Annotated in this window: 52 protein-coding genes, 1 tRNA gene and 2 riboswitches (2 of these 55 cut by a window edge); of the genes, 35 read left to right on the top strand and 18 right to left on the bottom strand. The window is 66.0% G+C overall.

Annotated features, from left to right (window positions below):
- Positions 1–572, top strand: the 3' end of a protein-coding gene (groL, locus tag EYS21_RS15755; RefSeq protein ID WP_131134151.1) for a chaperonin GroEL. It extends 1,057 nt beyond the left edge of the window; 572 of the gene's 1,629 nt are visible here — the last part of the coding sequence; its start codon lies off the left edge, out of view; its stop codon occupies positions 570–572.
- Between the two features lie 125 nt (positions 573–697).
- On the opposite strand, the gene EYS21_RS15750 is transcribed toward groL, so the two are convergent.
- Positions 698–2,008, bottom strand: a complete 1,311-nt coding sequence (locus EYS21_RS15750; protein ID WP_131134150.1) for an extracellular solute-binding protein — start codon at positions 2,006–2,008, stop codon at positions 698–700.
- Positions 2,009–2,220: 212 nt separating this feature from the next.
- Here EYS21_RS15750 and EYS21_RS15745 point away from each other — a divergent pair, with 212 nt between their 5' ends.
- On the top strand, positions 2,221–3,222 hold the full coding sequence (locus EYS21_RS15745; protein WP_131134149.1) for a ribonuclease HI family protein: 1,002 nt from the start codon (positions 2,221–2,223) through the stop codon (positions 3,220–3,222).
- A gap of 84 nt (positions 3,223–3,306) precedes the next feature.
- Here the strand turns inward: EYS21_RS15745 and EYS21_RS15740 are convergent, their stop codons facing one another.
- The 7 genes from EYS21_RS15740 to EYS21_RS15710 form a co-directional block, all read right to left on the bottom strand.
- Positions 3,307–3,594, bottom strand: a complete 288-nt coding sequence (locus EYS21_RS15740) for a WXG100 family type VII secretion target (RefSeq protein ID WP_131134148.1) — start codon at positions 3,592–3,594, stop codon at positions 3,307–3,309.
- 107 nt (positions 3,595–3,701) lie between these two features.
- Positions 3,702–5,279 (bottom strand): HAMP domain-containing sensor histidine kinase, encoded by a 1,578-nt coding sequence (locus tag EYS21_RS15735; protein WP_131134147.1) that lies wholly within the window; start codon positions 5,277–5,279, stop codon positions 3,702–3,704.
- Positions 5,280–5,281: 2 nt separating this feature from the next.
- Complete coding sequence (locus EYS21_RS15730; protein ID WP_131134146.1) at positions 5,282–5,995, bottom strand: response regulator transcription factor; 714 nt, start codon at positions 5,993–5,995, stop codon at positions 5,282–5,284.
- 157 nt (positions 5,996–6,152) lie between these two features.
- Positions 6,153–7,559, bottom strand: a complete 1,407-nt coding sequence (locus EYS21_RS15725) for a prealbumin-like fold domain-containing protein (protein ID WP_131134145.1) — start codon at positions 7,557–7,559, stop codon at positions 6,153–6,155.
- A 432-nt stretch (positions 7,560–7,991) separates the two neighbouring features.
- Positions 7,992–9,638 carry a DNA repair helicase XPB gene (locus EYS21_RS15720; RefSeq protein WP_131134144.1) on the bottom strand — a complete coding sequence of 549 codons (1,647 nt, stop codon included), beginning with the start codon at positions 9,636–9,638 and terminating at the stop codon, positions 7,992–7,994.
- Positions 9,639–9,651: 13 nt separating this feature from the next.
- Positions 9,652–12,189, bottom strand: coding sequence for a helicase-associated domain-containing protein (locus tag EYS21_RS15715; protein ID WP_131134143.1), 2,538 nt, complete (start codon positions 12,187–12,189; stop codon positions 9,652–9,654).
- A gap of 10 nt (positions 12,190–12,199) precedes the next feature.
- Positions 12,200–12,433 carry a hypothetical protein gene (locus EYS21_RS15710; protein WP_131134142.1) on the bottom strand — a complete coding sequence of 78 codons (234 nt, stop codon included), beginning with the start codon at positions 12,431–12,433 and terminating at the stop codon, positions 12,200–12,202.
- 195 nt (positions 12,434–12,628) lie between these two features.
- On the opposite strand from EYS21_RS15710, the gene EYS21_RS15705 reads away from it, so the two are divergent.
- Together EYS21_RS15705 and EYS21_RS15700 are read left to right on the top strand one after the other, a co-directional pair.
- Positions 12,629–13,012, top strand: coding sequence for a cold shock domain-containing protein (locus EYS21_RS15705; protein WP_108597270.1), 384 nt, complete (start codon positions 12,629–12,631; stop codon positions 13,010–13,012).
- Positions 13,013–13,020: 8 nt separating this feature from the next.
- On the top strand, positions 13,021–13,662 hold the full coding sequence (locus tag EYS21_RS15700) for a DUF3027 domain-containing protein (protein WP_131134141.1): 642 nt from the start codon (positions 13,021–13,023) through the stop codon (positions 13,660–13,662).
- Between the two features lie 168 nt (positions 13,663–13,830).
- Here EYS21_RS15700 and serC read toward each other — a convergent pair whose 3' ends face one another.
- Positions 13,831–14,961 carry a phosphoserine transaminase gene (gene serC, locus EYS21_RS15695; protein ID WP_131134140.1) on the bottom strand — a complete coding sequence of 377 codons (1,131 nt, stop codon included), beginning with the start codon at positions 14,959–14,961 and terminating at the stop codon, positions 13,831–13,833.
- A 278-nt stretch (positions 14,962–15,239) separates the two neighbouring features.
- Between serC and EYS21_RS15690 the strand changes: the two genes are divergently transcribed.
- From EYS21_RS15690 to EYS21_RS15645, 11 genes are all read left to right on the top strand, one after another.
- Positions 15,240–15,935 (top strand): metal-dependent transcriptional regulator, encoded by a 696-nt coding sequence (locus tag EYS21_RS15690; protein ID WP_131134139.1) that lies wholly within the window; start codon positions 15,240–15,242, stop codon positions 15,933–15,935.
- Between the two features lie 129 nt (positions 15,936–16,064).
- Positions 16,065–16,308, top strand: a riboswitch (cyclic di-AMP (ydaO/yuaA leader).
- A gap of 10 nt (positions 16,309–16,318) precedes the next feature.
- A complete protein-coding gene (locus tag EYS21_RS15685; protein WP_131134220.1) occupies positions 16,319–17,137 on the top strand; it encodes a M23 family metallopeptidase in 819 nt (272 codons plus the stop codon).
- A 147-nt stretch (positions 17,138–17,284) separates the two neighbouring features.
- A riboswitch (cyclic di-AMP (ydaO/yuaA leader) is annotated at positions 17,285–17,447 on the top strand.
- Between the two features lie 70 nt (positions 17,448–17,517).
- Entirely contained in the window at positions 17,518–18,177 is a 660-nt protein-coding gene (locus tag EYS21_RS15680; RefSeq protein WP_131134138.1) for a C40 family peptidase, read from the top strand.
- 133 nt (positions 18,178–18,310) lie between these two features.
- Positions 18,311–19,054 carry an NlpC/P60 family protein gene (locus EYS21_RS15675; RefSeq protein WP_131134137.1) on the top strand — a complete coding sequence of 248 codons (744 nt, stop codon included), beginning with the start codon at positions 18,311–18,313 and terminating at the stop codon, positions 19,052–19,054.
- 237 nt (positions 19,055–19,291) lie between these two features.
- A complete protein-coding gene (locus EYS21_RS15670; RefSeq protein WP_131134136.1) occupies positions 19,292–19,792 on the top strand; it encodes an HNH endonuclease in 501 nt (166 codons plus the stop codon).
- 30 nt (positions 19,793–19,822) lie between these two features.
- The gene (locus EYS21_RS23445) at positions 19,823–20,434 is read left to right on the top strand and encodes an NTP transferase domain-containing protein (protein ID WP_165478332.1); all 612 of its coding nucleotides are present in this window, start codon (positions 19,823–19,825) and stop codon (positions 20,432–20,434) included.
- A gap of 46 nt (positions 20,435–20,480) precedes the next feature.
- The gene (locus EYS21_RS23440; protein WP_165478331.1) at positions 20,481–20,774 is read left to right on the top strand and encodes a DUF6457 domain-containing protein; all 294 of its coding nucleotides are present in this window, start codon (positions 20,481–20,483) and stop codon (positions 20,772–20,774) included.
- Positions 20,771–22,162, top strand: a complete 1,392-nt coding sequence (locus EYS21_RS15660) for a molybdopterin molybdotransferase MoeA (protein WP_131134135.1) — start codon at positions 20,771–20,773, stop codon at positions 22,160–22,162. Before EYS21_RS23440 ends, EYS21_RS15660 begins: the two co-directional genes overlap by 4 nt.
- A gap of 124 nt (positions 22,163–22,286) precedes the next feature.
- Complete coding sequence (gene fdhD / locus EYS21_RS15655; protein WP_131134134.1) at positions 22,287–23,177, top strand: formate dehydrogenase accessory sulfurtransferase FdhD; 891 nt, start codon at positions 22,287–22,289, stop codon at positions 23,175–23,177.
- Positions 23,178–23,291: 114 nt separating this feature from the next.
- Complete coding sequence (locus EYS21_RS15650) at positions 23,292–26,324, top strand: glycoside hydrolase family 38 C-terminal domain-containing protein (protein ID WP_131134133.1); 3,033 nt, start codon at positions 23,292–23,294, stop codon at positions 26,322–26,324.
- A gap of 83 nt (positions 26,325–26,407) precedes the next feature.
- Positions 26,408–27,511, top strand: coding sequence for an LLM class flavin-dependent oxidoreductase (locus tag EYS21_RS15645; RefSeq protein ID WP_131134132.1), 1,104 nt, complete (start codon positions 26,408–26,410; stop codon positions 27,509–27,511).
- 174 nt (positions 27,512–27,685) lie between these two features.
- Here EYS21_RS15645 and EYS21_RS15640 read toward each other — a convergent pair whose 3' ends face one another.
- Positions 27,686–28,423: a hypothetical protein gene (locus EYS21_RS15640; RefSeq protein ID WP_131134131.1), complete on the bottom strand. Its 738-nt coding sequence runs from the start codon at positions 28,421–28,423 to the stop codon at positions 27,686–27,688.
- On the bottom strand, positions 28,420–29,151 hold the full coding sequence (locus EYS21_RS15635; protein ID WP_131134130.1) for a hypothetical protein: 732 nt from the start codon (positions 29,149–29,151) through the stop codon (positions 28,420–28,422). Before EYS21_RS15635 ends, EYS21_RS15640 begins: the two co-directional genes overlap by 4 nt.
- Positions 29,152–29,438: 287 nt before the next feature.
- Here EYS21_RS15635 and EYS21_RS15630 point away from each other — a divergent pair, with 287 nt between their 5' ends.
- On the top strand, positions 29,439–31,103 hold the full coding sequence (locus EYS21_RS15630; RefSeq protein WP_131134129.1) for an ABC-F family ATP-binding cassette domain-containing protein: 1,665 nt from the start codon (positions 29,439–29,441) through the stop codon (positions 31,101–31,103).
- Positions 31,100–33,013 carry an ABC transporter ATP-binding protein gene (locus tag EYS21_RS15625; protein ID WP_131134128.1) on the top strand — a complete coding sequence of 638 codons (1,914 nt, stop codon included), beginning with the start codon at positions 31,100–31,102 and terminating at the stop codon, positions 33,011–33,013. The genes EYS21_RS15630 and EYS21_RS15625 overlap by 4 nt, the downstream gene beginning before the upstream one ends.
- A 9-nt stretch (positions 33,014–33,022) precedes the next feature.
- Here the strand turns inward: EYS21_RS15625 and EYS21_RS15620 are convergent, their stop codons facing one another.
- The 3 genes from EYS21_RS15620 to EYS21_RS15610 form a co-directional block, all read right to left on the bottom strand.
- Positions 33,023–33,442 (bottom strand): NUDIX domain-containing protein, encoded by a 420-nt coding sequence (locus tag EYS21_RS15620; RefSeq protein ID WP_207307789.1) that lies wholly within the window; start codon positions 33,440–33,442, stop codon positions 33,023–33,025.
- A 19-nt stretch (positions 33,443–33,461) separates the two neighbouring features.
- Positions 33,462–33,944 (bottom strand): DUF6314 family protein, encoded by a 483-nt coding sequence (locus tag EYS21_RS15615; RefSeq protein WP_131134127.1) that lies wholly within the window; start codon positions 33,942–33,944, stop codon positions 33,462–33,464.
- 1 nt (position 33,945) lies between these two features.
- Positions 33,946–34,018, bottom strand: a tRNA-Arg gene (locus tag EYS21_RS15610).
- A gap of 83 nt (positions 34,019–34,101) precedes the next feature.
- Between EYS21_RS15610 and EYS21_RS15605 the strand changes: the two genes are divergently transcribed.
- Positions 34,102–34,869 (top strand): DUF998 domain-containing protein, encoded by a 768-nt coding sequence (locus EYS21_RS15605; protein WP_131134126.1) that lies wholly within the window; start codon positions 34,102–34,104, stop codon positions 34,867–34,869.
- On the opposite strand, the gene EYS21_RS15600 is transcribed toward EYS21_RS15605, so the two are convergent.
- Positions 34,847–35,494: a hypothetical protein gene (locus tag EYS21_RS15600; protein WP_131134125.1), complete on the bottom strand. Its 648-nt coding sequence runs from the start codon at positions 35,492–35,494 to the stop codon at positions 34,847–34,849. The genes EYS21_RS15605 and EYS21_RS15600 overlap by 23 nt on opposite strands.
- A 32-nt stretch (positions 35,495–35,526) precedes the next feature.
- Between EYS21_RS15600 and EYS21_RS15595 the strand changes: the two genes are divergently transcribed.
- The 6 genes from EYS21_RS15595 (at position 35,527) to sucD (ending at position 43,361) form a co-directional block, all read left to right on the top strand.
- The gene (locus EYS21_RS15595; RefSeq protein ID WP_131134124.1) at positions 35,527–36,357 is read left to right on the top strand and encodes an inositol monophosphatase family protein; all 831 of its coding nucleotides are present in this window, start codon (positions 35,527–35,529) and stop codon (positions 36,355–36,357) included.
- 96 nt (positions 36,358–36,453) lie between these two features.
- A complete protein-coding gene (pcrA, locus tag EYS21_RS15590; protein ID WP_131134123.1) occupies positions 36,454–38,949 on the top strand; it encodes a DNA helicase PcrA in 2,496 nt (831 codons plus the stop codon).
- Between the two features lie 78 nt (positions 38,950–39,027).
- Positions 39,028–40,329, top strand: coding sequence for a nucleotide disphospho-sugar-binding domain-containing protein (locus tag EYS21_RS15585; RefSeq protein WP_131134122.1), 1,302 nt, complete (start codon positions 39,028–39,030; stop codon positions 40,327–40,329).
- 18 nt (positions 40,330–40,347) lie between these two features.
- Entirely contained in the window at positions 40,348–41,055 is a 708-nt protein-coding gene (locus EYS21_RS15580; protein WP_131134121.1) for a hypothetical protein, read from the top strand.
- Between the two features lie 222 nt (positions 41,056–41,277).
- Complete coding sequence (gene sucC, locus EYS21_RS15575) at positions 41,278–42,447, top strand: ADP-forming succinate--CoA ligase subunit beta (protein WP_131134120.1); 1,170 nt, start codon at positions 41,278–41,280, stop codon at positions 42,445–42,447.
- An 11-nt stretch (positions 42,448–42,458) separates the two neighbouring features.
- Positions 42,459–43,361, top strand: a complete 903-nt coding sequence (gene sucD / locus EYS21_RS15570; protein ID WP_131134119.1) for a succinate--CoA ligase subunit alpha — start codon at positions 42,459–42,461, stop codon at positions 43,359–43,361.
- A gap of 147 nt (positions 43,362–43,508) precedes the next feature.
- On the opposite strand, the gene EYS21_RS15565 is transcribed toward sucD, so the two are convergent.
- Positions 43,509–43,991 carry an SRPBCC family protein gene (locus EYS21_RS15565; protein ID WP_131134118.1) on the bottom strand — a complete coding sequence of 161 codons (483 nt, stop codon included), beginning with the start codon at positions 43,989–43,991 and terminating at the stop codon, positions 43,509–43,511.
- Entirely contained in the window at positions 43,988–44,347 is a 360-nt protein-coding gene (locus EYS21_RS15560) for a metalloregulator ArsR/SmtB family transcription factor (protein ID WP_131134117.1), read from the bottom strand. The genes EYS21_RS15565 and EYS21_RS15560 overlap by 4 nt, the downstream gene beginning before the upstream one ends.
- 191 nt (positions 44,348–44,538) lie before the next feature.
- Here EYS21_RS15560 and EYS21_RS15555 point away from each other — a divergent pair, with 191 nt between their 5' ends.
- The 9 genes from EYS21_RS15555 (at position 44,539) to EYS21_RS15515 (ending at position 55,030) form a co-directional block, all read left to right on the top strand.
- A complete protein-coding gene (locus EYS21_RS15555; RefSeq protein WP_131134116.1) occupies positions 44,539–44,943 on the top strand; it encodes a tautomerase family protein in 405 nt (134 codons plus the stop codon).
- A gap of 206 nt (positions 44,944–45,149) precedes the next feature.
- Entirely contained in the window at positions 45,150–46,151 is a 1,002-nt protein-coding gene (iolC, locus tag EYS21_RS15550; protein WP_131134115.1) for a 5-dehydro-2-deoxygluconokinase, read from the top strand.
- Positions 46,148–47,098 carry a deoxyribose-phosphate aldolase gene (locus EYS21_RS15545; protein WP_131134114.1) on the top strand — a complete coding sequence of 317 codons (951 nt, stop codon included), beginning with the start codon at positions 46,148–46,150 and terminating at the stop codon, positions 47,096–47,098. The genes iolC and EYS21_RS15545 overlap by 4 nt, the downstream gene beginning before the upstream one ends.
- 39 nt (positions 47,099–47,137) lie before the next feature.
- Entirely contained in the window at positions 47,138–49,066 is a 1,929-nt protein-coding gene (gene iolD, locus EYS21_RS15540) for a 3D-(3,5/4)-trihydroxycyclohexane-1,2-dione acylhydrolase (decyclizing) (RefSeq protein ID WP_131134113.1), read from the top strand.
- Between the two features lie 43 nt (positions 49,067–49,109).
- Complete coding sequence (locus tag EYS21_RS15535; protein ID WP_131134112.1) at positions 49,110–50,624, top strand: CoA-acylating methylmalonate-semialdehyde dehydrogenase; 1,515 nt, start codon at positions 49,110–49,112, stop codon at positions 50,622–50,624.
- Between the two features lie 80 nt (positions 50,625–50,704).
- Positions 50,705–51,616 (top strand): sugar phosphate isomerase/epimerase, encoded by a 912-nt coding sequence (locus EYS21_RS15530; RefSeq protein WP_131134111.1) that lies wholly within the window; start codon positions 50,705–50,707, stop codon positions 51,614–51,616.
- Between the two features lie 36 nt (positions 51,617–51,652).
- Complete coding sequence (locus EYS21_RS15525) at positions 51,653–52,666, top strand: Gfo/Idh/MocA family oxidoreductase (protein ID WP_131134110.1); 1,014 nt, start codon at positions 51,653–51,655, stop codon at positions 52,664–52,666.
- Between the two features lie 43 nt (positions 52,667–52,709).
- Positions 52,710–53,582 (top strand): sugar phosphate isomerase/epimerase family protein, encoded by an 873-nt coding sequence (locus tag EYS21_RS15520; RefSeq protein WP_131134109.1) that lies wholly within the window; start codon positions 52,710–52,712, stop codon positions 53,580–53,582.
- An 11-nt stretch (positions 53,583–53,593) separates the two neighbouring features.
- The gene (locus EYS21_RS15515; protein WP_131134108.1) at positions 53,594–55,030 is read left to right on the top strand and encodes a sugar porter family MFS transporter; all 1,437 of its coding nucleotides are present in this window, start codon (positions 53,594–53,596) and stop codon (positions 55,028–55,030) included.
- A gap of 69 nt (positions 55,031–55,099) precedes the next feature.
- Here the strand turns inward: EYS21_RS15515 and EYS21_RS15510 are convergent, their stop codons facing one another.
- Positions 55,100–55,549, bottom strand: a complete 450-nt coding sequence (locus tag EYS21_RS15510; RefSeq protein ID WP_131134107.1) for a MarR family transcriptional regulator — start codon at positions 55,547–55,549, stop codon at positions 55,100–55,102.
- A gap of 162 nt (positions 55,550–55,711) precedes the next feature.
- On the opposite strand from EYS21_RS15510, the gene EYS21_RS15505 reads away from it, so the two are divergent.
- Positions 55,712–56,956, top strand: a complete 1,245-nt coding sequence (locus EYS21_RS15505; protein ID WP_131134106.1) for an MFS transporter — start codon at positions 55,712–55,714, stop codon at positions 56,954–56,956.
- Positions 56,957–57,173: 217 nt separating this feature from the next.
- A protein-coding gene (locus EYS21_RS15500; protein ID WP_131134105.1) for a substrate-binding domain-containing protein crosses the window boundary here: on the top strand, positions 57,174–57,335 show its 5' portion. It continues 834 nt past the right edge of the window; 162 of the gene's 996 nt are visible here — the first part of the coding sequence; its start codon is at positions 57,174–57,176; the stop codon falls past the right edge of the window.

The raw sequence follows: 57,335 nt of genomic DNA, 5'->3' as shown, positions 1-57,335 counted from the left end.
ACTCCGATTCCGACTACGACCGCGAGAAGCTGCAGGAACGCCTGGCCAAGCTGGCCGGCGGCGTTGCAGTCATCAAGGCCGGAGCCGCAACCGAGGTTGAGCTCAAGGAACGCAAGCACCGCATTGAGGACGCCGTCCGCAACGCGAAGGCTGCCGTTGAAGAAGGCATCGTCGCCGGTGGTGGCGTTGCACTGATCCAGGCCGGCGCCAAGGCGTTCGCGAACCTGAACCTGACCGGTGACGAAGCAACGGGTGCGAACATCGTCCGCGTTGCCATCGACGCCCCGCTGAAGCAGATCGCCTTCAACGCCGGCCTCGAGCCGGGCGTTGTAGTCGACAAGGTCCGCGGCCTGCCCGCAGGCCACGGCCTGAACGCAGCAACCGGCGAATACGTCGACCTGCTGGCTGCCGGCATCAACGACCCCGTCAAGGTGACCCGCTCTGCACTGCAGAACGCGGCCTCCATTGCCGGTCTGTTCCTCACCACTGAGGCCGTAGTGGCCGACAAACCGGAGAAGAACGCACCGGCCATGGGTGGCGGCGACGACATGGGCGGCATGGGCGGCTTCTAGTCCCCAGCGCCCGGACTACGTTCCGCGCAAACCATAATGCGGCCCCCTCCACTGGAGGGGGCCGCATTATTTTTTTGCTGGTGACCCGTGCTTTGTTGCCAGGATGTGCGGGCTTCCGGGCTCCGCTACTTGCGGGCCGTTGCCAGCATTCCTTCGACTTCCTTCTTGAAGGCCTCGGCGGCTGCCTGGGGAGACATCCGGTCGTACAGGACTTCGTCGGTGAAGCGCTTGATGACGTTCTGGACGCTGCCTGCACCTACGGGCGGGACGGGAGGCGCGTCGGCGACATCCGGCGCGATGTCCTTCAGGAAGGCCACCACGGTGGTGTCCGCGGGCTTGAGGGCGGGCGTGATCTTCTCCACGATTTCAGAGTTGCCGGGCACTCCGCGGTCGGTCATGAGGATGGCCCCTGCCGCCGGGCTGTTGGCCAGGTAGTTGATGAACGTCGCGGCGGCTTCGGGGTGCTTGGACCGTGAGGACGCGGACCAGAACATCGTGGGCTTGTAGTACATGCCGTTGTCAGCAGACTTCCCGTCGACACTGGGGGCGCGGAGCATTTTGATGCCGCTCCCGGTGGTGGTTTCCAGCGAACCCAGCTGGTTGGTCCACCACCAGGCCATGCCTACCCGGTTGGTGCCGAACAGGCTCTCCTCCAGGCCGGCGCCGGAGTCCTCTGTGGCGACCGTGGCCGGCGGGCTGGCCTTGGAGTCACGCTGTTCCTTGAGGCGCTCCCAGAACGACGCTGCGGTAGAGGCGTTGAAATCCAGTTTCCCGTCCTGGGAGTACAGGTTCTCGCCGTGCTGCCGCAGCCAGATGATGAGGTCTGCCTCGTTGCTGCCATAGGCGGCACCGTAGTTCTTCCCGTCGCCGGCCGCGCTGAGCTTCGCTGCCGTGTCCACAAAGTCGTCCCAGGTCCACTTGGTGTCGTCGGGGACAGGCACGTTGGCTGCTTCGAAGACCTTCGTGTTGGCCATGATGACGTACGCGTTCTTGCCGGTGCTCAGGCCGTACTGTGCGTTGTCGTATTGTCCGGACGCCAGGGATTCCTTGTCCAGCTTGGAGGTGTCGATCCCGCTCTGTTTGGACAGGTCCAGCAGCGCCCCGCGGCCGCCGTATTCGGCGATGTACTTCTGGTCCATCTGGATCACGTCAGGCGCGTCATTGGCCGCCGTCTTGGTGGCGAGCTTGTCCCAGTAGCTGGCCCATTCGCCCGGCTCGGATTCGATCTTGATGTTGGGATGTTCGGCCTCGAACGCGTCGATGACTTTTTCCGTCTGCGCATTGAGGTACTCGTTGCCCCACCAGGCGAACCGCAGGGTGACCTGGTCGTTCTCGCTGGAACCCCCGGATGCACCGCAGCCGGTGGCAAGCAGTGAAACAGCGACGGCGACTGCGCCGAACTGGAACTTCCTGCGGCTGATGGCCCGAATCTTCATTGATGTGCCTTCCTCAAAAGGGTGGAGGTCCACCCCGTCTGTGTTCCCGTCACGGCCTCGGTGCCGGTGGGACAGCTCAATCGAGAAAGCGCTTTCTCGGTTAGGATTCCGATTCTGCCGCGCTTCGGCTTCGGCGTCAAGAGATTTTCGGTAAGCGGTTTCCCGTGCGGGCGGCGAAATGCGCTGTCGGCGCTGTCTGGCAGGATGGTTCCGTGACGATTACTGCAGCTGCCGACGGTTCGGCTTTAGGAAATCCTGGCCCGGCCGGCTGGGCCTGGTACGTGAATGACGACTGCTGGCGGGCTGGCGGGTGGCCGCACGGCACGAACAACCAGGGCGAGCTGATGGCTGTCCTGGACCTGTTCCGCGCGACAGCCCACGTTCCCGACGAAGACCTGAGGGTCTTGTGCGACAGCCAGTACGTGATCAACTCCATCACCAAATGGATGCCCGGGTGGAAGCGCAAGGGATGGCGGAAGGCGGACGGCAAGCCCGTCCTGAACGTCGAGCTGCTCAAGGAACTGGACCGTGAAATCGCGGGCCGGAAGTACACGTTCGAATGGGTCAAAGGGCATGCGGGCCACGACCTGAACGAGGCCGCCGATGACCGGGCCCGTGCTGCCGCCACGGCATACCAGCAGGGCGTGGCGGCCCGTTCGGGGCCGGGTTTCGCCGGAGCCCCGAGTCACCCGGAAGCAGCCGCTTCTCCCACTGCGCCTGTGCGCGCCGCGGACTCCGGCGGACCCGACCTCTTCAGCGAACCTTCCCTGTTTAATGACCAGGACCTGCTGAGTGAGCCGGATCGGTTCAGCGAGCCGGATCTGTTCAGTGAGCTGGAGGAGGACCCGCTGGGCACGTCCGACGCGGCCGGAAAGTCGCCGGAGGAACTCGTGGAGGGCCTCGAGCGGGAGCTGCTGGGCCCCGAGGTACGTGGCGACATCGGCCGAACCGGCGTCCTGCTGCATACCGACTTTATGGAGATCGGAAGCTCGGGACGGGTGTGGACCCGCGATGCCATGATGATGGCTCTGGAGGAAGACCCCGGTGAGCGGACGGACCTGGAAATACTGGGCGCGGACCGCGTCGGCACCGGCGCGGTCCTGCTGACGTACCGGAGCTACGCACGCTCGGGCACGATCCTCCGCAGCTCGCTGTGGGTCCTCGATAACGGCAGGTGGCGGCTCCGCTTCCACCAGGGCACCCCCGAAGCCTGACAGCTGCCAACCAGCCAGCCGCAATCGGCACCAGGGGAGCGCCACTGATGAACGCCGGGTGTGCGCCACTTCCTGGCGTCACCATCAGCTGAAGCGCTGGGTGTTGCCTTGCTCGGCCTGCGCGTAGGTCGCCGCCGCCGACGACAGGGCGAGGTTGATCGAGGCCAGCGAGGCTTCGACCTTGCCTTGGGTCAGGGTCCATTCGGTCACCAGCGCCTGGAAGTTGGTGGCCGCCGAACCCCGCCACGTGGACTGGAGTTCGTCCAGGCCGCGTTTCATGGCCTGGACGTCGGCGCTGATCCGGTCCACCGTTGCCTTGACGTTGGCGGACTTGAGCTGGAGGAGTTCGGTGTCAACGGAAATGATGCTCATGGCTGCTGCCTCTCGCGCTGGTGGACAGCTGGGCTGTCCGGTCCGGCGGCTCCGGACCTCTGCAACGAGCCTAGGGAGCGGGGTGCCGGGAGGGCCACGGCGAGTTCCTATATGTGGATAACGCGGCCGTCGTTGGCGCTTCCGCCGTCTCCGTGGTCCCCAGACCCATGGTCCCGAGGCCCCTCTTCCCAAACTTCGTGGTCCTGGACTTCGCGGATCCCTGCATCATCGGCACCGGCATCAGGGTTCTGCGCATCGGCTTCCTCATTCCGGACCGGAAGGCTGACTACCAGGGTCGCCCCGCCGCCGTCGGTTGCCTGGACCCTGACACTGCCGCCGTGTGAGCCCACGATGGCCGCCACGATGGCCAGTCCGAGGCCGCTGCCGCCCGTTTCACGGGTCCGTGACGTATCCGCCCGGTAGAAGCGCTCGAAGACCTTCGCGGCGTCGTCCTCGGAAATCCCGGGGCCATGGTCCCGGACTTCGATGACAGAGGCGGGCAGGCCGCCGTCGGACCTCCGGACGCCCACTGCCAGTTCGATCGGGCTGCCCTCCGGTGTGTAGCGCAGGGCGTTGCCCACCAGATTGCCCACCACCTGCCGGAGCTTCGCCTCGTCGCCGAGGACGGGCGCCGGAGCCGCGTTGCCGCCGTCGAGACCGGTCAGGGAGATGCTGCGGGTACGGTCGCTGGCCTGAGTATCCACCACGGCATCGTGGGCGATCAGCTGAAGGTCGACGGGCTTCTGCTGGAGGGGCCGCTGTTCGTCGAGGCGGGCCAGGAGCAGGAGGTCCTCCACCATCGAGCCCATCCGCTTGGCTTCGCTTTCGATCCGCCCCATCGCGGTGGCCACATCCTCGTCGGTGGCCAGCGCGCCGTGGCGGTAGAGCTCGGAGAAGCCCCTGATGGTCACGAGCGGGGTGCGGAGTTCGTGCGAGGCGTCGGCAGCAAACCTGCGCATCCTTCCTTCGGATGCCGTCCTGGCAGCAAAGGCCGTTTCGATGTGCGCCAGCATGGCATTGAGGGAACTGGCAAGCCGGCCCACTTCCGTGCCGGAATTCTCCACTTCCACGCGCCGGGACAGGTCGCCGGCCGCGATCGCGGCGGCGGTCTTCTCCACGCGGGCGAGCGGACGGAAGGAGCGGGACACCGTCCAGCTGGCAATCAGGGAGGCGAGCAGGAGAGTCAGCAGTCCCACGCCTGTGACCACCAGTGTGGCGTGCTTGAGGACGTCGTCCACGCTTTGCAGGGGCAGGCCGATGACAACCACCGCGCTGCGTCCGTTGTCCAGGACGGGCACGGCTACCACCCGCCAGTTCTGGCCGTCGGTGCCGCGGACCTGGTAGGGGCGGGTTCCCAGGTCCTGCGCTTCATCCGAGGTGATGTTGCTGATGTCCGGGCGGTTTATGGCGTCACCGCCGAACGGGTAGGGGTCCTCGCCGGGCGTGTAAAGAATCAGCGAGTAGTCGGTGGGCACCGGATTGGGGGCCTGCAGCTGCGTGAAGGACCGCTGTTTGTGGGCCAGTTCGACGGCGGCATTGAGTTTGTCGTCCACCTGGCCCTGGAGGTAACTATGGAGCAGCGTCAGCGTGCCCGCGCCGGTCACCGTCAGCGCAACGATCAGCAGCGCCATGATGATGGCGACGAGCTGGGACCTCAGTGAGGCCGATTTCCACCGCTCCAGCAAGGTCAGCGCTTCTCTGCTGTCCGGAGCACGTAGCCCACGCCGCGCTTGGTCTGGATCAGGGCCGGGGCGTCCGGATCAATGTCCACCTTGCGGCGGAGGTAGGAGATGTAGGACTCCACAATGGAGGCGTCGCCGTTGAAGTCGTACTCCCAGACATGGTCCAGGATCTGTGACTTGGAGAGCACCCGGTTGGGGTTGAGCATAAGGTACCGGAGGAGCTTGAACTCGGTGGGGGAGAGTTCGATCACGGTGCCGCCGCGGCGGACTTCGTGGGCGTCGTCGTCGAGCTCCAGGTCATCCACCCGGATGACAGCGTCGTCGTCATCGAGGAGTGGCTGGGTGCGGCGAAGGACGGCACGGATGCGGGCCACGACCTCGTCCAGGCTGAAAGGCTTGGTGACGTAGTCGTCCCCGCCCACGGTGAGGCCGGTGACCTTGTCTTCGGTGTCGTCCTTTGCCGTCAGGAAGAGCACCGGGAAGTGTTTACCGGACGCGCGGAGCCGGCGGGTGACCGTGAAGCCGTCCATGTCCGGCAGCATCACGTCCAGGACGGCGAGGTCCGGCGAGTGGAGCTCGGCAGCGGCCAGGGCATCACGCCCGTTGCCTGCCGAGACGACCTCGAAGCCTGCGAACCGCAGGGAGGTGGACAGCAGTTCGCGGATGTTGGGTTCGTCATCAACAACAAGGAGCTTCGCCTCTGGGCCGTTCTTTTTCATACTCCCATGATGCTCCCAGAGTCTGGGAGTTTTCTGGATGGATGGTGGGTGTTCTTCGGGAAGGCCAAAGCCAGGGTCCCCTGCATAATGCGCGGGGGACCCTGGATTTAGAGAAGGATGGACTGCTAGTCCGACGGCTGGATTCGGAAAATCCCGGCTATTGCGGAATGTTCACATTCGCAGGATGGTCGCCGTAGCTCTTGTCGTCGTACGCGGCTCCTCCGAGGCCACACAGCTGCGCGGCTGTGAGCCCTGAAGGTGCAGTGGCCAGCGAGTCCTTGTTCACACCGTCCACTGTTACTTGGCTGGAGTACAGCGAATTGTCCGCTTCCTTGCAGACGAGCACGATGATCTTGAAGTCGCGCGGGTCTACAAAGGTCAGGCTGACAGTGGCGCCGCCCACCAGGGTTACGGCCTGCGGTGCTGCCGTGTCATGGCCTGCGGGAGTGGTGGTTTCAACCACCCAGTAGTTTCCGGCCAGCACCTGCGTGAACGAGCACTTGCCGTCAGCGCCGGTGGTGCAGGTTGTGGCGGGAGTTACGGCCAGGTCTGTCGCCGGATCAAATGTTCCGCCGACAGGTGCCGCATCGTTGTACAGAGTGAAGACGGCACCGGCCAACGGGGACGCAGGGGAATCGTCGTCAGTCTTGAGGACGTCGATGTTGCCACACTTCGATGCCGCAACGGAAATGGGTGCGATGAAGTCCTTCAGGGCTGCCGTGAAGGAGTCCGAGGAGCGGCTCTTCAAATAGGCACTGCTGAAAGGCAGGCAGGCGTCTGTACCAGCAATATTCGAAGCTGTCAGATCAATCGCTGCCTCACCGAAAGTGCGGACACTGAGGGTGCGGTCCAGGGTCTGACCGGCTTCGCGAATAGGATCAACGACGGGCACCGTATTGATTGATGCCTCGAATACCAGGTTGAACGCGCCACCTTCTGAGACATTCAGTTTCCCCCAGCACGGGGTCGAGTTGGCGGCTTCACAGAGGCTCTTGGGACCGGTAGTGACCCAACGGTGGTAGCCCAGGACAGGGTTAACGCCGCCTTGGGCGAGATCGTATTTAATCAGGACGTCTCCAGCGGTCCGAGTGGGCGTGATGCCGTTTCCACCCTGTGCAACAGTCTTAACTTCCTTCGACTGATTAAATTCAAAGTCCATGTTTGTGGTGCCATTGGGTTCCTGGACCCTCTCCCACGCAAGATATGCGTACGTATGGCCGTTCGATTCCTCAACAAACCTGGCGTAGAAGCGTGTCAGGTCGCTCTTGTTGTTCGGGATGGATCCGTCGACGACAGACGGTACTGCGGTGTCTTCCTTGGTGCCGGTACCGAATGAATCGTCTGTTTGGCCGGTCGGCTTATCGAGGCCGCAGCCCACAAGAGGGGCTTCACAGCTGATCCCGATATTTGCCCAGTCTTTGACCTCGTCGTTGACAACCAAGTTGCCGTCACCGGCGTCGAACGGGCTTCCGGCCAGGTTTGCCTGGGCAGCGGTGGTCCCGCCAAGGATCAAAGCCAGACAGGCGATTCCTGCGCCCCAACGGGCGCGCGTGATGTTTCTCATGGGAAATGCTCACTTCTCAGAGTGGCGAATAATGTGTCAGCGCGGACCGATGGTCCGGCGCCAGTGAATCCCCCAGCATCTCTCCCCAATATTGATCGGCCGCCGCCCGCGCACGGGGTGGCGTCCGGACTACTCCGGTCGTCGCTTCCTCGCGGGCCGGAGTGGGCAGGGCAGCACGAAGCCAGCGGTCATTGCTGGGAGTGCTCCGGAGGTATTGCTGCGTAATCCGCGCATCTACGCGTCCTAGTACACGGGCAAAGCCAAGGCGGCTCTGCCCATCCTGATCTGAGTTCAGGACTTGTTACCACTAAGTAACCCAGCGCTCTGAGTGTATGCCCGGCAACAGAGGACAACAATGCCTTCCGCGGAACAATGTGGATTCCCCCATTGACCTGTTCGAAGAGCAGAAAAGGACCTGACCTGCTGTAATGCCTAGCCGGGCTGCTCTACATCCTTCGCGTCCATGATCCGGTACGCGTAGCCCTGCTCGGCCAGGAAGCGCTGGCGTTTGGCCGCGAAATCCTGATCCAGGGTGTCCCGTGCCACCAGAGAGTAGAAGCGGGCAGCCCGCCCGTCCTTCTTGGGACGGAGCAGCCGGCCCAGCCGCTGGGCTTCCTCCTGGCGGGATCCGAACGACCCCGAGACCTGGATGGCCACGGACGCTTCGGGCAGGTCGATGGAGAAGTTGGCCACCTTGGACACCACCAGCGTGTGCACGTCGCCGGCCCGGAAGGCATCGAACAGCTTCTGCCGTTCCTTGACGGACGTCTCACCCTTGATCACCGGAGCGTTGAGGCGCTCGCCGATTTCGTCCAGCTGGTCGATGTACTGCCCGATCACCAGCAATTGCTCGCCCTGGTGCCGGGCCACGAGCTGCTCCACGATCCGGGTCTTGGTCTCCGACGTGGAACACAGCCGGTACTTGTCGGCGTCCTCGGCCATGGCATAGACCACACGCTCGTCCCGGGGGAGGTCCACACGCACCTCCACGCAGTCCGCCGGGGCAATGTACCCCTGCGCTTCGATGTCCTTCCAGGGCGCGTCATACCGTTTGGGCCCGATCAGGCTGAACACTTCCCCTTCGCGGCCGTCCTCGCGGACAAGGGTGGCGGTCAGGCCCAGCCGGCGGCGCGCCTGCAGGTCAGCGGTCATGCGGAAGATCGGGGCGGGCAGCAGGTGCACTTCGTCGTAGATGATCAGGCCCCAGTCGTTACCGTCCACCAGCTCCAGGTGCGGGTAGAGGCCGCCGCGTTTGGTGGTGAGGACCTGGTACGTGGCGATGGTGACGGGCCGGACTTCCTTGACCGCACCGGAGTACTCGCCGATTTCGTCCTCCGTCAGGGAGGTGCGCTTGAGGAGCTCGTCCTTCCACTGCCGGGCAGCCACGGTGTTGGTCACCAGGATCAGCGTTGTTGTTGAGCTGACGGCCATGGCCGCTGCGCCCACGAGCGTTTTACCCGCGCCGCACGGCAGCACCACAACACCGCTGCCGCCGGCCCAGAAGTTCTCGGTGGCCAGCTGCTGGTAGGGCCGGAGCTTCCAGCCGTCCTCGTTCAGCGCGATCAGGTGCGGGGTTCCGTCCACGTAGCCTGCGAGGTCCTCCGCCGGCCAGCCGATCTTCAGCAGCAGCTGCTTGAGCTGGCCCCGCTGGGAGGAATGAACCACAATGGTTTCGCCGTCGATCCGGGGCCCCAGCAGGGGCTGGATTTTCTTGGCCCGGATGACCTCTTCAAGCACCGGATAGTCGTCGGTGCGCATGACCAGGCCATGCTGCGGATCCTTCTCCAGGCGCAGCCGCCCGTACCGCGACATGGTCTCTTCGACGTCGATCAGGAGGGAATGCGGCACCGGGAAGCGCGAGTACTTCAGCAGGGTGTCCAGGACCTTTTCCGCGTCCAGGCCCGCGGCGCGCGCGTTCCACAGGCCCAGCGGCGTCAGCCGGTAGCTGTGCATGTGCTCCGGGGCGCGTTCCAGCTCGGCGAACGGGGCGATGGCATGGCGGGCCTCGGTGGCCAGTTCATGGTCCACCTCCAGCAGTATGGTCTTGTCGCTCTGGACAATCAGCGGTCCGTCGTTCACGCGGTGGCGTCCTTCACTGGCGCAGTTCTTCTGCGGCCTCAATATCAATGATCCGGTGGATGGAGACCACCCGTTCGGTTTCACGCGCGGGATCGAAGACCCTGACCCGTCCGCCGCTCACCGACAAGGGAACAACGGTCTCCAGGTTGGCGTTCCCGCCCCCGTCCACCACGTTCATGCACACTGTCTGCTTGAGCCGGATGGCCCGCTGCAGGGTCTCCAGGCCGAGCTGGGTCGCGGTTTCGCCGGACCCGGGCAAAGACACGGACGACGGCGGCGTCCCCACTCCCGGTGCCCTGACTGCCCCGTGGCCGTCCGGGCCGCCGGAGTGGGACGTTTTGAGGTGGCGCAGCACGGCCAGCTGGGAATCCATTTCGGCGTCGGCGGGCGCGGTCCGCGGCGCCGTGTAGACCGGCCGCGCGCTGGCCGGGGCCGGCACGGTACGGCGCAGCCGGATCAGGGACGGCTCGGATTCCTCCACCGACGGGGAAAGTCCGAGGCCGCGCAGGACCTGGGCCGTTTCGCGCGGCGGCGCCGTGGAAATCAGGACCGTCGGCGCGATCCTCACCAGGCCAAGCCCTGATGCCTTCGATTCCGCAGCAAGCTCCAGCACAGCCGTTTCGTCGTCGCTCTGGACGAAGCTCGCCGCTATGCCCACCCGCAGCCGGCCGTGGCGGGAGGCCGTGTCCTCCACCAGGTATTCGAGGGGTTGCGGCACGGCGGTGGCGGAGTGCTCCCGCAGGAAAGCCAGCAGGCTTGACGCGTCCTGTCCGGCCTCCAGCGCCCGCCTCACCGACGCGGTGGAAAACCGGTAGATCGTGGCCGGGCCCTGCCCCTCGGCGTCGGCCATCAGCAGCAGTTTTTCACTGAGTTCGGGACTCAGGTATCCCGGCGCGATGGCTGTGAGATCGGCCTGGAGCAGCACGTGGTTCAGCGCCGCGGGAAGGTGCTCACCGAGGATCCCCAGCGCTTCATCGGGGTTGTCCTCGGCGATCGCGCTGCCCAGCTGGCTGAGTGCCCCTGAACCGGTCAGGCCCAGCATGTCGGCCTCTGCCAGGACGCCACGGATCAGCGAACTGAACCGGCGCGCCATCCGGGGCTGTTCCCACTCGGCCCGCTGCAGCACCGCGGCAGCGTCCAGGACGGGGGCATGGGCCTCCGGCGCCGCGGCCTCGTTCGTCAGGTGGTTCAGGATTTCCAGGATCCGCTTCCTGACAACCGGCGCGTCCGGCCGCTGGGCCTCCGCAGAGAGCGCATTGATGGTGGTTCCGGCCGCCCCGCGATGAACGGCCGGCGTGCTTTGCTGGCCATTGACCGGCTGGCCCACCATCGATGGGACACGTTCACTGGCCAGCCAGGCATTAACGAGCCACAGCCACTGCTCCTGCCGCGGCAGGACCAGCCATTCCAGGTCCGGTGGCTGGACCCAGGCCGAGGAATCGACGTCAAGCCGGATCAGGCCGGACAGGGCGCACAACTCCAACATGAGGCCCGTGCGGTGCTGCTCGAGCCGGAGCCCTTCTGCCAGCCGCCGCATCTCCCGGACACCCACACCGCCGGTACGCAGTGTTGCCAGCGGCTGCTCCCGGATCGCGTAAAGGAGCTCGCCCACCAGTCGAAGTGTTTCCGCGATGGCGCCCAGGGCGGCATTGCGGCGGAGCGAGGCAGTAGTGTGGCCAAGTTCGGGAACCGGCGGCGACAGCGTGAAGTCCTCAATAATCGCGCCGCCCCGAAGGGACACTCCCACGCTGTGGGGCAGCTCCACGTGGGCTGCGTCCAGGGGGACCAGCAGGCCGCGGGCCAGCAGCCAGTCAACGGGCCCGACGTCGGCGGCTTCGGTGGCCACGGAGGCTTTCCGTTGCGCCTGGGGGACGGCACCCATGGCCCAGTTGCCGAAGCGGGCGAGCAACGCCGTCGTCCGTTCCGGGGCGCCGGCCAGGATGTCCTTCAGCGCCTCCGGCGAGGACGTCCAGTGCTGCAGCGCAAGCGCTGCCTCCATGGGTGTGGTGGCCTCATGGACGGCCACTCCGCTGCGGTGCAGCTCAGCGACCAGCTGGACCACGCGCTGGGCGAACGCGGGCTGCAGGCGGACCAGCTCCGTGTAGCTCCGTCCCAGCCCTGCCGGGTAGATGCCCACAACATCCCGAAGTGTTCCCACCGGGAGGTAGAAGTGCTGACGGTGGCCCGTGGGGGCTGTGCCATGCGGGGGTTCCGCCCGGTGCACGAGCGCGAGGTCCTGCAGGGAGGTGAGGATCCGCTCAATGGCCGCCACCGACGCGCCGGGAATGAACTTGCGCAGGCCGGCCGCGCAGGCACTGTGTGCGGTGTCGGTATTGGTGCAGAGGTGCAGCGTTTCCAGGACCTGCATCTGCGGTTTGTTCAGGCGCTCCAGCGCGCGCTGCACGCTGACCCTGGCGCTGGCACGTGCGGCCAGGGCGGAAAAGTCCGGAACTGCGGGCGAAATGAGGTCCGGCCGCGCGGCGAACAGCGCCCGCAACGACTCGTCGCTGCGTGCCTCCAGTTCTTTGCTCAGCGCGCGGATAAGGGACATCAGTCCAACGTTACCGCCCGCCGGACTTTCCTGCCCGGCGCCGCCCTGCCACGCTGTCCAGGATCAGGAAGAGCATCAGCAGGAAGGCGACCGGCAGGCCGTACAGGGCAGTGGAGGTGACCCACACGGGGGCGGCGGAGCCGGCAAACGCCAGTGCCATCACCGCGCCCACTGCCGCGAGCGAGAGCAGGGCGACCGCAGCCGCGCAGATCATCAGGAGGCGCCGGTAACGCGAGGGTGTCATGGACGTAACGCTAACAGTCCTTCGGCAGACGTTCGTATAACGGCCCGTAAAGCAGGATTCGGGCGCGCGGCAGGATAACCTTGAAAGCAACAGACCAACTCGGCCCGGGCAGTCATACCCTGAACCCGCATATCAATGCGGATGCGGTGACTGCCGGCCGTGTCTCAAGACGTCAGAACGAAGAAGGTTGATTACGTGCCTACCGGCAAGGTCAAGTGGTATGACAAGGAAAAAGGTTTCGGATTCCTCGCGGGCGAGGACGGCCAGGAGGTTTTCCTGCCCAAATCATCGCTCCCCGAGGGCGTCACCGAGCTGAAGGCCGGAACCCGCGTGGAGTTCGGCGTGGCTGATGGCCGCAAGGGCGCACAGGCCCTGGGCCTCCGCGTCCTGGACAAGACACCGTCCATCGCCAAGGCCAAGCGGCCCAGTGCCAAGGACCTTGCACCCCTGGTGCAGGACCTCGTCAGCGTGCTGGACAACCTCTCCGGCACGCTGTCCGCCGGCAAGTACCCGGAAGGCAACAAGGGCAAGGCCATCGCCGCAGCCCTGCGTAAGGTTGCCGACGAGCTGGACGTTTAGGCCTGCTGATGAACCCGGAAGCTGAACAGCCGGACCAAACGGCAACGGAGCAGGTAATCGCCCCGGCCGCCGTGGCCGAAACCAAGCGCCGTGCGGGTGTGCCCGTTTGGCGCGTCGGCAAACCGGATGCCTTCCTTGCCGGAGCGGTTGATGTGGCCCGCTCCGCCGTTGAAGGCATCACCGCGGCGTCCACCATCGGCACACACCTTGGCGCCAAGAGTGAAGGCGACCGGTTGGTGACTCATCTTTTTGAGTCGCGCCTGCCCGGTTACCAGGGGTGGCAGTGGTTCGCCGTCCTGACGCGCAACTCGCGCTCCAAGGTGGTTACCATCAGCGAGCTTGGCCTGCTGCCGTCCGAGGAGTCCATCCTTGCCCCCGAGTGGGTGCCCTGGGCAGAACGCGTACGCCCCGAGGACGCCCAGGACGAGGAAGCGCTGGACGCCGGGTACGAGGAAGCGCTGGACGCCGGGTACAGGGCAGTCGACGTCGAGGCAGAATCCGACGCCGAGGAGCCGGGCACGGAAGAGGCTGACTCGGATGAGGCAGATGCTGACGAGTCTGACGCCGGTGAGCCGGACACGGACGAAGCAGACGCGGACGAAGCAGACGCGGAGCCGGGCGCCGAAGAGCCCGCCGAAGACTCCGAGTAAATCCGAGTAAAACAGCAGACGGCGCCGCCCGGGACCAAACCCGGACGGCGCCGTCGAACGTTAACGCCCTGCCGCGCCTTCCCATCGATTGCTCCAACAGCGCCCTTTAGCGCTCCCAAAACGCTCCCAAAACGGCGCCTGCGGAGCAATCGATGAGGTGGCGGGGAGTTACTTGCGCAGTTCGCCCACCACAAAGTCGATGCTGGCCAGCAGCGCGGTGACATCAGCCGGTTCGATGGCCACGAACGTTGCGATCCGGAGCTGGTTGCGGCCCAGCTTGCGGTAGGGCTCGGTGTCCACAATGCCGTTGGCGCGCAGGACCTTGGCAACAACGGCCGCGTCCACGGTGTCGTCAAAGTCGATCGTGGCGATGACGTTGGAGCGTTCCTCGGCCTTGGCCACAAAAGGCGTGGCGTAGTCGGAGGCCTCGGCCCAGCTGTAGATCCGGCCAGCGGAGTCTGCCGTGCGGGCCGACGCGAAGTCCAGGCCGCCGTTGGCGTTCAGCCACTGCACCTGGGCGTCCAGGGTCACCAGGGTGGACAGCGACGGTGTGTTGTAGGTCTGGTTGAGGCGGGAGTTGTCGATCGCCGTCTGCAGGTCCAGGAAGTCCGGGATCCAGCGGTCGCTTGCCTTGATCCGGGCAGCGCGTTCCAGCGCGGCGGGGGAGAAGAGGCCAAGCCACAGGCCGCCGTCGGACGCAAAGTTCTTCTGCGGAGCGAAGTAGTACACGTCCGCTTCGGCAACGTCCACGTCCAGGCCGCCGGCGGCCGACGTCGCGTCCACCAGGACCAGGGCGCCGTCATCGGCTCCGGACACGCGCTTTACCGGCGCGGACACGCCTGTGGAGGTCTCGTTCTGCGGCCAGGCGTAGACGTCCACGCCTGCCTCGGCCTGGGCAACCGGGCGGGTCCCGGGCTCGGACTTGATGATGGAGGAAGCGTCCAGGAAGGGTGCCTTGTTGGTGGCGGAGGCAAACTTGGAGCCGAACTCGCCGAAGGACAGGTGCTGGGCCTTCTTTTCCACCAGGCCAAAGCTGGCAATATCCCAGAACGCGGTTGAACCGCCGACGCCCAGTACCACTTCGTATCCCTCGGGGGCGCGGAAGAACTGGCTGAGGCCCTCGCGGACAGAACCGACGAGGTTCTTGACCGGGGCCTGGCGGTGGGAGGTGCCCAGGATGGTCTTGGACGCCGCTGAGAGTGCTTCGATCTGTTCCGGCCTGACCTTGGAAGGTCCTGCGCCGAACCGTCCGTCCTTCGGCAGGAGGTCGGCAGGAATAGTGATGCTGGTTTCGCTCACAGGGGCTCCAATTTCGGCGTGGACGTAACTCACGTCCGGGACGGTGGGATGGCCGGCAGTCGACGATGGCTGCAACACGGACCTCCCTTATTCTGCCTGAACCGCCGAATGGGCGGGAACCGGCACCGTCATAGTCCAGCCATTGAGACAAGCCTCCGGCGGCCCAGGAATTATCCGGACAAACTCAAAATAGGCTAAGCTTTTCAACGGACTACGTCGCTGTCGGTACGCGATACGGTGGGACAACGCAAGGTACTGCGCTCGAGGAGCTGAGCTGGATGACGGATCTGATCGATACCACGGAGATGTATCTTCGGACCATTTTGGAGCTTGAGGAAGAGAACATCGTTGCTCTTCGCGCACGCATCGCCGAGCGGCTCCGGCACTCCGGGCCCACGGTGTCCCAAACCATCGGCCGGATGGAACGTGACGGCCTTGTGGTGGTCTCCGGGGACCGCCACCTGGAGCTGACGGAGGCAGGCCGTAAGCGGGCTACGGAAGTCATGCGCAAGCACCGGCTCGCGGAGCGCCTCCTGGCGGATGTCATCGGCCTGGACTGGGCTTACGTCCATGACGAGGCGTGCCGCTGGGAGCACGTGATGAGCGAACGCGTCGAGCGGCGCATCTACGAACTGCTGAACCACCCCACTGAATCCCCCTATGGCAATCCCATCCCCGGCCTCGCGGCCTTGGGCGGCCAGGCGTCGTCGCCCTTTACGGACGGCGTGATCAATCTCCTCGAAGCGATGAAGGGCTACGGCCCGGGCTCCAGCGTGGTTGTCAGCCGGCTGGCGGAACCGATCCAGGTGGAGCCGGAACTGCTCATCCAGCTCGACGAGGGCGGGATCCGTCCCGGCGCTGCGGTCTCGTTGGAGCGCGTGGGCGACTACATCTCGGTCCGGGTTGCCGGGATCGAAGGGGCGCTGGAGCTCCCGCCGGAAGTGGCCGCGCACGTATTTGTATCCGTCGCCTGACGCCTGTCCACAGGAGGCGCCGAACGGCGTGTTTACCCCATTCGTTGGGGTTTACGCAAAGATAACGGAATTGTTACTGTCCGGCTTAATCGCCTATAGTTAACGCCAAGCGTCGATACAAAAGCGTTACCTGATCTGGAGCCGAGCTCTGCCAGCAGATCGGGGTACGAGTCACCAACTGGCAGAGGCGGGGGAACCACAACCGGCGGTCGCAAGGCCGCCTTGGGGTGAAGTCCGTCAGCAGCAAGCCTCTTCCAGCGAAGGATCCTACGGGATATCTCTCTGCGCCGAAGCTTGCTTACGGCGGACCGGGTCTTTGAACTCTCTGACCCGAATCCGACAGCTAACTTCGCAGGCTATCCAGAGAGGAACCGTTCTTGACCATGCAGAATTCCAGGGGCCGCCGCCGTGCGGCGGGCCCCGCAGCAGCGCCCCGCGTTGCCGCAGCAGTGGCCGCGGACAGGCCCCGGGATCCACAGCGCGATGCGCGCCGCCGCCGGGGCCCCTTCCGGCAGATCACCGACTTCGCAGCCGCCAGCGGCGTAGGCCAAAAGGCCGGCATTGCCCTCGCGGCCACCGGCCTGGTCCTCACTGTCACGGTGCCGGCCACCAGCCCCGTGCTGGCCACGCCCGACGCCGGCCAGCAGGCGTCGGCTGTTTCCGCAGCTCCACAGCCTGAAATCTCCGCCGAGGCGGCCGCAAGAATCGACTTCAGCCGATCCTCCGTGGTCACCCAGGGTGATCCGGACGGCAAGCTCAAGCAGCTCCTGAGCGCCCAGTCGGCAGGCTCGATCACCAGGGCCGCATCCGCAGGCAGCCTGGGTGCCCCGTTGGCAAGCCTCGTTACCGCCTCCCCGTTCGGCTACCGCGTCAGCCCCATCACCGGCGGTACCGGCGACTTCCACCGCGGCCAGGACTACGTGGCCCAGTGCGGCACCTCGGTCCTGGCGGCGGCCAGCGGCACCGTGACCTTCGCCGGATGGCACCAGTACGGTGGCGGCAACCGCGTGGTGGTGGATCACGGCAACGGCCTGGAAACCACGTACAACCACCTCTCGTCGTTCAACGTCAAGGTTGGCCAGACGGTCAGCCGCGGCGACGTTGTGGCGCTTAGCGGCACCACGGGCGCCTCCACCGGCTGCCACCTCCACTTCGAGGTCCAGGTCAACGGTGAAGTCGTTGACCCCACCGGCTGGCTCTAGCCAAATGATGGCAGGCTCTCAGATCCGCGTGACATCCCGTGACCTGAATGTGACATTCGATCTGAACTCCTGTAACGTCTAACTTGCGTCAACTTTTCCGAAGTTGACGTTCTTGAGTGGATTGCCTAGCTCTGCCACCGCTCAAGGTCCGTTCGCATGACATCGTCTGGCAGGGGCGGGGGAACCAATTTTGGCCTTCGAAATCTGTTGGCCTTGGGGTTAAGTCGCAAAGCTTCTTAGGAAGCAGCGTGGCCGGGTGAACTCCCATCCGAATCCGACAGCTCACCTCGTAGGCATTGGGAGAGGCTACCTTCGTGTCTTCACGCCATAATTCTGCGCGTCACCGCGCACAAACGGTTCGCACCAACCCTTTGGGCCCCGTGTCCAAGGCCGTCAGTGCGAATGCCGGGACCGTAGGTCGCCAGGCTGCTGTCATCGCAGCTGCATCAGGTCTGATCCTGAGCATGGGGCTTCCGGCCAACGCGGCGGACACCACCGCCGGCGTATCCGCATCCACCGAGTCCGGCTCGCAGACCGCCCTTGCCGTCACCGCTGCCCCCACGGCCACCGTCTCCTTCGAACGCCCCGTGGTCAAGACCACGCCGGCCCCGAAGGTCGAAACGGTCCGTGCGCAGTCCACTGACACGGAACGCAATTCCGAGGCAACGGCCACCACCGCCAGCAAGCTGACGGACGCGGTATCCTCCGCGGCCGCATCCGGCCTGGCAGCCATCGCCTACACCGGCATCGGCCACCCCTACGTCTGGGGCGGCACCTCTCCCAGCGGCTGGGACTGCTCCGGCTTCACCCAGTGGGTCTACGCCCAGGCCGGCATCAGCATTCCGCGTGTCAATGCGTGGACGGCCATGACGCCCACCTCAACACCCTCTCCCGGTGACCTTGTTGTACAGAATGGCGGCGCGCACGTAGGCATCTACGTTGGCAACGGCATGATGATCAGCGCCCTGAACCCGTCACAGGGAACGCTGCTGCACTCTGTGGCCTCCACCGGCGGCGGATCCTTCTACACCGCGAAGTAGCAGAACCGCTCTCCGCTAGAACACTTTTCGCTAAATCCCCGTTCGGGGTGTGCCGGCGTACCCCCAAGATGCCGGCGCACCCAAAGCCCTTGGCCTGCCTGTGCGGTCCTAAGGAAAACGAAAGAGAGAAATAATGACTACACGTGCAACTGTTGCACGGCACCGCGCGGAGGTCACCAAGACCAACTCGCTGGCTGTCATTGCCAAGGCCGTCGGCGACAACGCCGGTGGCATGGGTCGCCAGGCCGCGGTTATCGCTGCTGCCTCCGGCCTGGTCCTGACCAGTGGTATCGCGGCCAACGCTGCAGACACCAACGTTCAGCGTGAATCCGCTTCCGCGTCCAACCTTGAGGTTGAGGTTTCCGCTCCGGCCATCATCTCGGCTGCTTCCACGATTGCCATCTCCTACGAGAAGCCAGCTGTGACCACCACGCCGGCTCCCGTCGTGGAAGCTCCCAAGCCCGTTGAGGCTCCGGCTCCCGCTGCCCAGGCTGTTGCCACCGTCAAGGTAGCCGCAGCCGTGGCCCCCAAGGCACCGGTTGCCGCCAGCAGCAAGGGCCAGGCCATCCTGTCCGCAGCCTACGCCCAGCTGGGCGTCAACCAGGACTGCACCATGCTGGTCACCAACGCGCTGGCCGCCGTGGGCATCAACTTCCACGACTGGCCTGCCGGCTACCTGTCCCTGGGGCAGACCGTGAGCGCCGCCGAGGCCCAGCCTGGCGACCTGATCTACTACGCCGATGGCGGCGCGGGCGTTGCCCACGTAGCTGTCTACGCCGGCAACGGCCAGGCAGTGCACGGCGGCTACAACGGCAACCAGACTGTTGTTTTCAGCGCCAACGTCGGCTCCGGCCCGGTTTTCATCCGCGTCAGCTAGTCTCCACGGCAACGCTTCGCAAAGGCCCCCGCCATTGGCGGGGGTCCTCTGCTTTAACGGCTCCCTCAGGATCGCGGGCCCGGCAGCCGACCCCCGACACGGGCACACCCCAAAACTGCGGATTAGCTGATCCCGGCTTTCTTTGTTTACTCTTGTGGTGTCGATCCATAGCCCGGACATGCCGAGGGCAGCCGGCCCTCGCGCCCCTGACGGGTGCGGCCGTGAAGAGGTAAGTGCATGCGCACTCTCGTTCTGAATGCTGGATATGAACCGCTGGCGGTAATCACCTTCCGCCGGGCGCTGGTCCTTGTGCTCACAGGGAAGGCAAGCGTTGTAGCGGAAGGCGAGGACCCTGTAGTGGGGCCACAGGAGATTCTGGGCCGCCCGTCCGTGATCCTCCTGAACCGCTACATCCGCCCCCGATACAACCAGTCCACTGCCGTGAGCCGCCGGGGAGTGCTGCGCCGGGACGGGCACAGGTGTGCATACTGCGGCAAGGCGGCGCACACCATCGACCATGTCCAGCCCAAGTCCCGCGGCGGCGCCGATTCCTGGGAAAACCTGGTGGCCGCATGCCTGCGCTGCAATAACGTCAAAGGCGACCACACGCCGGGGGAGATGGGCTGGAAGCTCCGTTTCATTCCGGAACCGCCGCACGGCACCATCTGGCAGATCAAGGAACTCGAAAAACCCACGCCGGCGTGGGACCCTTTCCTCCTGCCTGAAAAAGCTGCCTGAACCAATTCCTCCCGGCCCCGCTAGGCTGGGATGGTGCTTTCTGATGCCTTCGAATTCGACGCCGTCGTCCTGGCGGGTGGCCGCTCGTCGCGGCTGGGTGGCGTGCCCAAGCAGGCGCTGACGTACGGCGGCGCCACCCTCCTTCAACGGTCCCTGGCCGCGGCGGCAGGCGCGCGGTCAGTCGTGGTGGTGGGCCCGGACCCGGGCCTGTTGCCCGGGGGCGTGATCACCTGCCGGGAGGAACCGCCGTTTGCCGGGCCGGCGTCGGCAATCGCTGCGGGGCTGGCCGCGGTCAGTGGAACGGCCGGGCCGCGTCCGCCCTTCACCCTGCTGCTGGCCTGCGACATGCCGAACGTGGGCGTGGCGGTTGAGGCCCTTCGTTTGGCCCTTCGGCCCGGCGACGGCGCCATGGCCGTCTCGCCGGACGGACACCGCCAGCCCCTCGTGGGCTTCTACAGCACCGCGGCCCTGCAGCGTTCGGTGCAGGACCTCGTCTCCCGCGGTGCCTTAATGAACGGCTCCGTGTCCGCTCTCCTTGCTAGGCTGGACGTGCAGCTTGTCACCGTCCCGGCAGGCTCCACGGATGACGTGGATACCTGGGATGATGCCGCCGCGCTTGGAGTGGCCGGCCGGGAACCATGACCAGGTTCCGGACCTGCGTGGCCGCAGTTGAATTGGGAGGCAGTCAGTGAAGAGCCAGGATGAGACGCTGGAAGAATGGTGCAGGGCGCTCCTTCAGGCCTACGAGCTCGAAGACGTCCAGATAGACGTTAATGCCATCCTTTCGCTTGCCGGAGTGGCTGCGCATTCCGTGGTTCGGCCGGCCGCGCCGCTGACCACCTTTATTGCGGGCTTTGCCGCAGGACTTGCCACAGGCTCGGGCCAGGCAACGGATGCCGCCTCCATGTCGGCGGCCATGGACGTGGCCCGCACCCTGGCCGCGGACTACGATTCTGCCTCCGCCGGGACCCCCGGCGAATGACGGCTGCCCCCGGCGACAACGACGACGCACCCAAGCAGGACACACAGGACGAACCCGCCAGGCACGTGGCCCACACCTGGGAGGAAGCCCGGCAGGCCGCCTTCGGCTGCGCCGAACCGATACCGGCCGGGCGGGTCCCGTTGCAGCAGGCCCTTGGCCGGACCCTTGCCGGGGACATCACGGCGCTCCAGGACATGCCGCACTACGCCTCGTCCGCCATGGACGGCTGGGCGGTCAACGGCACCGGCCCCTGGATCCTGGCAGAGGCCGGCCAGCGGCTGGCGCCGCACGAGGCCAGCACCATCGTCACCGGCGGGCTGATACCGGCTGGCGCCAAAGCCGTACTCCGCAGCGAGAGCGCGGTCCTGGGCAAGGACGACGACGGGCTGCCCGTCCTGATGGTCGGCGGCGGCGCACGCCCCGGCGAACCGAAAAACGGCCAGCACATCAGGAAAGCCGGCGAGGAAGCATCCCTGGGCGACGTCCTGGTCAAGGCAGGAGCCACCCTCAATCCTGCGCACCTGGCAGTGGCGGCCCTGGCCGGCCACGACGACCTGCTGGTGCAGGGCAAACCCGTCGTGAAACTGCTGCTGACCGGATCCGAGGTGGTGACCCACGGGATGCCGGCGCCCGGGCAGGTCCGTGACACGTTCGGCCCCCAGCTGGCCGCCGTCGTCGACATGCTGGGCGGCATCCCCGCCGGGCAGGAAAAGATCGGCGACTCCTACGAGGAATGGCTCGCAGCCCTGGAAGACGTGGCCGAGCCCGGCGGTGAGGTTCCCGCCGTCCCGCCTGCCGACGTCGTCATCACCACCGGCGGAACCGGCCGCTCCGGAACCGACCACCTTCGCCGGGCCGTCGCCGAACTGGGCGGCCGGCTGGTCATTGACGGGATCGCCATGCGTCCAGGCCACCCCGCCGTCCTCGCGGAACTGCCGGACGGCCGGTTTGTCCTCGGGCTGCCCGGCAACCCGCTGGCCGCCATGATGGCACTGTCCACAGTGGGTGCCCCGTTGCTCGCGGCCCTCGGGCACGGGTCCATGCCGGCGGTCCAGGAAGTGCCCTCCGGAACTACCATCGAGCCGGATCCCGGACGGACCCGGCTGATGCCGTTCCGGTTGCTCTACGGCATGGCATCGCCGGCCCAGCACACCGGCCCCGGCATGATGCGGGGGCTGGCATCGGCCGACGGCGTGATGGTAGTGCCTCCGCACGGAGTGCAGCTCGGCGAAACAGTCCCCGCGTTCGCCCTGCCCTGGGGTCCGCCGCTCGCCACCCCCGCATCACCCGGCACCAAAGCCAAAACCCCTGCACGGGCTGCCCGGAAGGCAGGCTCCAAGCCGGCGGCACCGGCAGGCCCTGTGGACTGGAGTGCGCTCCTGGGCTGACCGTGGCGTGGCTGGCTTAGTGCCCCTGCCCTTGCAATGATGGAGTCATGAACAGGCACCCTGCCCATCGCCGGCAAGTACGGGACACACTGCAGGGCTTCCGCTCCCGGCCCAAGGAACAGCCATGGGCCGCGTAACGCAGCGCCGCAAGGTCCACCGCTACGTGCTGGACGGGTCACCCCAGGCCCTCGAGTTCCCCGTCCGGCACCGGGAGGACACCCTCGCCGTGGAGGAACCCCTGGAAATCCGGCTGGGCTCCCTCTCCTTTTCGGTAACCATGCGCACTCCCGGCGACGACTTCGACCTCGTCGCCGGATTCCTCGTCTCCGAAGGCATCATCTGGACCCCCGAACAGCTGGTGTCGTTGCGGTTCTGTGCCGGGGAGGACGAAAACGGCGTGCAGACGTTCAACGTCGTGGAGGCCCAGCTGCGCCCCGACGTCGAGGTTCCGACGATCGGCCGGAATGTCTATACCTCCAGCTCGTGCGGCATCTGCGGCACGGATTCGATCGAGGCCGTCCGGAAGTCGTCGCACTACAGCCCCGCAGCTGACCCTGTGTCGGTACCGGCGGCCATTCTTGCCTCGCTGCCTGACCGGCTTCGCGAGGCCCAGGCCGTCTTTGACGTCACCGGGGGAGTGCATGCTGCCGGACTGTTCAGGATAGGGGACGACGGCGGGGTGGAGCTTTTGTGCCTCCGCGAGGATGTGGGCCGGCACAACGCCGTGGACAAGGTGGTGGGCTGGGCCCTGCGGGAGCGGATGCTTCCGCTGTCCGGCCTGGTGCTCCAGGTCTCCGGGCGGGCGTCCTTCGAGCTCGTGCAGAAGGCGGCGCTGGCCGGCATCCCCGTGCTGGCCGCCGTCAGCGCCCCCTCCAGCCTGGCCGTGGAGCTCGCGGAGGCGAACGGACTGACCCTGGCTGGGTTCAGCCGTGGCACCAGCCTGAACGTTTATGCCGGGCAGCACAGGATTACTGTGCCTGCTCCGGCTGAGGATCCGGTGCAGGTCCGGGGATAAAGAACTGGTAAGGAACCGGGTCCGCGGAGGCTTGGTTATTAGGCTACTAAGCAGTAGATTTTATCCATCGAATGGACACTTTGATCCAGTTTCAAGCGTTAAAGAGGGCTTACATTGCATGACGACCGACGGATCACGGAAGTCCGCCTGGACCGTTTCGTCCGCGAACGGATCATCCCCGCTGTCTACACACGCAGCGTCCCGCTGACCCTGAGCAGCTGGGATGTGCCGGACGAACCGGTGACCGTGATGGAGGCGCTGCGGCACGACTTTGTGCCCCAGGAGCCGGGTGCTGCCTGGGGCAAGCCCTGGGGAACCAAATGGCTGAGGCTGCAGGGCGACGTCCCGGAATCCTGGGGCACCAACCCCGACACCACGGTGGAAATCGTGGTGGACCTTGGCTTCACCAACGAAACCCCGGGCTTCCAGTGCGAGGGGATCGCGTGGCGCCCGGACGGCACCATCATCAAGGCCATCTCGCCGCGGAACCAGTACATCCCGCTGAAGCTGCTGGGCAGCGGAATGGCCGTGGACTTCTACGTTGAGGCAGCGGCCAACCCTGACGTCGCGCAGGGCTGGACCTTCGCTGCCACCCCGTATGGTGACAAGGCCACGGCCGGCACGGCACCCCAATACCGGCTGGGCGGCATCGCCATCGCGGAACTCAACCAGACCGTGTGGGAGCTCCAGCAGGATATCTGGACCCTTGCCGGGCTGATGCATGAGCTTCCCATGGAGCAGCCCCGGCGTCACGAAATACTCCGCGCGCTCGAGCGGATGATGGACGCCATGGACCCGGACAACATCGCCGGCACCGCCGCCGCCGGGCGCCAGGTGCTGGCGGAGGTGCTGTCCAGGCCGGCCTACGCCTCCGCGCATCAGCTTGTTGCCACCGGCCACGCCCACATCGACTCCGCCTGGCTGTGGCCGGTGCGCGAAACCATCCGCAAGTGCGCCAGGACTTTCTCCAACGTGGTGGCCCTGATGGATGAGGACCCGGACTTTGTGTTCTCCTGCTCATCGGCCCAGCAGCTGGCCTGGATGAAGGAGTTCTATCCGGAGCTGTTCGGCCGCATCCGGGAGAAGGTCAAAGCCGGCCAGTTCGTGCCGGTGGGCGGCATGTGGGTGGAATCGGATACCAACATGCCCGGCGGTGAAGCCATGGCCCGGCAGTTCGTCGAGGGCAAGAGCTTTTTCCTTAACGAGTTCGGCGTCGAGTGCCGTGAGGCCTGGCTGCCGGACTCCTTCGGCTATTCCGCCGCCCTGCCGCAGATTGTTAAGTCGGCCGGCAGCCGCTGGTTCCTCACGCAGAAAATCTCCTGGAACCAGGTCAACCGGATGCCGCACCACACCTTCAACTGGGAAGGGATCGACGGCACCCGGCTCTTTACGCATTTCCCGCCGGTGGACACTTACAACTCCGAACTCAGCGGCCGGGAGCTGGCGCACGCCGAACGCAATTACCGCGACCACGGGCGCGGCACCACCTCGCTGGTTCCGTTCGGGTATGGCGACGGCGGTGGCGGACCTACCCGCGAGATGCTGGCTGCCGCTCACCGCACCGAAGACCTGGAAGGATCGCCCAAGGTCCGTGTGGGATCCGCCGAAAGCTTTTTCACCCAGGCTGAGGAAGAGTACACCGCCCTGCCTGTGTGGGTGGGCGAAATGTACCTGGAACTCCACCGCGGGACCTACACCAGCCAGGCCCAGACCAAACGCGGCAACCGCCGCAGCGAGCACCTGCTCCGCGAGGCCGAGCTCTGGTGTGCCACCGCAACCGTCGGCACCGGCGGGTCATTCGCCTACCCGGCCGCAGAGCTCAAGCGGCTCTGGCGCCTGGTGCTGCTCCAGCAGTTCCACGACATCCTGCCGGGCAGCTCCATCGCCTGGGTCCACCAGGACGCCGAACGGAATTATGCCGCCATCAGCGCGGGCCTCGAAACCCTCATTGCTCAGGCCGCGGCCGCCCTGCTCGGGGAGGGCACGCAGGAGTTCCTGCTCAACGCAGCGCCGCATTCCCGTGACGGTGTCCCCGCGCTGGGTGCCGCCATCCGGCAGCCGGCCGGCCCGCCCGTCAACGTCACGGAGCAGGACGGCGGATACGTGCTGGACAACGGCGTGATCCGCGCCGTCCTGGATGCTCACGGACTCATTGTGTCCCTCTCGGATTACGCCAGCGGACGCGAAGCCATAGCGCCCGGTCAGCGCGGCAACCTGCTGGAGCTCCACCGGGACACACCCAACGAATGGGACGCGTGGGACATTGATGAGTTCTACCGCCGCAACGTCACCGCGCTGAGCCAGGCGCAGGCGGTGCGCCTGGAGACTGACGGCCAATCCGCCGTCGTGGTTGTCGAGCGCCTGGCCGGTTCGTCCCCGGTGGCGCAGCGGATCACGCTGGCACCGGGCAGTGATTCGCTGGCCATCACCACGTCCATTGACTGGAAGGAGAGCGAAAAGCTCCTTAAGCTGGGCTTCGCGCTGGATATCCGGGCGGACCGGTCAGCCGCCGAGACGCAGTTCGGCCACGTCTTCCGCCCCACCCACGTCAACACCTCGTGGGAAGCCGCCAAGTTTGAAATCTGCGCCCACCGCTGGATCCACGTCGCCGAACCGGGCTACGGCGTGGCCGTGTCCAACTCGTCCACGTACGGGCACGACGTCACCAGGAACATCCGGGAGGACGACGGCGGGACCACCACCACCGTCCGGCTCTCACTCCTGCGGGCCCCCAAGTTCCCTGATCCCACCGCCGACCGCGGGCACCATGAGCTGACGGTCACCGTCCGCCCCGGGGCCGGTATCGCCGAAGCCGTGGAGGAGGGGTACCGCACCAACCTGGTGCCGCGGATCGTGCGGGGGGCCAACCCGGCGGAACCGCTGTTCACCAATGGCAACACGGCGCTGGTCATCGAGGCCGTGAAGCTTGCCGAGGACGGCTCGGGGGACGTAATTGTCCGGCTCTACGAGTCACTGGGCCAGCGCTCGGCCGGGCATCTGACGGCCAACTTCCCGGTCCGGGACGCCTACGCCACGGACCTGCTGGAACGGCCCGCGGAAGTGCCCGGAGTAACTCCGGACGAGCAGGGCCGGGTGGCGCTGTCGCTGCGCCCGTTCCAGATGGTCACGCTGAGGTTCGTCCGCTGACACCAGGGCCTGCCGCGCACGCGCCCGCTGGGATTCCTGCCCCTCCCGGGAATATGCATACGCATCTATTGCTTGGATAAGGCATGGAACTAGGAATCTTCAGCTTCGGGGACATCCACCGGGATCCCGTGCGCGGCACCACGGTGTCCCCGGAACAGAACACCCAGGACCTCCTGGAGCGGGCCCGCCTTGCCGACCAGGTGGGACTCCACTACTTCGGGGTCGGCGAGCACCATCGCCCTGACTACTCCGTCACGTCGCCTGCAACCGTGTTGGCGGCCGCGGCGGCGCAGACCCGGCAGATCAAGGTGGGCAGCGCCGTCACGGTCCTCAGCACCGAGGATCCGGTGCGGGTCTTCCAGCAGTTCGCCACCATCGACCTCATCAGCCAGGGACGTGCGGAACTCACGGCCGGGCGGGGTAGTTTTATCGAGTCCTACCCGCTGTTCGGCGCCCGTCTGGAGGATTACGACGCCCTCTACGAGGAGAAGCTGGAACTGCTGCTCCGGCTCAACGCCCAGGAGCGGATTACCTGGAGCGGCGAGTTCCGTTCAGGGCTGGATGATGCCCTGATCCTGCCGCGCCCGTTCCGCGCGGCGGACGGCAGCCGCAAACTGGATATCTGGATCGCCACCGGCGGCACACCACAGTCGACCGTGCGCGCCGCGGCCCTGGGCAAGAACGTGATGTACGCGCTGCTCGGCGGATCCCTGCGGAACTTCGAGCGCCATGCCGCGCTGTACCGGCAGACCGCCGTCGACCATGGATTCGCTGCGGCCGGGCTCAAAGTGGGCGTCAGCACGCCGGGGCTGGTCCTGCGGGACGCGGCGTCAGGCGCGGGCCGGGCGAAGGAGGCCTTCCGGCCGTACTGGATGGACACCATGCGCCGGATCTCGGCAGAGCGCGGATTTCCGACCCCCAGCGGCGTCACGTACAACATGGAGACGGCGCCCGGCGGGGCGCTGTTCGTGGGCAACCCGGAGGAGGTGGCCGAAAAGATCGTCAGGATGCACGGGCATATGCAGCACGACCGGCAGATTTTCCAGCTGGACCTGTCCTCGGTGCCGCAGGAGACGGTGCTCGAAGCGATCGAATTGCTGGGCACGGAGGTGCTTCCCCTGGTGCAGCGGGAACTGGGATCCGGCGCTGGAACGGACGCCCGGGCCGTGAGCCAAAAGGTGCCTTAAACAGGCTGAGTGGGGGCGGTCCCCAACGGCCGCCACCACTCATCCCCCCAATGTGTGCAAAGGACCCTGAGGCGCAACGTCTCAGAATTTATCCCCGTTCGTAAACGCCCCGCGCCTCGCCTTCACACATTCATGATTGTTTCATATTCTAATGATTTTGTGAATTTGCCGAGGTTACTTTTCAGTAAAAGTCCCTGGCCTCGCCGGGCTGCGGCCGTAGCGGACCCTGGCCGCCCAGATGAGCGCCAGTCCCACAACGAAGCAAAGCACCGCGGTGTAGTTGACCACGAATTTGGCCGGCCCCCAGCCGGACGGCATTACAGGGAAGAACAGTGTCAGGGCGATGGCCACTGCTCCGACGGCCAGCAGGAAGGCTGCGGTCCGAATGGGCAGCGGGAGCGAACCGCGCAGTGCCCGCACCATGGCCGGCAGCAGCACCAGGGACACATACGCGGGGTAAGCCCTGCCGGCAGCCCCGTAGTATTCCACCAGCACGGCATCACGGCCGCCCCTGATCGAGATTTGTGCCAACCCCGACGACGAACCTCTTGAATCCATCAGGAGGAACACACCCACCACGGCCAGCGAGACCAGGGCAAGGACCGCCATCCCGGTGCGGCCGGTCAGCAGCCGGTAGCCATCCGTGGCGCCGAAGCCCCGGGTGACACGGATGCCAACGCAAAGGATGGCAGCGAAGATGACAAAGCGCAGGATGAGGTTTGCCAGGTTGAAGCCCCCCAGTGCCTGGTCAATGGCGACGTAGGGCGCTTCGATGCTGAGGAGGATGGCCAGGGTCATCAGCGCGAAGATCCAGAACAGGGTCCGGTTCTCTCCCCGCACTGCGCTGGGAACCCGGACAACGGCAATCAGGCCGCAAACGGCAAGGGTGGACCACTGAAGGATCTCGATCATCCCAGGTTCTCCCAGATTTTGTTGGTTTGTTCTTGGTCGTGTTCCTGGCGCTTCAGGGTCTTGCCCAGGGCCTGCAGCCGGTCTCCCGCCAATGTGGTCAACTCGCCGTCAGGCAGGCCGTCCAGGGCGGTCTGGCGGGCGTCAGGCGGCCACCCCGCTTCCGCCTCAGTAATCAGCCCCGAGGCCACCAGCCCGCCGGCAGGCCCGACGCCCGCGGCCAGGGAGGTGGCAATGGCCAGCTCGGGAGACAAACGGTTCGCCGTCAGCTGTGCCGAATAGTTTTGCGGTGCCACGCCGGTGGCGGCTGAGACGCGGTGGCGCAGCTCGCCGTCGTCGATCGCCTCAACCCAGTTCTTGACCGAGGTGGCGTGCGGCGCAGGGCTCAGCGGCGGCCGCTCCGCAGACCTGCCGGCCGGATCCACCGCAGAGCGTGACAGCACGGCCCGCAGGAGGTCCGGGGTGGAGATCTGGCTGACCAGTTCACAGCGGGTGGGCGGAGCCGGGACCGCCAGCAGGCTATAGGCCTCGAAGCCGGCGAGGGCGGACACGGGATTGACGCCGTAGGCGCGGCTGATGCTCACCACGGTGGTTTCCGCGACTTTCCCGCGGACCAGCTGCTGGGCAAGGGTGGTCCGTTTGATCCCGGAGACCCGGCAGACGTCGGCCGTGCTGGCGTCGGGCGCAATGCCGTGCAACCAGCGCTGGAACGCCTTGGCGGGGAGGGGCATGGAGTGCTCTCTTCAGAACGGATGGATACCACAATTTTAGCCTGCCGGGCGCGTGGTGATTTTACGCCGACTATCGATTCGACTATGCTTGATGGTCGAGCCCGTTGGTCCGTACACCCCCCAAGTCCGGACCAGCGGGTTCTTTTATGCCCTGCCGCGCGCGGGGCGGAATCACCCGGGTTTACCGCGAATTACCGCGGTTTTCTGCGGCTTTCCCGGAGGAACAGCCCGGGCCGCCGCCCCAGCGGGATTCTCCGCGGTCCGGCAGCATCGAGAGGATGGACCCCATGACTGCAACCCTTGTTGCCAAAGACCTTTCCGGAGGCCATGACCACCGGACGCTCTTCTCCAAGCTTTCGCTGACCGTCTCCCCGGGTGACGTCGTTGGTGTGGTGGGCGCCAACGGTGCCGGCAAGTCCACTCTGCTGCGCCTGCTCGCCGGCGTGGACCAGCCGCAGGGCGGTTCCGTCAGCCTGGCCCCGGCCGACGCCTTCGTGGGGTGGCTGCCGCAGGAGCACGAACGGGTGGCCGGCGAGACCGTTGCCGCCTACATCGCGCGCCGGACCGGCTGCGCCCAGGCGACGGCAGAGATGGAATCCACCGCCGAGGCCCTGGGTTCCGGTGCCGCCGGGGCGGACGATGCCTATTCCCTGGCCTTTGACCGCTGGATGGCCTCGGGCGCGGCGGACCTCGATGAACGCATCCCGCCGGTGCTCGCGGACCTCGGGCTGGAAACCGGCCCGGACGCTCCCATGACCGGGCTCTCCGGCGGCCAGGCTGCCCGGGTGGCCCTTGCAGCCCTGCTGCTTAGCCGTTTCGACATCGTTCTGCTGGACGAGCCCACGAACGATCTTGACCTCGCCGGCCTGGCCAAACTCGAGGCGTTTGTGCAGGGCCTGCGCGGCGGTGTGGTGCTGGTGTCCCATGACCGTGAGTTCCTGGCCCGCTGCGTCACCACCATCGTGGAGCTTGACCTGGCCCAGAACTCGGTGGCCGTCTACGACGGCGGCTACGAGGCGTTCCTGGAGGAACGCGCCGTGGCACGCCGCCACGCCCGGGAACGGTTCGAGGAGTTCGCCTCCACCAAGGCGGACCTCGTCTCCCGGGCCCGTACGCAGCGTGAGTGGAGCTCCCAGGGCGTGCGGAACGCCATGAAGAAGAGCCCCGACAACGACAAGATCCGCCGCGCGGCAAGCACCGAGTCCTCGGAGAAGCAGGCGCAGAAGGTCCGGCAGATGGAATCCCGGATCGCCCGGCTGGACGTGGTGGAGGAGCCCCGGAAGGAATGGCAGCTGCAGTTCACCATCGGCCAGGCGCCGCGGTCCAGTGCCGTGGTGGCAACCTTGCGGGACGCCGTCGTGAACCAGGGCGACTTCACCCTGGGACCGGTCAACCTCCAGCTCAACGCGGGGGAGCGGATCGGCATCACCGGCCCCAACGGAGCGGGCAAGTCAACACTGCTTCGCCTTCTCCTGGGAGTCCAGGCCCCGGACGCCGGCAACGCCGCCATGGGTGCCTCCGTGGCCGTCGGCGAAATCGACCAGGCCCGCGGACTGCTGGCGGGGCGCCTCAAGCTGGGTGACGCCGTCGAAGCCGTACTCACAGACCTCACACCGGCGGAGGTCCGCACCCTGCTGGCCAAATTCGGGCTGAAGGCGGACCACACGGCGCGCCCCGTGGACTCCCTCTCACCCGGCGAACGCACCAGGGCCGCCCTTGCCTTGCTGCAGGCCCGTGGCGTGAACCTGCTGGTCCTCGACGAACCCACCAACCACCTCGACCTGCCAGCTATCGAACAGCTCGAGGAGGCCCTGGAAAGCTACGAGGGCGCCCTGCTGCTGGTCACCCATGACCGGAGGCTGCTGGAGAACGTGCGCCTGGATGTACGGTGGAATGTGGACAACGGGACGGTAACTGAGATCATGACCGGCGCAACGGAGCAACAGCGATGAGCATGGAACGCGTGGCCTGGGGATCCCTCTACAACATCACCCGGGCCAAGAGCGGCTCCAAGCCGTTCTCCAAGGAAACGCTGAAACGGGTCCTGGGCTTCGCCCGGCCGCACCGGACAAAACTGATCGCGTTTGTGGCGCTCTCCATCGTGATGGCGTTCCTCGCCGTCGCAACCCCGGTCCTGGCCGGCCAGGTGGTGGACGCCATCGTGGCCAAGTCCGGCACCGGGGAGGTCATCCGGCTCGCCGTGCTGATCGCCGTCGTGGCGGTGGCCGAAGCCGGTCTGGGGCTGGTGAGCCGCTGGCTGTCCTCCACCATCGGCGAAGGCGTGATCGTGGACCTTCGCACGAGGGTCTTTGACCACGTGCAGAAGATGCCCATCGCGTTCTTCACCCGCACGCGCACCGGCGCCCTGGTCAGCCGCCTGAACAACGACGTCATCGGGGCCCAGTCCGCGTTCGCCGGCACCCTGTCCGGTGTGGTCAGCAACGTCGTGGCGCTGGTCCTGACGCTGATCGTGATGCTGGGCACCTCCTGGCAGGTCACCGTCCTCGCGATGGTCCTGCTGCCGATCTTCCTGATCCCCGCACGTCGGATGGGTTCCCGGCTCGCGGACCTGCGGCGTGAGGCCGCCGAACACAACGCCGCCATGGGCACCCAGATGACCGAGCGGTTCTCCGCCCCCGGCGCCACCCTGGTCAAGCTTTTCGGCCGGCCGGACGAGGAATCCCGCGAGTTTGCCGTCCGGGCCGGCCGGGTCCGCGACATCGGCGTCCGCACGGCCATGCTGCAGTTCACCTTCGTCACCGCGCTGACGCTGGTATCGGCGCTCGCCCTCGCCCTTGTCTACGGCCTGGGCGGCTGGCTCGCCATCGCCGGCCAGCTCGCCGCCGGGGACGTGGTGGTGCTGGCGCTCCTGCTGACCCGCCTGTACGCGCCGCTCACGGCCCTGTCCAACGCCCGCGTCGAAATCATGAGTGCCCTGGTCAGCTTCGAGCGGGTCTTCGAAATCCTGGACCTCAAGCCGCTGATCCAGCAGAAGCCCGACGCCGTGGAGGTGCCGGCCGGACCGGTCTCCGTGGAGTTCGACGACGTCCGCTTCGCCTACCCCTCGGCGGACAAGGTGTCGCTGGCCTCGCTGGAGGAGGTGTCCACCCTGGACACCCGCGGCGGCGAGGAAGTGCTGCACGGCATCAGCTTCCGGGTGGAGCCGGGGCAGACCGTGGCCCTGGTGGGGTCATCCGGCGCGGGAAAGTCCACCATCGCGCAGCTGCTTTCCCGGCTGTACGACGTCGACTCCGGCGCCGTCCGGCTCGGCGGCACCCTGCCGGGCTCCGGGCTGGACGTCCGGGACGCCACGTTCGACTCGGTGCGCGACACCCTGGGCATGGTGACCCAGGACGGGCACCTTTTCCACGAGAGCATCGCCTCCAACCTCCGGCTCGCCAAGCCCGATGCCACCGACGACGACATGTGGGAAGCCATCCGGCAGGCCCGGCTCGAGACCATGATCCGGTCCCTGCCCGACGGCCTGGACACGGTGGTGGGGGAGCGGGGATACCGGCTTTCCGGCGGTGAACGCCAGCGCCTCACCATCGCCCGGCTGCTGATCTCCCAGCCCAGGGTGGTCATCCTGGACGAGGCGACCGCCGCGCTCGACTCCACCAACGAAGCCGCCGTACAGGCGGCCCTGGGCGCCGCGCTTGAGGGGCGCACCGCCGTCGTGATTGCCCACCGGCTGTCCACCATCCGTGCCGCCGACGTGATCCTGGTAGTAGAGGACGGGCAGATCGTGGAGCGCGGGACGCACACGGAGCTGCTCGCCGCCGAGGGGCGCTACGCGGAGCTGTACCGGACGCAGTTCGCCGAGGCCACGGCCGTGGCTGAGGAGGCCGTTCCGGAGTTCTAACCTCACCCCTCAACGGCGGAGCGCGGCCAGTTCAGGCAGGACGTGGTCCGTGAGGAGCGGTGCGAGGTCCCCTGGCAGCGGGGCGCCCCGATCCAGGGCGGCCAGGTCCAGCCAGCGGATCTCGGCGATCTCGGCTGAAGGGTGCGCGGTCCAGGTCCCGGGGGCCGTGAACACCGTGGCTTCAATGTCCGTGGCGGCCTCGTTGGCGGCGTCGGCGATCCACACGCCCATGAGCTGCAGGTCGGCCGGATCGACGACGATGCCCACTTCCTCCTGGAGTTCCCGGGCCGCGGCGTGGACGGCTGTTTCGCCCGGTTCGGGCTTGCCGCCGGGGTGCATAAACATGCCGGTGCCGCGTTTGCGGACGGTCAGGAGCCGGCCGGCGGCGTCGAAGACACAAACGGCAGAGACAACAATGCGGGCTTTCACGGCTTCGAGCCTAGCCGCTTCAGAGCACCCGCCGCAGGGCCGAGGCCAGCAGCAGGTCCTTGCGCGGCCCGGTGACATCCCACGTGTAGCTGAACGCATCAGGACCCTCCAACACATACGCCACCCGGTAGGTATCGGGATCGCACCAGTGCTTGTCCAGGTTGGCTTCCGGCGTGAAGCTCATCCGGTGGAACGGCCGCCCGTCGGCGAAAAGCACGTCCAGGGCATCGGGATGTTCGGCGGGTTTGAGGAGGTACTCGCGGGTGGCGGGGCCTGTGAAGGTGGGCCAGCGCATGGTGCCTTCTTCCCGGAAGGCCAGGCCGCCGTCGTCCGTGGCGGAAAAATGCACGACGCCGGAAAAGGTTCCGTGAGTGCCTGCCGCCCGGTCCAGCAGCTGCCGTTCAACGGTCCAGTGCCCGGACTGCGAGGGACCGAGCAGGTAGGCGCGGAGGTCGAAGTCCGGCCCCGTCTGCCCGGCAGCCTGGGGTTCGGGAAGGTTCAAGTGCCCTCGATTGGAATCGAACCAACGACACCGGCTTTAGGAGAGCCGTGCTCTATCCACTGAGCTACGAGGGCGCGCATCCGCTGTTCCGGCAGGGCCGGTCCGTCCGGACACGGATATAAGCATACAAGGTGGGAGGCCGTACTACGCTCTTGGCATGAGATCAGGCCCGACGTCCGCTCCAGCCACCGCCCTCATCCCGGACACGGCCTCCACCCGGCAGTACATCGGGGCCTGGTCCGTCCTGAGCGTGCTGCAGTACTTCGCCGCGGAAACCGGGGTGATCGGGGCGTGGGCCGGTCCGCAGCCCTACGACCGGCGGACCGGGTACATCAGCGACCTGGGCGCGGTTAACTGCGGGATCTACGACGGCAGGGACGTGTGTTCGCCGCTGCATTGGCTGATGAACGCCTCGTTTATCATCCAGGGGCTGGGCATGCTCCTCGGGGCGCTGCTGCTGGGTTCCGGGCTGTTGTGCGTCGCCGCCAGGGCCGGAGCGCGGGTCCAGCCAGGACGCGGGAAGCCCTGGCTGGCGGCTGCCTGGGTGCGGATCCTCACCGGCGCTGCCGGTGCCGGGACCATCGTGGTGGGCCTGGTTCCTGAGGACGCCGGATCGGCCTTCCACTTCATCGGCGCGGTGACGTATTTCCTCGCCGGCGCGGGTGCCCTCCTGGTGCTGGGCGTCCTGTGGCTGCGGCAGACTCCGCTGGGGTGGTTCATCCTGGCCTGCGGCGTGGTGTCCCTCGCCGCGCTGGCAACGGGCGGGCTGACGGGCATGGACGTTCCGGAGCCGGGCACGCTCGAACGGCTGATGGGCTACCCCGTCACGCTGGGCGTGGCGGCCTCGGGCCTGGTCATCGCACAGCGGGTCCACCGGCACCGGAAGGAACTGCGCGCCCGGGCTACTGCGGCGGCGCGGCCGTAGCGGGTCCGGCGGCCGGCTTCTTCCCCAGGAACACGGCCGCGGCCCCGGCGAGGAGGCTGAGGACGAACAGCACCCACCCTGCGACGGTGAGGCCGGACGCCAAGGCGACCTGACCGGCGTCGGGCGTTCCCGCTGCCAGTGCCGCATCGATGGCGACGTTGCCCCACAAACGGACCACCACAAACAGCAGCGGCACGGCCCAGAGAGCCCAGCGGACGGCCTTCCTGGCCACATTGGTCCCGATCAGCAGCAGCCACGTGAAGCCGAAGATGAGCGGGAACAGGGTGCCGGCGGTCTTGTGGACGTAGTTGAGCTGGCCGCGGGCGTCGTCGTTCATGGCGGCGTGCAGTTCGCCGACGTAGGCCGTGTCGAAGCCGCCGACCAGCGAGTCCGGCATGGCCAGCTCGCCGGAAACGTCCCGCAGCTGGTCAAGGGTCAGCAGGTGGACGTACCAGAACAGGAACAGGCTGACCACCACGCCAGCGATGACAATCAGGTTGCTGTTGTTCCGGGCCTTCTGCGGCGACCGGCCAGTGGTGGGGTTGATGACCGGCGGGAGGTGGTGCTGCGGAACAGCTGCCTTGGAACCGTGCTTCTTGATCCGCTGCGCAGGAGTTTTGGCCATGGCACCATTATCCCGCCCCATAAACTGGGGTCATGACCATAGGCCGGCACAGCGCTGTTGAACTTGACCCCTCACTGGACGACTACCAGCTCGCGTCGGCGCTGGTCCGGGAGGCGGGCCAGCTGGCCCTGCTGATGCGGATGGCCGGCCTGCAGTCGCAGCAGAAAACCTCAGTCTCGGACGTTGTGACCGCCGCGGACCACGCGGCCGAGGCCTACGTCCTGGAACAGCTCCGGCGCTGCCGGCCCGAGGACGGCATCCTCGGTGAAGAAGGCGCGTCGGTCCAGGGCACCAGCGGCCGCACCTGGGTCATCGACCCCGTGGACGGCACCTACAACTTCCTTCACGGCTCCACCTACTGGTGCTCCGCGATAGCGCTCAAAGACTCCTCGGACGTGCTGCTCGGGGCCATCTTCCAGCCTGAAGAGGACAAACTCTGGCTGGGCGGCAGCACCCGCCACGCCACCCTGAACGGCGAGAGCCTGGGCGTCTTCCGCGACAACCATGGGTCCCGCAACGGCACCCCCGTGGCGGAACTCGGTGCTGCCACGTACATCCACCCCACCTGGCTGATGGATCCGCTGTGCGCCATGCCCTGGCACGCCGCGGCCACCTCCGCCGCTGCCCTGCGGATGCTCGGCTCGGGCTCCTGCGACCTGGGACGGGTAGCCGACGGACAGCTGGGGTGCTGGTTCCAGCACAGCTGCCCCGAATGGGACTGGCTGCCCGGCAAGGCCATCGTCCGTGCCGCCGGCGGCGCCACGGACACGGTCCGGATCAACGGCCTGGACTGGTTCATGGCCGGAGGCACGACGGCGGTGCGCGAGCTGCGTGCGGCCCTGGAGTCCGGCTCGGTGGCCTGAGCCGCGCCTCCGGAGTACGGGAAACGCCGGACGGACCTGGAGTAATCCACAGGCCGGAAGTGAGTGTCGGCCCCACCGCCTAGACTTGTAGGCACCATGGATATGTTGTTTGACCCGTACTCTGACGGACCGTTCAAGGCCGCCCCGGCGGCCGCCGCCCGCACCAAGTCGCGCCCCGAAGGCCTCGCCCAGGCCTCCGAAATCGGGGGCGGCGGGGGAGGCCGGAGCGCGGAACACCGCCCGGCCGCGCACCACCGGCCGGGCGCGGATGAGCTGCTGCAGGGACTCAACCCCCAGCAGGAAGAGGCCGTCAAACACGCCGGCAGTTCCTTGCTGATCGTGGCCGGGGCGGGTTCAGGCAAGACCCGCGTCCTCGCCAACAGGATTGCCTACCTTATCGCCACGCATCGGGCACATCACGGCGAGATCCTGGCCATCACGTTCACCAACAAGGCCGCCGCGGAAATGCGGGAGCGCATCGAGGTCCTTGTAGGCGGCCGTGCCAAAATCATGTGGATCTCCACCTTCCACTCCTCCTGCGTGCGCATCCTCCGGCAGGAAGCGGCCAACATCGGCCTGAAGTCCAACTTCTCCATCTACGACTCCGCGGACTCGCTCCGGCTGGTCACGCAGGTGTCCAAGAGCCTGGACCTGGACCCCAAGAAGTTCGCGCCCAAGGCCATCCAGCACAAGATCTCGGCACTCAAGAACGAGCTCATCGACGCCGACTCCTACACGTCCTCCGCGAACCACAACGATCCGTTCGAGTCAGCCGTGGCCGACGTCTTCAAGGGCTACACCCAGCGGCTGCGCCAGGCCAACGCCATGGACTTTGACGACCTCATCGCCGAGACCGTCTACATGTTCCGGGCCTTCCCGGCGCTCGCCGACTCCTACCGGCGGCGGTTCCGGCACGTTCTCGTGGACGAGTACCAGGACACCAACCATGCCCAGTACGCGCTGGTGCGCGAAATCGTGGGCGAGGGACCCGGCGCCTCCGAGCTCACCGTGGTGGGCGACTCCGACCAGTCCATCTACGCGTTCCGCGGCGCAGACATCCGCAACATCGTGGAATTCGAAAAGGACTACCCCAACGCCCGCACCATCAAACTGGAGCAGAACTACCGCTCCACCCAGAACATCCTCAGCGCCGCCAACTCCGTGATCTCGCGCAACCCCAACCGCCCGGACAAGCGGCTGTGGACAGCCGAAGGCGAAGGCCACAAGATCATCGGCTACGTGGGCGAAAACGAACACGACGAAGCCCAGTTCATCGCCAAGGAAATCGACCGGCTCCAGGACGAGGACAACCTCCGCCCCGGCGATGTCGCCATTTTCTACCGCACCAACGCTCAGTCCCGCTCCATCGAGGACGTGCTGGTGCGGGTAGGGCTTCCGTACAAGGTGGTTGGCGGCACCCGCTTCTACGAACGCAAGGAAATCAAGGACGCGCTCGCCTACCTCCGGGTGCTGGTCAACCCTGACGACGACGTCAACCTGCGCCGTGTGCTGAACGAACCCAAGCGCGGCATCGGCGACCGCGCCGAGGGCGCCGTGGCTGCACTGGCACAGCGGGAGCGGATGTCCTTCATGGCGGCCGCCCGCCGCGCCGAGGAAGCCCCCGGCATGGCCACCCGCTCCGTCAACGCGGTGCTGGGCTTCGTGAAACTCCTGGACGACCTCGCCGAAGTGGCGGCCGGTTCAGGCGCGGCGGCTGCCCTTGAAGCGGTGCTGGAGCAGACCGGCTACCTGGCTGGCCTGCGTTCGAGCACCGATCCGCAGGACGAGTCCCGCGTGGAAAACCTGGCGGAACTGGTCGCCGTCGTCCGTGAATACGAACAGGAGAACCCGGAAGGGTCGCTGGGCGCCTTCCTGGAACAGGTCTCGCTCGTCGCGGACGCCGACCAGATCCCGGACGCGCCGGGCGCCGACATCGACGCCGCCGTGGCGGAAGCCAAACGGCTGGGTGTGGTCACGCTCATGACCCTGCACACCGCCAAGGGCCTCGAATTCCCGGTGGTGTTCCTGACCGGCATGGAGCACGGGCTGTTCCCGCACCAGCGGTCCGCCACGGACCCCAAGGAACTCGCCGAGGAGCGCCGGCTCGCCTACGTGGGCCTGACGCGCGCCCGCAAGCGCCTCTACGTCACGCGTTCTGAGGTCCGCAGCATGTGGGGCCAGAGCCAGTACAACCCCGCCAGCCAGTTCCTCGAGGAAATCCCGGCCGAGCTGCTGGAGTGGAAACGCGAAGGAACCAGCCGGCAGACCGGCGGCTGGGGCAGCGGATCCATCGCCTCCAACCGGTACAGCGGATCCTTCTGGGGTGCCGGCACGGCCCGTGGCGCGGCGGCCGATTCCTCGGCCGGTTTCAACTCGGACGTTCCCGCCATCATCGCCAAGAACCGGGTGCAGCCTCAGAAGGAGATCGTTGCGGTCAGCGTGGGGGACAAGGTCAACCACACCAGCTTCGGCAATGGCACGGTGCTGGCGCTTGAAGGCGCCGGTGACAAGACCGTGGCAAAGGTCAAATTCGACGTGGGGGAGAAGCGGCTCCTGCTGCGCTACGCGCCGCTGACCAAGCTCGACGCCTAGGTCTGGCTGCCCTTGTCCGGGGACCCGGGCTGGCATACAGTTCAGGAAAATTGAGTACGGCAGATTCGGGGCACTACCGTGAAAATCCTGTTCGCCAGCCAGGCCGTTGACGGCCATTTCAACCCGATGACAGGTGTCGCGATGCGCCTGCAGGAGCGCGGCCATGACGTCCGCTGGTACACCGGCCAGGTATTCGCCGGAAAGCTCCAGAGGCTGGGCATTGAGCACTTCCCGTTCCGCCGGGCGATCGAGCACCGTGCGGACAACCTGAACGAGCTGTATCCGGAGCGGGCCAGGCTCAAAGGGCCCCTGGCTATCGGCTTCGACGGGGAAAAGATCTTTGCCAGCAACATCAGCAATTTCTTTGAGGACATCCGCGACCTGAACACGGATTTCCCGTTCGACGTCGCGGTCGTGGACAGCACCATGTTCATCCAGCGCCTGCTTTCGCATCTTTTGGGAAAGCCACTGGTGACCTTCGTGGTGGTTCCGAACATGGAGAGCGATCCGATGGTCCCCCCGCTGTTCTTCGGCTTCAACCCGCCCCGTAACGCCGCGGAAAAGCTGGTGCAGGCCTCAGCGGGGCTGCTTTCGGACAAGGTCATCTTCAGGCCGGCGAACCAGAGCTACCGGCGCCAGCACGGGACCTATGGCCAGGTGGTCCCCAGCCACGGCCGGTTGACGGACGAACCCTATCGGTGCTCGGACGCCGTCATCCAGACCGGCCCGGAGTCCCTCGATTTCCCGCGGCGGCACATCAACCCCAAGGTCCACTACGTTGGTGCGCTGCTGCCGTACCGTGCAGCCGACCAGTCCGCGGCAGGGACCGGCGTCGACGATGAGCTGCCGCGGAACTACCCGGCAACGTTCGTGGTGACACAGGGGACGGTGGACAACGCTGACCACAACAAACTGATTATTCCCGCGCTTGAGGCGCTGAAGGACATGGACGCACTGGTGATCGTTGCTACCGGTGGACGCGGCACCGAAGCGCTCCAGGCCCGCTACAAACAGGCCAATGTGGTGGTGCGGGACTACGTGGATTTCGCGACCGTCTTTGACTTCACCGACGTGTTCATCACCAACGGCGGGTTCGGTGGCGTGCAGCTCAGCCTTTCCAAGGGTGTCCCGTTGGTGGTGTCGGGCATCAACGAGGGCAAGAGTGACGTCAACGCCAGGGTGGAATATGCCGGCGTCGGCATCAATCTGCGGTCGGATGCGCCCAGGCCCGCCGACATCGCGGGCGCCGTGGAGAAAGTCCTGGCAGATCCCGGCTGGAAAGAGCGCGCACGGAAGATGCGTGAACAGCTGGACTCGGCAGATCCGGCCGAGGCTGCTGCCGCCGTCGTGGAGGGCATCGCGAAGCCGTCCGCGGGGTGACGCCGGCATCCGGGCATAATGGAGCCCATGCGACGGACTGTATTGGGGATCCTGGCCGCCTTCTTCCTGCTGGCGGCCACGGCGTGTTCCATCACCACCGAGGACCCCGGCTACGTGGCTCCGCCGCCGCTGCCCGCACTGGAACAACTGGAACAGGCAGCCCTGGCCGATCCAGCCCCCTTCGCCGCCGGCGAAGACATCGTCTCCTTCGTGACCGAGGACCGCTCCATTGTGTGTTCACTGACCTCGGCCAAGGGCGAGCACATCAAGCTTTCCTATGAGCAGAACAACTTCAGCGACAGCGCGAACACCAAACTGGCTACGGTTCCCGTGGCACATTGCGAGCTCGCGAAGTATCCCAAGCCGGCAACCGCCGACGTGAAGGACGACTGCGCCGGAACCGGCCTGGGGTATCTCGGCGGAACGGCCCTGCTGACTCCTGAATCAGCAACCTACGGCGGGTGCCGTTCCGGCGTCACACAAATGGAGGCAGCCTACGGACCGGAGGGGAACAAGACCGGTCCCATCACCCAGCTGCCGGTCCTTCCGGACGGGCAGAACCTGGAACGGAACGGGCTGCGTTGTTCGGCCTACAACGGCGGCGTGGCGTGCGGAAACGTGTCCGCCGGCGTCGGATTCTTTGTTGCACGGGACCGCTACGAACTTATTTCCAAGGCGTCCGGGACGGCTTCCCCGGCCCCGTCCGAGGCCCCAAAAACCCCGTAATCTAGGGCTTTTTCTACGCTCCATAGAATAGTGTCCTTACTCACATAAGCGGTAGTCTGGGACGGGCCGGTCCCCAGAAAGGACTAGAGTTCCGAAAGGAGCATTGCGCCGCGTGGCTCGTTTCCAACCAGTCGCAGGTGCTTGCAATTCCGCAGCCCGGTCACCGTCTTCGATGGTGCCCGACTGTACAGAAACTACTTCGACGTAGAAGGACACTAAACCGTGGACCTGTTTGAATACCAGGCGCGCGATATGTTCGAGGCGCACGGTGTACCCGTGCTTGCTGGCATCGTGGCGTACACCCCAGAAGAAGCAAAGGCAGCTGCCGAGAAGATCGGCGGCGTAACTGTCGTTAAGGCCCAGGTTAAGGCCGGTGGCCGCGGTAAGGCCGGCGGCGTCAAGGTTGCCAAGACCGCCGACGAGGCACTTGAGCACTCCACCAACATCCTGGGCATGGACATCAAGGGCCACACCGTCAACAAGGTGATGATCGCCCAGGGTGCTGACATCGCCGAGGAATACTACTTCTCCGTCCTGCTGGACCGGGCAAACCGCAACTACCTGGCCATGTGCTCGGTGGAGGGCGGCATGGAGATCGAGCAGCTCGCTGTCGAACGTCCGGAAGCGCTGGCCAAGATCGCCATCGATCCCGCCGTCGGCATCGACCAGGCCAAGGCTGACGAAATCGTTGCAGCCGCCGGCTTCGCTGAGGAACTGCGCGGCAAGGTCGCCGCCGTGATCCTCAAGCTGTGGGACGTCTTCAAGAAGGAAGACGCCACCCTCGTTGAGGTCAACCCGCTGGTCAAGACCGGTGCCGGCGACATCGTGGCACTGGACGGCAAGGTCTCCCTCGACGAGAACGCGGAGTTCCGCCACGCCAAGCACGCCCTCCTCGAGGACAAGGACGCTGCGGACCCGCTCGAGGCCAAGGCCAAGGCGCAGGACCTGAACTACGTCAAGCTGGACGGCTCCGTTGGCATCATCGGCAACGGTGCAGGCCTGGTTATGTCCACGCTGGACGTCGTTGCCTACGCCGGCGAAAACCACGGCAACGTCAAGCCCGCCAACTTCCTGGACATCGGCGGTGGAGCATCCGCCGAGGTCATGGCGGCCGGCCTCGACGTGATCCTCGGTGACGAGCAGGTCAAGTCCGTGTTCGTGAACGTCTTCGGTGGCATCACCGCGTGTGACGCCGTGGCCAAGGGTATCGTTGGCGCCCTGGCCGAGCTGGGCTCCTCCGCGAACAAGCCGCTGGTAGTCCGCCTCGACGGCAACAACGTTGAGGAAGGCCGCCGCATCCTGGCCGAGGCCAACCACCCGCTGGTTACCCTGGCCGCCACCATGGACGAGGGCGCCGACAAGGCCGCCGAGCTCGCCAACGCAGCTAAGTAAAGGGACGCACCATGTCTATCTATCTGAACAAGGACTCCAAGGTCATCGTCCAGGGCATCACCGGCGGCGAAGGCACCAAGCACACCGCCCTGATGCTGAAGGCCGGCACCAACATTGTTGGTGGCGTCAACGCCCGCAAGGCCGGCACCACGGTCCTGCACGGCGACAACGAAATCAACGTCTTTGGCACCGTCAAGGAAGCCATGGCCGAAACCGGCGCTGACGTCTCCATCGTCTTCGTCCCGCCGGCATTCACCAAGAACGCCGTTGTTGAAGCCATCGAAGCCGGCATCGGCCTCGTTGTAGTCATCACCGAAGGCGTGCCGGTCCAGGACTCCGCCGAATTCTGGGCACTGGCCCAGGCCACGGTTGACGCCGATGGCAAGCAGGTCACCCGCATCATCGGACCGAACTGCCCCGGCATCATCACCCCCGGCGAAGCGCTGGTCGGCATCACGCCGAACAACATCACGGGCAAGGGCCCCATCGGCCTGGTTTCCAAGTCCGGAACCCTGACCTACCAGATGATGTACGAGCTGCGCGACCTCGGCTTCTCCACCGCCATCGGCATCGGCGGCGACCCCGTCATCGGCACCACCCACATCGACGCCCTGGCTGCGTTCGAGGCTGACCCCGAGACCAAGGCGATCGTCATGATCGGCGAAATCGGCGGCGACGCTGAAGAGCGTGCGGCTGACTTCATCAAGGCCAACGTCACCAAGCCGGTTGTTGGCTACGTGGCCGGCTTCACCGCTCCCGAAGGCAAGACCATGGGCCACGCCGGCGCCATCGTCTCCGGTTCCGCAGGAACCGCCCAGGCCAAGAAGGAAGCACTTGAGGCTGCAGGCGTGAAGGTCGGCAAGACGCCGTCCGAGACCGCCAAGCTGCTGCGCGAAGTCTACGCAGCGCTCTAAGCCCAGGACCAAGCAACGCGGGGTCACTTCCCGCCCATTCCACACGCGTGGATGGGCGCGGAGTGACCCCGCGTTGCTGTTTTAAGTACGACGACGGACGGTCACCTTCCCCTGGAAAGTGACCGTCCGCCGTCGTACTTTTCTGCCCTAGACCTTTGCGCCGCTGAGCAGCTCATCCAGCCGCTCGTAGCCCTCCGTCATGCCGCCCTCCATGCCGGACTGCGCCATGCCGTCCCGCGCCTCCTGGGTGGGGTAGACGGAATGGCCCCGCAGGCGGGTGCGACCGTTGCCGAGGTCCTCAAAGGTCATGAATTCGAGGCTGACAACATCCGGGTAGCCGCCGAACTCGAAGGTCTGGATGGCGAATTCGTTTTCCCGGACGGTGTGGAAGACCCCGCTGAATTCGTAGGCGACGCCGTCCGGCCCCGTGTGCAGGTAGCTGTAGGTGCCGCCGGTGCGGAAGTCGTAGTGGTCGATGTCCATCTTCAGTCCCCGCGGACCGAGCCACTGGACGATCAGGTCCGGGTCCTTGTGCGCGCGGAACACGTCTGCGACGGGGAAGTCGAACTCCCGCTCGTAGTCGATAAAGGGAAGTCCTTCGGGGATGCTGAGTTTCAGTTCATTGGTCATGATGGGTCCTTTGCCTGTGTGCCGCTTGCGGCGGCGCTGGAGTGGAGCACGGCATCGAGGCTGCGGAACTGCCCCTCGCGGACCAACCGGTACTGGTCAATCCAGGCGGTGAGCGCCTCCAGCCGTACGGGGTTCAGGTGGACGGGCCGGCGCTGCGCGTCACGCGTACGTGTGACCAACTGCGCCTGCTCGAGGACCTGGATGTGCTTCGAGACCGCCTGTTTGGTGATCGCGAAGGGTTCCGCAAGTTCATTGACGGTGGCGGGGCCCCGGCTGAGCCGGGCGATGATGCGGCGGCGGACGGGGTCGGCCAAGGCTGCGAACGCTGCATCAAGGAGCGCATCGTCGCTGTCCATCCCCGCCACCTCCTGCTGTGTGCCTGGCGCTGTCATCAATCAACTACGTAATCAATCAATTGCTTTATCAACCTCTTGGTTGTTTAAGGCTACTCCTGGAACCTCAGGGCGGCAAGGGGTTGTGGACGAATCTTGTTCCCACGGTGAAAAGTTTGTTAGTATGTCAGGACAAACTACTTGAGGGAGTCGCTGTGCCGCTGGTACGAATAGATGTCAATCAGGGGCGCAGCCCCGAGGATCTGCGCCGACTGAGCCGGGGGATCCATGGTGCGATCCTGGCGGAGTATGGGATTCCGGAGCGGGACTACTTCCACGTCCTGACCGAACATCCGCAGGGCCAGATTGTGGCGCAGGATGCCGGATTGGGCTTCGAGCGCACCCCGGATGTGGTGATGATTCAAATCTTCACCCAGGCCGGCCGCAGCCAGGCGGCCAAGCAGTCACTTTTTGCCGCCATCGCCGCGAGGCTGGAAGGCGTGGGTGTGGCCGGCGAGGACGTCTTTATCGGCTACGTGGAGAACGCGGCCGGCGACTGGTCCTTCGGCTTTGGCAGGGCCCAATATGTCACCGGCGAGCTGGCCGTGCCCCGTAAATAGCGCTGTTTCCGGCGGGCTGCGGGCTCCGATTGTGGGCCTCGCGATCTCCTTTGGCAAGTTGTAAACATGTCAGTACAAACCTTTGACAGGACATTGATTCTAGGGCAGAGTAGTGGATGTGACCCCGCTCATGGAGGGGCCAGCCAGGCACCGGGCTCTAGCTGTTTTGAGGTACAGAGTTCAAACAAGAAAGGTCCGCGATTACCGTGACCCACGAACTGCTCACGATCGGGCGCATCAGCGTTGATATCTACCCGAATGACATCGGGGTGGATCTGGAGGACGTGACCTCCTTTGGAAAGTACCTTGGCGGATCGCCGTCGAACGTTGCCGTGGCGGCTGCCCGGCATGGCCGCCGGACCGGCGTGATCACCCGCACCGGCGATGACGCGTTCGGAACGTATCTTCACCGGGAACTGAAGAAGTTCAACGTTGACGATTCCTTTGTCACGCCGGTGAAGGAGTGGCCCACCGCGGTGACCTTCTGCGCGATCAAGCCGCCCGAGGACTTCCCGCTGTACTTCTACGGACGTTTTCCCACGGCACCCGACCTCCAGATCAGGGCCGAAGAGCTGGACCTGGACGCCATCCGGGACGCGCGGATCTTCTGGTCCACCGTCACGGGCCTGTGCCAGGAGCCCAGCCGCGAAGCCCACATCAAAGCGCATGAGGCCCGCCCGCAGGCCGGCCTTCAGGAGGGCCAGTTCACTATCCTGGACCTGGATTATCGGCCCATGTTCTGGGCATCGGAGGAGGAAGCCCGGGCCCAGGTGGCCAGGATCCTGCCGCACGTCACGGTGGCCATCGGCAATGACAAGGAATGCGCCGTCGCGGTGGGGGAGGGAACCCCTGACGAGCAGGCCGACCGCCTGCTCGCCGCCGGAGTGGAGATCGCCGTCGTCAAACTCGGCCCGGAGGGAGTCATGGCGAAGACCCGCACCGAGCGTGTGGTGTCCGCCCCTGTCCCGGTGGAGACCGTCAACGGCCTCGGCGCCGGAGATTCCTTCGGTGGGGCGTTCTGCCACGGACTGCTCTCCGGCTGGCCGCTGGCCCAGGTCCTGGACTACGCCAACGCCGCCGGCGCGATTGTTGCCTCCCGTTTGTCCTGCGCCGATGCGATGCCGACGCCGGATGAGGTCACCTCGCTGCTGGCCGAACGCGGCCGCCCGGTTCCCGGCACGTCAGTCCCGCAAGGAGCAGCACTGTGACACTCACACCCCTCGCCTCGAACAATGCCCTGGACGACGATCCCCGCCGCTACGCACACCTGAGCACCATCCGCCTCGAAGACCCGGACGCCATTGCCCGGGCCGCCACGGCACGGCGCCGCCATCCCGGCCTGAAGTACGGCCGGCAGAACTTCATCGTCGCCGCCGACCACCCCGCACGGGGAGCTCTCGCCGTCGGAAATGATCCCGTGGCCATGGCCGACCGCCGGCAGCTGTTGGACCGGCTGCAGATTGCGCTGGCCAACCCGGACGTGGACGGCGTGCTGGCCTCGCCGGACATCATGGACGACCTGCTCCTGCTCGGCGCCCTTGAAGGCAAGCTGGTTTTTGGATCGATGAACCGTGGCGGGCTCGCCGGCCTGGTCAACGAGTTCGATGACCGGTTCACCGGCCACACTGCGGCAGCCTTGGAAGCCCTCGGTGCCGACGGCGGCAAGATGCTGACGCGCATCTGCCTGGGCGACCCGGATACGGTGTCGATGCTTGAGGCCACGGCCAAGGCCATCGACTCCCTTGCCGAGCGCAGGCTGATCGCCATGGTGGAACCGTTCCTGTCCCTCCGGGAAAACGGCAAGGTCCGCAACGACCTCTCCACGGACGCCGTCATCAAATCCATTGCCATCGCCGAGGGCCTGGGTTCGACCAGCGCGTATACGTGGATGAAGCTGCCCGTGGTGACCGGGATGGAACGGGTCATGGCGGCCACCACCATGCCCACTGTGCTCCTGGGCGGGGACCCGGACGGCACCCAGGACGAGGTCTTCGCCAGCTGGCAGGCCGCCCTTGCCCTCCCGGGCGTGCAGGGCCTCACCGTCGGACGGACACTCCTGTATCCGGCCGACGGCGATGTTGCCGGCGCCGTAGGCACCGCCGCCTCCCTCCTTCACCACACCGCACCAGCCCACACCGCAGAAGTATCGGAGTAACTTCCCATGGGGACGAGAACAGCAACCGGGACCCGCCGAATGACGGTCGCACAGGCCGTGGTGGAATACCTGTCCAAGCAGTACACCGCTGACTCTGTCGGCGGGGTGGATTACCGGGAACGCCTGATCCCGGGAACGTTCGGGATTTTCGGGCACGGCAACGTGGCCGGCGTCGGCCAGGCCTTGAAGCAGTACCAGCAGCTTGATCCGCGGATCATGCCGTATTACCAGGGCCGCAACGAGCAGGCCCAGGCGCACCAGGCCGTAGGCTACGCCCGGCACACCCGGCGCCGCCAGACGTTCGCGATCAGCACCTCGATCGGGCCGGGTTCCTCCAACCTGCTGACCGGTGCGGCGCTGGCCACCACCAACCGGCTGCCGGTGCTGCTGCTCCCGTCCGACACGTTCGCGACCCGCGCCGCGGACCCGGTCCTGCAGCAGCTCGAACAGCCCTACGCCTACGACATCACCGTCAATGACGCCTTCCGGCCGCTGTCCAAGTTCTTCGACCGGGTCTCCCGGCCCGAACAGCTGTTCTCCGCGTTCCACCACGGCCTGCGGGTCCTGACGGACCCGGCCGAAACCGGTGCCGTCACGATTTCGCTGCCGCAGGATGTCCAGGCCGAGGCCTTCGACGTGCCTGAGGAGTTCCTGGCCGAGCGGGAGTGGCGGATCCGCCGCCCCGACGCCGACGACGAGGACATCCGCCGCGCAGCCGTTGCGATCCGTGCCGCGAAGCGCCCGCTCATCATCGCCGGCGGCGGCGTACTCTACGCCTACGCCAACGACGAACTCGCGAAGTTCGCCGAGCTGACCGGGATTCCGGTGGGCAACACCCAGGCCGGCGTCGGCGTCCTGCCCTGGGACCACCGGTTCTCCCTCGGCGCGATCGGCTCCACCGGCACAACGGCGGCCAACGCCATCGCCGCCGAGGCTGACCTCATCATCGGGATCGGCACCCGCTACGAGGACTTCACCACCGCCTCGCGGACCGCGTTCCAGAACCCGGACGTGAAGTTCATCAACATCAACGTCGCCCCGATTGACGCGTACAAGCACGGCACGACCCTGCCGATCGTGGCCGATGCCCGCAAGGCCCTGGTCAAGCTCAACGCAGCCCTGGGCGGCTACCGCGTCGGCGCGGACCTGGAACAGCAGATCGCTGCGGAGAAGAAGCGCTGGGACGCCACCGTGGACGAGGCATTCGACACCCGGTTCACGCCGTTGCCGGCGCAGAACGAGATCATCGGCGCCACGTCCCGGGCCATGGACGCCGCCGACGTCGTGATCTGCGCCGCCGGGTCGCTGCCCGGTGACCTGCACAAGATGTGGCGTGTCCGGGACCCGTTCGGCTACCACGTCGAATACGCGTACTCCTGCATGGGCTATGAAATCCCCGGGGGACTCGGCGTCAAGCGCGCCGCGCTGGCAGAAGCCGCCCGCGGCGGCACGGACCGGGATGTGGTGGTGATGGTGGGGGACGGCTCCTACCTGATGATGCACACCGAACTGGTCACCGCCGTCGCCGAACGGATCAAACTGATTGTGGTCCTGATCCAGAACCACGGCTACGCCTCCATCGGTTCGCTTTCCGAATCCCTCGGCTCGCAGCGGTTTGGCACCCAGTACCGGGCCCTGGACGAGGAACAGCACAGCTTCGACGAAGGCGAGACCCTTCCCGTGGACCTGGCACTGAACGCCGAGAGCCTCGGCGTGAAGGTGGTCCGGATCGAACCGGGGGAGAAGGTCATCGCCGAACTCGAACAGGCCATCCGGGACGCCAAAGCCGCCCCGGAACGCGGCGGGCCCATCCTGATCCACGTCGAATCCGATCCGCTGCTGGACGCGCCGAGCTCCGAGTCCTGGTGGGACGTTCCCGTCTCCCAGGTCTCCGAGCTGGACTCCACAAAGCAGGCCTTCCAGACCTACACCGACCACAAGGCCCGCCAGCGCAAACTGCTCGGCTAAATTCCTTCACTTCATCCCCTTCGACTACTCAAGGAAGAGTCCAATGACTGCCATCACCTCTGAGACCACCACGATCAACCACTTCATCAACGGCGCCGAGACCGCCGGTGAGGGCACCCGCACCCAGCCCGTCTACAACCCGGCCACCGGCGCCGTGTCCGCGGAGCTGCGGCTGGCCAACCGGGCGGACCTGGACGCCACCGTGGCTGCCGCCCGCGCCGCCGCTGACAGCTGGGGCGACATCTCGCTGGCCAAGCGCACCACGGTGCTGTTCAAGTTCCGCGAACTCGTCGCGGCCCATGTCGACGAGCTCGCCGAGCTGATCACCGCCGAGCACGGCAAGGTCCTCTCCGACGCCAAGGGCGAGATCGGCCGCGGCCTGGAAGTCATCGAGTTCGCCTGCGGCATCCCGACACTGCTCAAGGGCGACTACTCCGACCAGGTCTCCACCGGCATCGACGTCTTCTCCTTCCGCGAGCCGCTCGGCGTCGTCGCCGGGATCACCCCGTTCAACTTCCCCGTGATGGTGCCGTTGTGGATGGCCCCGATGGCGATCGCCACCGGCAACGCCTTCATCCTCAAGCCCTCCGAGCGTGACCCGTCCGCCTCGATGCTGCTGGCCAGGCTGTTCAAGCAGGCCGGCCTGCCCGACGGCGTGTTCCAGGTCCTGCACGGCGACAAGGAAACCGTCGAGGGGCTCCTGACCCACCCGGACGTGGACGGCATCTCGTTCGTCGGCTCCACCCCGATCGCCCAGTACGTGCACGAGACCGCTACCAAGCACGGCAAGCGGGTCCAGGCCCTGGGCGGGGCGAAGAACCACGCCATCATCATGCCCGACGCCGACCTGGACAACGCCGCCGACCACCTTGCTGCCGCCGCTTTCGGCTCCGCGGGGGAGCGCTGCATGGCGATCTCCGTCGCCGTCGCCGTCGGGGACGCCGCGGACCTGATCGTCAAGAAGGTCGAAGAGCGCGCCCTGGCCGTGCAGGTCAACAACGGCACCGCGCCCGGCGCCGAAATGGGCCCGGTCATCACTCCGGCGTCCAAGGAACGCATCGTACGGATCGTCACCGAAGCCGAAACCGCAGGCGCGGCCATGGTGGTGGATGGCCGCGACCTGGTGGTCCCCGGCCACGAGGACGGCTTCTGGGTGGGCCCCACGGTCATTGACCATGTCAAGACTGAAATGACCGCCTACACGGAGGAAATCTTCGGACCGGTCCTCGTGGTGGTCCGTGTTGAGGACCTCGACGCCGGCATCAGCCTGATCAACGCCAACCCGTACGGCAACGGCACCGCGATCTTCACCTCTTCCGGCGCGAACGCCCGGAAGTTCCAGCGCTCCGTGACCGTGGGCATGATCGGCATCAATGTGCCCCTGCCCGTCCCTGTGGCCTACCACTCCTTCGGCGGCTGGAAAGCCTCCCTCTTCGGCGACAAGCACATCTACGGCCCCGAAGGCGTCTCCTTCTACACCCGCGGCAAAGTAGTGACGTCCCGCTGGCCCGAGCCCACCCACGCCTCCGGCGCCTCCTACAACTTCCCCTCCAACTAGGCCCCCACCTCTGGGTTTTCGGCAAGCTCAACCACCGGTGGTTGAGCTTGCCGAAACCAATCGATGAGAAGGATTGAGCAATGACAGAGAACAAGCTGATCATCGGCACCGCACCGGACTCCTGGGGCGTCTGGTTCGCGGATGACCCGAAGCAGACCCCGTGGGAGCGGTTCCTCGACGAAGTGGCCGAATCCGGCTACAAGTGGATCGAACTCGGCCCGTACGGCTACCTGCCGAACGACCCCACCAGGCTGGCCGAGGAACTCAAGGCCCGCGACCTGAAGGTCACCGCAGGAACGGTTTTCACCGCTTTCCACCGCGGATTGGACCAGTGGGAGACCGCCTGGGAGCCGGCCCGCAAGGTCGCCGAGCTCACGGCAGCCATGGGCGGCGAGCACATCGTGGTCATCCCCGCCATGTGGCGCGACGACGTCACCGGCGAAGCCGTCGAAAGCGGCGAACTCACGGAGAAGGCCTGGAGTGACCTGTTTGCCGGCCACAACCGCCTGGGCAAGACCCTGCTGGAGGACTTCGGCCTGCAGCAGCAGTTCCACTCGCACGCCGATTCCCATGTCGGAGCGCAGGAAGACATTGAAACCCTGCTGGCCGCCACGGACGCGAAGTACCTGAACCTGTGCCTGGACACCGGCCACGCGGAATACTGCGGGGCCTCCAGCCTTGAGCTGATCAAGAACTACCCGGACCGCATCGGCTACCTGCACCTGAAGCAGATCAACCCGGACATCCTGAGAAAGGTCAACAAGGAAAACATGACCTGGGCGGCGGCCAACCTCGCCGGCGTGATGACCGAGCCGCCGAACGGGCTGCCGGACCTCCGCGCCGTCATCGAAGCCGTGGAGGCACTGAACCGCCCCATCTTCGGCATAGTGGAGCAGGATATGTACCCGGTGGCCTTCGATGTACCGATGCCCATCGCCAAGCGCACCCGCAACTACCTGCTGTCCTGCGGCTCCCGCACGGCCGTCAACTAACGCCCGCCCAGGCACCGAAACGTAAGGAACGAAACAATGACTGAAACCCTTCGCGTCGCCGTCATCGGCGCCGGCCGCATGGGCGCGGACCACATCCAGCGCCTCCACAAGCGCATCAACGGCGCTGAAGTGGCCGCCGTCGTCGACGTTGACCTGGTCCGCGCCCAGGCAGCCATCGAAGGCATTCCGGGCGCGGTGGCACTGTCCGACGCCGAGGAGGCGCTGAACAACGGAGACGTCAACGCCGTCCTCATCGCCACGCCGGGCTTCCTGCACGAGGACATCCTGCTCAAGGCAATCGCCAAGGACATCCCCATCCTCTGCGAAAAGCCGCTGACCCCGGATGCCGAGTCGTCGTGGAAGATTGTCCAGGCTGAAGAGAAGCTGGGCCGCAAGCGCATCCAGGTTGGTTTTATGCGCCGGTTCGACGCCGAATACGCCGCCTTGGGCGACATCATCCGCAACGGCGGGCTTGGCGAGCTGCTGATGCTGCACCACCAGCACCGCAACCCCACCACCCCGCCCGGCTTCACCAACGAGATGCTGATCAACGATTCGGTGGTGCACGAGTTCGATGCCATCCGTTTCTTCACCGGGGAGGAAATCACGTCCGTCCAGGTGCGCCTGGGCAAGGCGACGAAGAACGCGCCCGCCGGCCAGCATGATCCCCAGCACGTCCTGCTGGAAACCGAGTCCGGTGTCCTGGCCGACGTCGAGATCTTCGTTAACGCCAAGTACGGCTACGAGGTCGGCACCCAGGCGTCCTTCGAGGAAGGCGTCGTCAGCATCGGCGGGGACAAGGGGCCGTACACCCGCACCGCCGGCCGCTGGGGCGGCAACGTCACCCCGGGCTTTGAGGAGCGTTTCGGCGCGGCGTACGACGTCGAAATCCAGTCGTGGGTGGATGCTGCGGTCCGTGGCGAGATCGGCGGCCCCACCGCCTGGGACGGGTACGCCACCGCGGCGTGCTGCGAAGCCGGCGTTGAGGCCCAGAAGAACGGCGAAAAGGTCGCCGTGAAGCTGAACTCCAAGCCTGCCCTCTACAGCTAGCCCGCCCGCCCTTTTCTGACTGATCCACAATGGAGTGTTCCACGTGAAAATCGCACTTGATCCCACCCCGTTCCACCACTCGCACAGCCTGCTCGAATTCCCGAAGGTGGTGGCGGACCTCGGCTACAAGTACATGCAGATGACCCCGCACGCCGACTTCATCCCGTTCTACAACCACCCCAAGGCCGACGACGGGCTTGTGGGCCAGCTGAAGAAGGCCTGCCGGGACGCGGGGATTGAGATCGCCTCTGTCCTGCCGGTCCTGCGCTGGTCCGGGCCGGACGAGGACGCCCGGGAAGCCGCCGTCCGCTACTGGAAGCGCGCCATCCAGATCACCGTGGACCTCGGCGTCCAGACGATGAACACCGAATTCAGCGGCCGCCCGGAAAAGGCCGAAGAATCAGAGCGCGCCTTCTACCGGTCCATGGAAGAACTGCTGCCCATCATCGAACGTGAAGGCATCGACCTCCTGATCGACCCGCACCCGGACGACTTCGTGGAGGAGGGCCTGGCTGCCATCCGGGTGATCCGGGGCCTGAACTCGAAGAACGTTGGCCTGGTCTACGTCGCGTCGCACAGTTTCCACATGAAGAACGCGCCGCTGGACATCATGCGCGCCGCGGGGGACAAGCTCCGCCTGGTCCACGTCGCCGACACCATGGACCACCATGCCTCGCACGGCCTGCGGTACATCACCAACCCGCCGGGCAACCCCGTGCGCGTGCACCAGCACCTGAAAATAGGCGACGGCGACGTCAACTGGGAGGAATTCTTCGGCGGACTGCAGGAGATCGGCTTCCTGGACCGCGACGACACCGTGATGGTCTCCAGCGTGTTTGCCGAAGACGATAATGCCGAAGAAATCTCCCGCTACCAGCTGGACACGATGAACAACTACATCGCCAAAGCACGGTAGCGGGCCGCCCTATGAAGCACACAGAAAACACGCTTTCGAGTTCTTCATCCCAGTCCTTGGCAGGCCCAGCCGCACCTGCCGGCAATCCCAAGAAGTTCATGCGGCGGGTGGCCCTGTTCTCCACTTTCGGCGGACTGCTGTTCGGCTACGACACCGGCGTGATCAACGGCGCCCTGCCCTTTATGCAGCGAGACCTCGGGCTGACGCCGCTGACCGAAGGCCTGGTCACCTCGACCCTGCTTTTTGGTGCGGCGTTTGGCGCCATCACGGCCGGCCGGCTCTCGGACCGTTTCGGCAGGCGACGGACCATCATGGCGCTCGCCCTGATCTTCGCCCTCTCCACGATCGCCTGCTCCTTCGCACCCACAACGGAACTGCTCGTTGTGGCCAGGACCGTCCTCGGCCTTGCCGTGGGCGGGGCGTCGGTGATCGTGCCCGTGTACCTGGCGGAAATGTCGCCGGCGGCCCAACGCGGGCGGATCGTCACACAGAACGAGCTCATGATCGTTACAGGGCAATTCCTGGCGTTCACGTTCAACGCTGTCCTGGGCAACACCTTCCCGGAGGCGTCCGGTGTGTGGCGGTGGATGCTGGTCATCGCAACACTGCCCGCGGTGGTGCTCTGGTTCGGGATGCTTGTCCTGCCCGAAAGCCCGCGCTGGCTCGCCTCGGCAGGCCGCTTCGGCGAAGTGCTTGACGTGCTGCGCAAGACCCGGGCATCGGCCGAGATCTCCTCGGAGTTCGACGACGTCCGGCAGGCAGCCCGCGAAGACTACCAATCCAAAATGGGCACGTTCAAGGACCTTACAGTTCCCTGGATCCGGCGGATCTTCGTGGTGGGCCTCGGGATGGCCATCATCAACCAGATCAGCGGCGTCAACGCCATCATGTACTACGGCACGTCGATACTCTCCAGTTCCGGCTTCGGGGACCAGGGTGCCCTGCTTGCGAACGTCGTCAACGGTGTCACGTCGGTGGTGGCGGTCATCGTGGGCATGTCCCTGATGACCCGCGTCCGCCGCAAGCCCATGTTGATCGTGGGCCTGGCGGGAACCTCGTCCTCGCTGCTCGCCATCGGCCTCATATCGATGGTGGTCCCAGAGGGCACACTCCGCGGCTACCTCGTGCTGCTCTTTATGGTCACCTTCCTGGCATCCATGCAGTCCTGCATCGGCACCGTCACCTGGCTGACCCTGTCGGAAATCTTCCCGATGCACGTGCGTGGAATCGGGATGGGCATCTGCGTGTTCGTGCTGTGGATGATCAACTTCCTGATCGGCTTCTTCTTCCCGCAGATGGTGGCCTGGATCGGGGTGTCTGCCACGTTCTTCATCTTCGTGGCCATCCAGCTGGCGGCCATCGTCTGGGTAAAGCGCGTGGTGCCGGAAACCAAGGACAAGAGCCTCGAAGACCTTGAGCACTACTTCAAGAACGCGGCCGTAGCCTAGGCCACCCAAAGAAAAAGCCCCGCCGGGGGCGCGTTTCCGCGCCCCCGGCGGGGCTTGTGCGTTGACTGCTCAGGCGTGCGAGTGCAGGCGGGGGAGCGCGTCGACCAGCGGGGCCAGCTCGGGCACTTCCTGGGCCTGGGCGAGGGTCCGCTCCAGCGTGGCATCGTGGGCAGGGCGTGCCTCCTCCAGCAGGCTGATGCCGCCGGCCGTGAGCTCGGTATAGATTCCGCGCCGGTCGTCGGCGCACAGGATGCGGGTGAGCAGCCCGCGGTCCTCCAGCCTGTTGACCAGGCGGGTGGTGGCACTGGCGCTGAGTGCGGTAGCCCGGGCCAGCTGCTGCATGCGCATGTGCCAGCCGTCCTGTCGGCTGAGCGCGTCGAGCACTGTGTACTCAACAACTGACAGCTTCGCTTCGGCCTGCAGCGAGCGTTCCAGCTCCGATTCGATCAGGCCGTGCAAGGCCGCCAGCGTCCGCCAGCCCTGGGCCCGGACTTCGACGGCGTCATCCTTGATGCCCATCTGCAATCCCTTCAAAGTCTTGTCCCCGGAACGTGAATCAGGGCACACCAAATAATAGTTGCTTGCGCGCGGTATCTGCTTGTGCAACAATAAATAACGCGTCTGCAACTACTAGCTTACGCGCTCTATTCCCTTCCGTACAGTTTTTGAAGGAGCACTCCCATGCCTCTTGGCCTCCTAGCCCTCGCCCTTGGCGGGTTTGGGATCGGACTCACCGAGTTCGTGATCATGGGCCTGCTGCCCGAAGTGGCCGCCGACTTCAATGTCGGCGAGGCCACGGCCGGCTGGCTGATCTCCGGCTACGCCCTCGCCGTCGTCGTCGGCGCGCTGCTGCTCACTGCGGCCGTGACGCGCTTCGAGCGCAAGCCCGTGCTCGCCGTCCTGCTGGTGCTCTTTGTGGCCGGCAACCTGATCTCGGCCGCCGCCCCGGACTACGCGGTGATGATGATCGGCCGGATCGTTGCCGCGCTGGCCCACGGTGCGTTTTTCGGTATCGGCGCCGTAGTGGCCGCGGGCATGGTGGCACCCACCAAAAAGGCCGGCGCCATCGCGATCATGTTCACCGGGCTGACTGCCGCCAACGTCCTCGGCGTCCCGTTCGGCACCATGCTGGGCCAGGCGGCCGGGTGGCGCTCCACCTTCTGGGCCATCACCGGCATCGGCGTCCTCGCCCTGGCCGGCATCCTGGCGCTGGTGCCCAGGACCGGCCGCGGCGACGCTGCTTCAGGCGGCCTGCGGCGTGAGCTGGGCGCCTTCCGCTCCGGCCAGGTCTGGCTTTCCATCCTCGTCACCATCCTCGGCTACGGCGGCATGTTCGGCGCCTTCACGTACATCGCCTTCACCCTCACCGAAGTCACCGGCTTTGCGTCCGCCACTGTGCCCTGGATCCTGATCCTCTTCGGCATTGGACTCTTCATCGGCAACACCGTGGGCGGCAAGGCGGCGGACCGCAATGTTGACCGCACCCTCCTGGTGGTCCTCGCCGTGCTGGTGGTGGTCCTCGTGGCGTTCGCCCTGACTGCCGGCAACCAGCCCCTCACGATCGCCGCCATCATCCTGATGGGCGGCTTCGGCTTCGCTGCCGTCCCGGGCATGCAGATGCGCGTCATGAAGTATGCGGCCAGCGCGCCCACCCTGGCCTCCGGCGCCAATATCGGCGCCTTCAACGTCGGCAATGCCCTCGGCGCCTGGCTCGGCGGCGTGACCATCACCGCCGGCCTTGGCTATACCTCGCCCATCTGGGCCGGCGCCGGCATCACCCTGCTTGGCCTCGGGGTGATGGCCTTCGCTGCGGCCACTGACAAGCGGCACCAGGCAGGCGAGGCGACGCCGGATGCGCCGGCTCCCGCCGCCGTCGTGCATGTCAGCGCCGAACCCGCGGCGGTTGCCACCAGTTTCCACCGCTAAACACCACTCCCGGCAGGATTCCGGGCCCAACGCCGGGAGCGATGGCACCGCCATCGCTCCCGGCATTTTTGTATCACACGGAAGCCACTCAGGTTAAAACATCCTAATGTCAGGACAAACTATTGACATTAGTGAACTGAATCACCATGATCGAGGTAGACAGTGCTCCGGAGGCTGCAGAGTGGCAGCCCGGACCCTGCGATCAAAGGAGATATAGGTGGCACATTTTTCCTGGCGTAAAGCGGCCCTGACCGCGGCTGTAGTACCCATGCTGGCGCTCAGCGCATGCTCAAGCACCGGAGGCCGGACCCCGGAAACCGGAACAGGCGCCGGCGGTGGCCAAGTGGCCACCACGGAGCGGATGAAGATCGCCCTGATC

It is taken from the genome of Arthrobacter sp. S39 (assembly GCF_004320525.1).
Classification (GTDB): domain Bacteria; phylum Actinomycetota; class Actinomycetes; order Actinomycetales; family Micrococcaceae; genus Arthrobacter.
Note: the sequence above shows the minus strand (reverse complement) of the source record. Positions and strands in the feature narration are given on the sequence as shown.

Excerpts from the sequence above, each read along its gene's own strand:
- EYS21_RS15660 (WP_131134135.1), top strand. The coding sequence starts at position 20,771 with ATGACGGCTGCCCCCGGCGACAACGACGACGCACCCAAGCAGGACACA.
- fdhD (WP_131134134.1), top strand. The coding sequence starts at position 22,287 with ATGGGCCGCGTAACGCAGCGCCGCAAGGTCCACCGCTACGTGCTGGAC.
- EYS21_RS15635 (WP_131134130.1), bottom strand. The coding sequence starts at position 29,151 with ATGCCCCTCCCCGCCAAGGCGTTCCAGCGCTGGTTGCACGGCATTGCG.
- sucD (WP_131134119.1), top strand. The coding sequence starts at position 42,459 with ATGTCTATCTATCTGAACAAGGACTCCAAGGTCATCGTCCAGGGCATC.
- EYS21_RS15565 (WP_131134118.1), bottom strand. The coding sequence starts at position 43,991 with ATGACCAATGAACTGAAACTCAGCATCCCCGAAGGACTTCCCTTTATC.
- EYS21_RS15530 (WP_131134111.1), top strand. The coding sequence starts at position 50,705 with ATGACAGAGAACAAGCTGATCATCGGCACCGCACCGGACTCCTGGGGC.
- EYS21_RS15625 (WP_131134128.1), top strand. The coding sequence starts at position 31,100 with ATGAGCATGGAACGCGTGGCCTGGGGATCCCTCTACAACATCACCCGG.
- EYS21_RS15740 (WP_131134148.1), bottom strand. The coding sequence starts at position 3,594 with ATGAGCATCATTTCCGTTGACACCGAACTCCTCCAGCTCAAGTCCGCC.
- EYS21_RS15630 (WP_131134129.1), top strand. The coding sequence starts at position 29,439 with ATGACTGCAACCCTTGTTGCCAAAGACCTTTCCGGAGGCCATGACCAC.
- EYS21_RS15685 (WP_131134220.1), top strand. The coding sequence starts at position 16,319 with ATGCAGAATTCCAGGGGCCGCCGCCGTGCGGCGGGCCCCGCAGCAGCG.
- EYS21_RS15645 (WP_131134132.1), top strand. The coding sequence starts at position 26,408 with ATGGAACTAGGAATCTTCAGCTTCGGGGACATCCACCGGGATCCCGTG.
- EYS21_RS15505 (WP_131134106.1), top strand. The coding sequence starts at position 55,712 with ATGCCTCTTGGCCTCCTAGCCCTCGCCCTTGGCGGGTTTGGGATCGGA.
- EYS21_RS15525 (WP_131134110.1), top strand. The coding sequence starts at position 51,653 with ATGACTGAAACCCTTCGCGTCGCCGTCATCGGCGCCGGCCGCATGGGC.
- pcrA (WP_131134123.1), top strand. The coding sequence starts at position 36,454 with ATGGATATGTTGTTTGACCCGTACTCTGACGGACCGTTCAAGGCCGCC.
- EYS21_RS15725 (WP_131134145.1), bottom strand. The coding sequence starts at position 7,559 with ATGAGAAACATCACGCGCGCCCGTTGGGGCGCAGGAATCGCCTGTCTG.
- EYS21_RS15675 (WP_131134137.1), top strand. The coding sequence starts at position 18,311 with ATGACTACACGTGCAACTGTTGCACGGCACCGCGCGGAGGTCACCAAG.
- EYS21_RS15560 (WP_131134117.1), bottom strand. The coding sequence starts at position 44,347 with ATGGACAGCGACGATGCGCTCCTTGATGCAGCGTTCGCAGCCTTGGCC.
- EYS21_RS15750 (WP_131134150.1), bottom strand. The coding sequence starts at position 2,008 with ATGAAGATTCGGGCCATCAGCCGCAGGAAGTTCCAGTTCGGCGCAGTC.
- EYS21_RS23445 (WP_165478332.1), top strand. The coding sequence starts at position 19,823 with ATGGTGCTTTCTGATGCCTTCGAATTCGACGCCGTCGTCCTGGCGGGT.
- iolD (WP_131134113.1), top strand. The coding sequence starts at position 47,138 with ATGACGGTCGCACAGGCCGTGGTGGAATACCTGTCCAAGCAGTACACC.
- EYS21_RS15670 (WP_131134136.1), top strand. The coding sequence starts at position 19,292 with ATGCGCACTCTCGTTCTGAATGCTGGATATGAACCGCTGGCGGTAATC.
- EYS21_RS15510 (WP_131134107.1), bottom strand. The coding sequence starts at position 55,549 with ATGGGCATCAAGGATGACGCCGTCGAAGTCCGGGCCCAGGGCTGGCGG.
- EYS21_RS15715 (WP_131134143.1), bottom strand. The coding sequence starts at position 12,189 with ATGTCCCTTATCCGCGCGCTGAGCAAAGAACTGGAGGCACGCAGCGAC.
- EYS21_RS15730 (WP_131134146.1), bottom strand. The coding sequence starts at position 5,995 with ATGAAAAAGAACGGCCCAGAGGCGAAGCTCCTTGTTGTTGATGACGAA.
- EYS21_RS15580 (WP_131134121.1), top strand. The coding sequence starts at position 40,348 with ATGGAGCCCATGCGACGGACTGTATTGGGGATCCTGGCCGCCTTCTTC.
- EYS21_RS15640 (WP_131134131.1), bottom strand. The coding sequence starts at position 28,423 with ATGATCGAGATCCTTCAGTGGTCCACCCTTGCCGTTTGCGGCCTGATT.
- EYS21_RS15600 (WP_131134125.1), bottom strand. The coding sequence starts at position 35,494 with ATGGCCAAAACTCCTGCGCAGCGGATCAAGAAGCACGGTTCCAAGGCA.
- EYS21_RS15515 (WP_131134108.1), top strand. The coding sequence starts at position 53,594 with ATGAAGCACACAGAAAACACGCTTTCGAGTTCTTCATCCCAGTCCTTG.
- EYS21_RS15690 (WP_131134139.1), top strand. The coding sequence starts at position 15,240 with ATGACGGATCTGATCGATACCACGGAGATGTATCTTCGGACCATTTTG.
- EYS21_RS15595 (WP_131134124.1), top strand. The coding sequence starts at position 35,527 with ATGACCATAGGCCGGCACAGCGCTGTTGAACTTGACCCCTCACTGGAC.
- EYS21_RS15605 (WP_131134126.1), top strand. The coding sequence starts at position 34,102 with ATGAGATCAGGCCCGACGTCCGCTCCAGCCACCGCCCTCATCCCGGAC.
- EYS21_RS15535 (WP_131134112.1), top strand. The coding sequence starts at position 49,110 with ATGACTGCCATCACCTCTGAGACCACCACGATCAACCACTTCATCAAC.
- EYS21_RS15710 (WP_131134142.1), bottom strand. The coding sequence starts at position 12,433 with ATGACACCCTCGCGTTACCGGCGCCTCCTGATGATCTGCGCGGCTGCG.
- EYS21_RS15700 (WP_131134141.1), top strand. The coding sequence starts at position 13,021 with ATGAACCCGGAAGCTGAACAGCCGGACCAAACGGCAACGGAGCAGGTA.